Below are 54,073 nucleotides of genomic sequence, written 5' to 3'. Positions count from 1 at the left end.
CGATTTATTCTTGTAAATTGACAGGTTATAATTTCTTCTATCATAACCCTGCACTTGGTTTCTTATTCAGTTCTCAAAGGTCTTTGTCTCTCTTAAGACAACTCCTATATTCTAGCAAATCTAGAATAGCTTGTCAACACTTTTTTTGAAGTTTTTTCACTTCTTGGTGTTGGCTGCTCCTTCCGAAACAGCTTATTTATAATATCATCTCTGACTTATCTTGTCAATAATTTGCAGTGATTTTAATTTTCTTTTTTTTATAATGCTTTTTAATGGTATTTTTTCTCTCGATTTTACTTAAAAAAAAGAAGAGTAGAACTCCTTACTCTTCTTCATCTTTATTTTTATTTTCAATTCTTTCTTTGACTTCGTCGTAAGATAAGGCATGATTATCTTCTTCTGAGTCTCCAAGAGAATCCTCCGGCATCTTACCAGTCTCATAAATTGACTTGATTTGTGCAGCATCGAGTGTTTCATACTTAAGTAAAGCTTCTGCAATGAGAGCATGTGTTTCTCGGTTTGCATTGATAATTTCAGCTGCTTTGTCATGTGCCTCAACTAAAAGTGATCGAATTTCTTCGTCAATAAGTTGAGCTGTATGAGCTGAGTAAGACTTATCTGTAGTAAATTGTCCTGGATTCATCGCATGATTACCTTCATATTGGACTGGTCCAAGTTTTTCGCTCATACCATATTCAGTAACCATTGCACGTGCCAACTGTGTCGCTTGCTCAAAGTCATTTGAAGCACCTGATGTTTGAACGTTGAAAATAATTTCTTCTGCAACACGTCCACCCATAAGACCTGCCAATTGTTCTTTTAGCTCATCTTTAGATGACAACATCTGATCCTCTTTTGGTAGAGAAATCATATAACCACCTGCTCGACCTCGTGGAACAATAGTAACCTTGTGAACATCACGAGCGCTAGAAAGTGTCAAACCAACAATTGTATGACCTGCTTCATGGTAAGCCACAACTTTACGTTCATTTTCTGAAACTTGGCGGTCTTTCTTAGATGGTCCGGCAATAACACGATCCTCTGCTTCATCGATATCACTAGCATCAATTCTAGTCTTACTACGTCGTGCTGCAACTAGAGCTGCCTCATTCAAGACATTCTCTAAGTCGGCTCCGACAAAACCTGGAGTTTGTTGAGCCACAACCTTAAGGTCAACATCTTCAGCCAATGGTTTATTCTTGGCATGGACTTTCAAGATAGCCTCTCGGCCTTTTACATCTGGGCGACCAACAAGAACTTTACGGTCAAAACGTCCTGGACGTAGGAGGGCTGGATCAAGAACATCACTACGGTTGGTTGCAGCAATGACAATGATATTCTCATTTCCATCAAAACCATCCATTTCAATCAACAGTTGGTTAAGGGTTTGTTCGCGTTCGTCGTTACCACCGCCCATTCCAGTACCACGACGACGCCCAACCGCATCGATTTCATCAATAAAGATAATAGCACGTTCAGCCTTTTTAGCGTCTTCAAAAAGACTACGAACACGACTTGCTCCGACACCGACAAACATCTCTACAAAGTCAGAACCTGAGATACTAAAGAAAGGAACATCTGCTTCACCAGCTACAGCTTTAGCAAGAAGAGTTTTACCTGTCCCTGGAGGACCTTCAAGGAGGACACCTTTAGGAATACGTGCACCCAGTGCCTTATATTTACGTGGATTTTTGAGGAAATCTACAACCTCTACAAGTTCTTCTTTTTCTTCTTCAGCACCAGCCACATCTGTGAAACGAACTTTAATATTCTCTTTTGATTGAGTCTTAGCACGGTTGCGGCCAAAATTCATTGCACCGCGGTTACCGCCTTGATTCATCATGAAAAGGAAGAAAATAGCAATCCCAATCAAAGGTAGGTAACTAAAAAGATATGAAATCCAAGCACCACTTGAACTTTCACGTATCATTTTAACATTAACATCAGCTGCTTCTGATGCTGATTGCAATTTCTGCATGGTTGTTTCATTCTGAAGCACAGTTGACGTAAAGCTACGTGTCTCTGATGATGCACTACCTAAAAATGGTAGACTAAGGTCAGTATCAACCTTTTCAGCCTTTTTGTAGCTACCTTTGACTTCAATGATACTACCGTCTGGCTGATAAGTGATAGATTTTACCTTACCATCTTCAATTTTCTTAACCAACTGTGTGTAAGACAATTGTTGACTTGGGCTTTGGCTTCCTCCTGCAAAGTATTGTACTCCGGTTACAACCGCAATAATAACTATGATGTAGAGAAAAGCGTTCCGTAAGAAGCCATTATTATTTTTATTATTCATAAATTAATTAGACCTTTACTTATTTTGTATAAATTTCTTCTTTTAGGACACCGACATAAGGGAGGTTACGGTATTTTTCATCATAGTCTAGTCCGAAACCAACGATAAATTCATTAGGGACATCATAACATATGTAATCTGCCTCAATATCAACAACACGACCCTCTGTTTTATCAAAAAGAGTTGCGATTTTGACTGAATTGGCTTTACGGTACTTGAACATATCTCGAAGATAAAGGAGCGTACGACCTGTATCAATGATATCTTCAATAAAGATGATGTCTCGTCCTTCAACATTAGTGTCAACATCTTTAAGAATCTTTACTTCACCACTGCTGACAGTTCCGCCACCATAACTTGAAACGACCATAAAGTCCATCTCAATATGGGTGTCGATATGTTTGATAAGTTCTGCCATAAATGGAACAGCACCTTTCAAAACACAGACTAGAAGAGGATTTTTCTCCGCATAATCCTCTGTCAGTTGTTGTCCTAGTTCTTTAGTTTTAGCTACGATATCCTCTTGGGAAAAGAGGACTTTTTTAATGTCTTTTTCTAACATTTGGGTTCCCTTTCTCGAAGTCAATATTCTGTTATTATACCACTTTTACTTCAATCATCGTTATTTGAACATGGTATTTGATTAGAAATTCTTATAAATGACTACAGTGCCATAAAGTATAGCATTTTCAGGTCTTTTTTTCAAATAGAGACGCCCAGCAACATAAAGAAAAATAATATGACCATCTTGTTCTCCTACGATGGCTTTTTGACGATCCTTCTCTAAAATCTTATTGTCTATAAACAGTCGTCTTAATTTTTTATGGTGACTACCAAGGTCAATCTTATCGCCTTCTTTTCTATGACGAATCACTATTGGGGCATCTGACCAAATACTAATAGCATCTGTGTTAGAAACGTCATTGAATTCTGAAAAAGTCAAGGTATAATCCTCAAACTCAACAGATTTTCCAAATTCTAAGAGACAAGGAGGCGATAAAGAAATAGACGCTTCTTTCCTTATCAAGAAATCTGTCTGTGTTTTTACTAGTTCATAACCATTTTTTAGGGGCATCTTTCCTGAAGTATTTTTCCTTAGATAACTTATTAATTGATTAAATTGGCCTTTAGAAAGCTGTAAATCAGGAAAGGAGTCTAAATAATTCTGAAGAAGAAAGAGCTGGACAGCATCTGACTGTTGCTGAAAAACAGATAAATCAGTGATACTAATATCCTTTGTTAACTCTCCTAGAGCTTGCTCCATAAGACCAATCTCCTCGGCTAAAAGACAAAGGTGCTCCTTAATTTTAGGATTTTCCTGAGATAAAGTAGGAAGATAGGACAGTCTGATGCGATTCCTAAGGTAGGCTAGTGAAGTATTACTCCTATCTTCAAAATGGAAAGTTACGGGAAGCTGAGCTTTCGTAAGATGCAAAAAGGGACGAATAATCTGACCAGTGCCAAATGGTCTGATAGCTGAAATTCCTGTCAGGTGTCTTAAACGACTTCCTCTCAACAGTCTCATAAAAATTGTCTCTGCCTGATCATCTGCATGATGGGCTGTTACAAGAGCAGAGTAATCATAATCTTTCATGACCTGCTTAAAAAACTCATAGCGAAAGGTACGGGCAGCATTTTCTGAAAACTTTCCTGAGAATGCACTATAGTGAAAAGGGACCTTATGTTCCTCTGCCCAATGACGTAAATACGCTTCTTCATGCTCCGACTCTTGTCGTTGTTTATGATTAACGTGAGCAATCCCCAACTGAATATCCAAATCTTTTTGATGGTTATACAAAAAGTGCAGCAAACTCATAGAGTCTGCTCCACCTGATACTGCTACTAAAATTTTCTTGTGCCGGTTAAAATAACCCTTGGCTTGCATCATTTGCAACAATTTTTGTGTCATTATTTCAAAATTCCATAAACATCATCTGCAATTGAGGTGATTTTGTCATAGCCTTCTTTATCCGTAAAAATCGATAAAATAAAGGGAGAATCTGCATAAACAATAGCGACATCATGTTTAAAGTCGTAGGCATCCCCTATTTTATGTGCAACAGGGACATCAATGTTTTTGGAAATACGTTCGCCATCATAGTCCGTGCTTGAAAGATAATTGATAATATCTCCATTTTGTCTATAAACAGCCTCCATCAAAGTACCTGCGGCTCTAGCAGTCAACTCCTTTTTATCCATATTCCACGAGGTCGCTGCGGCTTTATCTACTGATTTTTGGAAGGCTTTATCATACTGATTAGCTACATAATAACCTAATATATTTGTCGCTACATTATCTGAGTTTTGGGCTACAGCCTTTAACAGATTTTCCAAGCTATAATTCTTATCATCAGGCATCTTACTAATCTTTCCAGAACCATCTGGATCATAGGCACCTGGAAAACCATTTACAGCAGAGGTATATTGATACTCATCTGATAATGCTAATTTCTCTTGAGACAGACGTTCCTGTGCATAGTAGAGTACACCAAGCTTCGCTACGCTAGCTGCATACATGCTTTTTTCGTCATTGATAGCAGCTACTCGGTTCGTATCAAGCTGTTTAACATAAACTGAAATGCGCTCTTGATTGTTATACTTCTCATTAAGAACTTTTTGAACAGACTCGATGCGATTATCAGTCGTTGATAAATCAGAAGCATTAATCCACCCCTCTCCGTCTACCAAATAGTAGGTCCCTGCATGCGTCTGAGCTGCTTGGCTAACCTTAATAGGTTTGAAACTAGCGAGTTTAGAGTCAGCTTTTTCGGTTCCTAACACGTAAGGTTCTTTGTATACCGTTAAACCATCTTTAGTCCAGAAGGTCATATCTACTGGTTTTTGATTATAGATACTATCATCCACAATTGATTTCTGACTAGCGGCTACATAATCACCATCTTGAAGTTGGAAAACAGGTTCACCTTTTGCGTTCCAAAAAATAGCAGAAATCGATAGTTTGGTATCCGCTTGGATACTGGTTTTAAATTCTGTTAATTCCTTGTTCTTATAAGTTAGGATAGTTGTTATCGTTCTTGGATTTTTAGGAATCTGTTTAAATTGACTCAAGCTAGCTGTAGTATTTTGAGTCAATTTTTGAACCTGTTTTGGGGTCAGAGCTAACTCCTTCTCCATAGGAAGTAGGACTAGAGGGCTAGAAGATACAAGCACAACAGTTGCAGCTATTAAGAGCTTTTTCATGCTTGTTTCTTCACCTCCTCTTTCCTCGGTAATTCCGTTTTAAGTTGCTGATTTTTTTCTGATAGTTCCTCTAACTTGGCTTCTGAATAGGTTAAAAAAGTTTCTACAGTTTTAAGTAAATCTTTCATTAGGGTAATAAGCTTGGTACAGGATAGATAGACTCTCCTTCACGTGAATAATAGTACTTAGCACGCGCATATTTCTCGGCGAAAGCATCATCCTTAAGTTTCTTAGCCAAATCCTTTCGTTCCTTTGTCTGATCTGACAATTTATCATAGTCTTTCTGAAGCGACAAGACTTCCTTCTCTTGCTGTTTGATGTTCATATAGGTCTCAACCAGATTGTAGGTTGGCAAGATAAAGAGTAAAACAACCACAAAGAGAATCCACCCCATAAAGCGATTCCTTTGTTCGTGTTCGGCACGCTCTAATCGTTGCTCTTGATTGGCATTATCAATGTAATCATTCGTAAGCTGTACAATATTAGGCTTCTTGCTCATCTGCTTCAATCCTTGTTTCACTTATAATCTCGTACATTTTTGTCGCATCTTCTTTTTTCGTACTATCTTTCATTTCTAGAACACGGACAGTCAAGAGTTTATTTCCAAAACGAACTTCCACTTGGTCACCAATTTTTAAATCTGTAGATGACTTAGCGAGTACACCATTTACTTTTATACGCCCTTTATCAGCCACTTCTTTAGCAACTGGACGGCGTTTGATAATTCGTGATACTTTTAAATATTTGTCTAATCTCAATGTTACTGTTTCCTTTTCGTTAGGATATCTCTTCTATGATAGCATTTTTTTTAGAAAATAGGGGACTAAAGCCTTTTCAATACAAAAATAAGAGGATCGACACTAGTCGACCCTCTCAGGAGATTTATGAAAAAGAAAAGTTTTAGGATATTTTATAGTATAGAGAGACTTACTTAAACTTTCCTTAAGCTTCTTTTTTTTCTTTACGTTCTTTGATTTCCATAAATGTCAGTCCAAAAATCTTTAATTCTTCAAGAATTTCATAGTCTTTCTTGTTACGAACATCAAAAGTAATCTCTACTTTCCCCTGATTATCACTAATTTTTGCTTTTAAATGCGTTTTAGAGATAGCTTCAAAATAATCTTGAGTCAAGAAGAATTTGAGAGAGGCTTTTTCGAAACGAACAGTGATAGTATCGTTCTTACGCTCAACTAATTCTGCAAAGGCAGCATCCAAATAGGCCTTAACCAGACCAATCTCAATGAGATAGGCAACTTGGTCTGGATATTCTCCAAAGCGGTCAATAAGCTCATCTTGAAGGTCTTGATAATCTTTCTGATTCTCAATTTCTCGAATACGCTTATAAATTTCAATTTTTTGGCGCTCATCAGAAATATAGTCAGAAGGGAGGTAAGCATCAATCTGAAGATTGAACTCTGCATTTCCTTTACGTCGAACTTGAGTTTTACCTTGACGTTTATTGATAGCCTCTTCCAAGAGTTGCGAGTACATTTCGAATCCGACTGAGTCGATGAAACCACTTTGAGAAGCGCCAAGAATGTTCCCTGCACCACGAATTGATAAATCACGCATGGCAATTTTGAAACCTGATCCCAGTTCTGTAAAGCCCTTAATAGCATCCAATCGCTTCTCAGAGACTTCCGTCAACACTTTGTCAGGACGATACATGAGATAGGCGTAAGCAATTCGATTACTACGTCCCACACGACCTCTCAACTGATAAAGGGTAGATAAGCCCATATGATCTGCATTCTCAATGAAGAGAGTATTAACGTTGGAGATATCAATCCCTGTCTCGATAATGGTTGTTGCTACCAATACATCGTAATCACCATTCAAGAAATCCAAGAGGGTATTCTCCAACATAACCTCACTCATCTGACCATGAACAAATCCGATACGTACTTCAGGGACTAGCTCATGTAATTCAGAAACTTTTTGATCAATGGTTTCAACACGATTATAAACATAAAAAATCTGACCACCTCGGTCCATCTCTCTTAATATCGCTTCTCGAATAAGACCAGGATTGGTTTCCATAACATAAGTTTGAACTGGATAACGGTTGGTAGGTGCTGTCTCAATAATCGACAAATCACGAATACCTAACATAGACATATGAAGCGTACGAGGAATAGGTGTCGCAGTTAGAGTAAGGACATCAACCTTAGCTTTCAACTCCTTAAGTTTCTCTTTATGCTTCACGCCAAAACGTTGTTCTTCATCAATTACTAGCAAGCCTAAGTCAGAAAACTTAACATCTTTAGACAGTAGGCGGTGGGTACCAATAATAATATCAATACGCCCTTTAGCTAGATTTTCAATAGTCTCATTCTGCTCTTTTTTACTTCTAAAACGACTGAGTTCATCTACTTCAACGGCATGATTTTCAAAACGCTCTTTAAAATTCAAATAGTGCTGATGGGCAAGAACCGTTGTAGGAACTAGGATAGCAACTTGCTTTCCATCATTGACTGCCTTGAAGGCGGCACGCATAGCTACCTCTGTCTTACCAAAACCAACATCACCAACCAAGAGACGATCCATGGGTTTGTCTGACTCCATGTCTGCCTTAATTTCCTTGATAGAACGCAATTGATCCTCTGTCTCAGCATAGGCAAAATCATCTTCGAATTCCCTTTGGTTATCATCATCTGGTGAAAAAGCAAAACCTTTAAGTTGACTACGCTCAGCATAAAGTTTTAAGAGATCATCGGCAATATCCTCTACTTGCTTGCTTACTTTTTGTTTAGTCTTTTGGAAACGCCCATCATTGAGTTTATTAATTTTAGGCTCTTTTCCGTCCGCTGATACGTACTTAGAGAGACTCTCAATCTGCTCAACAGGTAGAGAAATTGTTGCAGCATCCTGATATTGGATGGTCAAGTAGTCACGATGCACCCCTTTAATCTCAATAGTCTCAATACCTTTAAATTGACCGATACCATGAGTCTGGTGTACAACATAATCACCTTTTTCAAGTTCATTGTAATCTTTAAGACGCTCAGCATTGGAAACGTGACTGGCACGCGCACGACGTTTTACTTTTTTATGAAAAATCTCACGTTCAGTGACAAGAACAAGCTTTTCATCCGCAAAGTAAAAACCATTGGATAAGTTTCCTAAGACTAACTGAGGCTTATGAGGTATCAAATCTCCAAAACTACTAAGTGGTAAATCTAAATCATATTCTTCCAAGGTTTCCTTCAAAGATTTGAGCTGCTTCTCAGACCCCACTTGTAAAATAACTGTTGCCTTATTCTTGGTATAGCGATGTATTTCATCAACTAGAAGTGGAAACTGGTTAAAGAACTCCTGCATAGGGTATTGAGTAAATTGATACAACTTATCAAATTTAAGATTTCCCAATCCCTTATGAAAATTCGAAAAGAAACTAGCTGGCTGATAGTTACGTAAAGTCTTAAATGAATCCACTAAGTAATTTAGATGACTCAGAGACTTGCCCTGATGAAGATCCTCAGTTAAAAGATTAGCCACTTCCAACTCAAGACGTCCATGGCGGTCCACTATCTTTTGAAAATCATCAATGAATACAGGAGTTTCCTTTGGAAGGTAGTCAAATAAGGTGTAAGCTTTATCATAAAAGAGAGACAAAAACTTACGTAAATCTTTATGACGGTAACCATCAATCGTAACCGACAGAACCTCCTCAAGGTAAGCCTTATGAGGACCTTCTGCCTTTGAGGCCGCACTTTCTAGGGTCTTCTCAGCACGTTGGTAATCTTCTCTTGTTAAGATAATATCATCTGCCGGAGATACGATAATATGCTCTAAATTATCTAAAGATTTCTGACTATCGCTATCAAACTGACGAATACCATCAATCTCATCTCCAAAAAATTCTAAACGGTAGGGGAGTTCTGCAGTCAGTTCATAAATATCTAAAATATCGCCCCTACGACTGAACTCACCAGGGGAGAGAACCTGCTCTACCCTTTGGTATCCAATATGAGTCAGATGCTTACTGAGAGCCTCTAAATCATGTTCTTCCCCTAGTGCTAAGTTAATACGAGAGTCTTTATAAACCTCAGGATTAGGCAAATGTAACTTAGTACCAACTAAACTCGTAACCAAGATTCCACTTGACTCTTTATCCATTAAAAAATTAAGACTTTCGAGACGAGAATGGGTCTTTTCTGGAGAAGCGAAGATAAACTCTGCAGCTACTACATCATCTGCAAAAAAAGAATAAACCTTATCCTCTCCTAAGATAGCTGACAAATCTCCTGTTAGTTGCTCAGCTTCATTTTGTGTTGAAGTAACGATTAGAATCTTAGGAACCTGCTCAGAAAGGGCAGATGCCATGACAACTGCCTTGCTGGAACCAGAAAATCCCATAACCAACTGTCTACTCAATAAAGTTACTTTATCACGCCACTCAAGCAATTGAGGATTCTTCTCAAAAAGATCTAATAGGGTATTAGCCATTATAACGCCTCATGGTGTCTTCGAAATCATTGGTTTTAAGGTAATGATTGAGGGCCGTCTCTACCTTGTCTAAAGTCAGTAAAATTGTGGCATAATCATCTTCACTAAATTTTCCAAGGACATGATTAACGACCGTCATTCCTTTCTGTGGGCGGCCAATACCAATTTTTATACGGTCAAATTCTTGAGTGCCAGTTTCAGCAATGATAGATTTAATCCCATTATGACCACCTGCTGAACCTTTTTGACGAAAGCGCAATTTCCCAACTTCCATATCTAAATCATCGTAAATAACGATAAAATCCTCCATGGGAATATTGTAATAAGCTAGCAATGCTCTAACAGCTAGACCTGATAGATTCATAAAGGTTGTTGGTTTCACAAAATAAACCTTCTCACCATTTAAAAAGGTCGAAGCCACTTCAGCCTTAAAGGTCTTTTCCTCAGAAAAGGTTAATCCCAGTTCCTTAGCCATTAGGTCAATAGCCATAAAACCAACATTGTGACGTGTCTCATGGTATTTTGAACCAGGATTTCCCAAGCCAACTACTAATTTTGTCATTATTTCTCCTCTTTGATAAACAGCAAAAGGACTGAAAAATACTTTTCAGCCTTGTGCACTATTTTTTATTTTCTAAACGTTGAAACGGAATTCCATGATGTCGCCATCTTGAACAACGTATTCTTTTCCTTCTTCACGAAGGCGACCAGCTTCCTTAACAGCTTTCTCAGAACCATATTTAATGAGATCATCGTAAGACATGGTTACGGCACGGATAAATCCTTTCTCGAAGTCAGAGTGGATAATTCCTGCTGCTTGTGGAGCCTTGATGCCTCGTTTAAAGGTCCAAGCACGCACTTCTTTCTCACCAGCAGTAAAGTAAGTTCCTAGACCAAGCAAATGATAGGCTGCGCGTGTCAGTTTATCAACTCCTGATTCTGTCAAACCAAGGTCTTCCAAGAACATTTCTTTGTCTTCATCATCCAATTCAGAAATTTCTTCCTCAACACGTGCCGAGATAACAACTACTTCTGCATTTTCAGTCGCTGCAAACTCACGAATTTGTTTGACATAATCAATATCATCAGGATTTGCGACTTGGTCTTCATCAACGTTAGCCACATAAAGTACTGGTTTTGTTGTCAAGAGGAAGAGTCCCTTAACAATTTTTTGCTCTTCCTCAGTAAAATCAATCGTACGTGCAGACTTACCATCTTCTAGAACAGGTTTAATCTTTTGAAGAATATTAAACTCTGCCACAGAATCTTTATCTTTTTGTGTACGCGCAATTTTTTCGACACGCGCATAACGTTTGTTAATTGATTCAAGGTCAGCCAAAATCAATTCTAGGTTGATTGTATCAATATCAGCCATCGGATCTACAAAGGCATCCTCACGCCCTTGTTCACGCATAACATTTTCATCATCGAAGGCACGAACCACATGGACAATCGCATCTACTTCACGAATGTTCGCCAAAAACTTATTTCCAAGACCTTCACCCTTTGATGCTCCTTTTACGATACCCGCAATATCTGTGAACTCAAATGTGGTTGGAACTGTCTTTTTAGGGGTAATAAGTTCAGTCAGTTTGGTCAAACGCTCATCTGGTACCTCAACCATACCGACGTTTGGATCAATTGTTGCGAAAGGATAGTTAGCAGCTTCCGCACCCGCTTTTGTAATTGCATTGAAAAGAGTTGATTTACCAACGTTTGGCAAACCAACGATACCTGCTGTTAAAGCCATTAATTTATTTCTCCATAAAAAAGTAATTCAGTTAATTATAACACAAAAATTGTTAAAAATAGGCAACTTCCCTTTGAGAACCAGAAAAAGGAAAGCAAGGCAAAGAATGCTATAAAAAAGATGATTAGGAACTATAGAAAGTTTTTATATTGCTAGTGAAGTAATTTTCTTAACATAAAACTCTCGTTATATAGTCTCTCCAACACCTGTTATAAAACCTTCTTAAGTTTCTTCTCGAAATCATGACGACTCATCATGACCACATGATCACAATTCGTACAACGAATCTTAATGTCAGCTCCAAGACGGATTACTTCCCATTCATTAGCTTTTTTTCCTGTTGCTTTGATAGTACAAGCATGTGGTTTTTTCATTTCAACTAAACTTCCAATTTGGTACATAAATTCCCTTTCTAGTAAAAAAGTTATCCACTGTGGATAACTTTTTCGATTTTAGTTTGTTCTTACAGGTGTAATCAATTGAATAAAATTCTCACTGTCATCTGCTGGCGTCAATGTAAATGGACGTACTGGTGAAATGAAACGTACACGGACAGTCTCACTCTTAAGAGCTTTCAAAGCATCTATTAGGTAGGTTGGATTGAAACTAATGACCAAATCACTACCTGAAACATCTTGCACGTCAATATCCTCATTCACCTTTCCGACTTCTGGCGAATTAACATGGGCACTGACACTACCATTAATGATTTCGAGTTTAACGGTACCACTTTGACTAGCATTAGAAATCAAATATGAACGTTCCATAGCAGAACGAAGGCTAGCAGTCTCAAAAACAACTTCTGTTTCAAATGAATCGGACAAGAGACGATTAGTGTCTGGATAATTTCCTTCAAGTAAACGTGTATAGAAAGAAATTGTTTCACTACGGAATAGAATTTGATTTGCTGAGAAGAAGACCTCTAAGTTTTCAATATCATCGCTAAAAACTGCCGACAATTCTTTAAGTGAGCGACTTGGGATTACGACATCAAAGTTATCTGCAGAATGCTCCAAAACAAGTTGACGTTGGCTCATTCGGTGAGAGTCAGTTGCTACAGCTTTGAGATCTTTATGATTTGAAAGAACAAAGTGAACTCCGGTTAAAATTGGACGACTTTCTTGAGTGCTTGCTGCAAATGAAGTTTCAGCAATGATAGATTTTAACACTTTTGTGTCCATGAGCAATGGTGTCAAGCTATCAACTTCCTGAATACGGGGATATTGTTCAACATCTTTCCCTTTTAAAGTAATCTCTGATTTACCACTCTTCAGTAAAACTTGGTATTGTTCGATTTCTTCAAAAGTAAGGGTAACATCAGGCAAGCTTGAGACAACATTAATGAAAAAGTTTGCTTCCAAAAGGATACTACCTGGCTGTGTAATTAATAGACCTGCATTTTCTTCCGAAACTGAGATACTATTTTCAATTGAGATTTGCCCATTTGATCCTGTCAAATAGATACCATCACTGGTAACTTCGATTTTAATCGTCGATAGAATTGGGATAGCATTTTTAGAAGAAATAGCACGGCGAGTCGTATGAAGTGCTTGTAAGAAATAAGCTTTATTAATCGCAAATTGAATCATGATGCTCCTTTATTTTTATTAGTATTATTTTAGTAGTAGTAGTAGGTCTTGTGGACACTGTGCATAAGTCTACAAAACATAGTTTTATCAAGGCTTTGAACTTGTGCACAGCCTGTGGAAAAGTTTGAATGATTTTTAATAGTTATCCACAAGTGTCATTTTATCTTGTTTTTGATGGTATCAATTTCAATGCGTAAACTGTCATCTTGGGCAATCATATTTTTGATTTTATTGTATGCATGTAAGACAGTTGAGTGGTCTCTTCCGCCAAATTCTTTTCCAATTTTTGGAAGGGAGTTATCAGTCATTTCACGCGCAAGATACATGGCTACCTGACGTGCCAAGACAATATTTTGTGTTCGTTTAGTTGCCTTAATTTCTTTTACAGTGACATTATAAAATTTCCCTACCTCAGTTTGGATATCCTCAATCGGAATAAGAGTTAACTTAGGACCATCCATTTTACGTGCACGAATAGCTTCAGCAGCTACCTCAACTGTGATAGTATCTAACTGGCGAACATTGGCAACTAAGCTAATATCTTTTAAGGCCCCCTCCAAGTCACGGACATTTGAATCAAATTGGCCAGCTAAATACTCAATTGTTTCAGGAGGAAAATGATAATCATAGTCCATAATCTTATTAGTAAGAATGGCCACTCGCGTTTCAAAGTCAGGTGGTGTGATATTGACGGTTAACCCCCATTTAAAGCGCGTGACAAGACGCTCTTCCATCTCGTTCAATTGATCTGGATTACGGTCGCTAGTCAGGACAATTTGTTTATTATTATTGTGAAGTACATTGAAAGTATTGAAGAATTCCTCTTGAGTGGCTTGCGTTGATTTTTTAGCCAATGATTGAATATCGTCAATTAAGAGAACGTCCAGATGACGATATTTAAGTTTTAGTTCGTCCATTTTATCTAAACGGATATGTACAACAAATTCATTAATAAAATTCTCTGCAGTAATGTATTTAATGCGTGCTTGAGGATTATCATGTAAGACCTTGTTTCCAATGGCATTGAGCAAGTGAGTTTTCCCGAGACCAGGTCCTCCGTAAATAAATAGAGGGTTATAAGTAGCTCCTGGTGAATCAGCTACAGCTAAAGATGCAGCAACTGACCAACGATTTTCATCCCCTTGGATAAAATTATCAAAGGTATACTTACTATTTAAGTCTGAGTCCAATGTAGGAAGAGCAGGGGTCTGCTGTTCCTTTTTATTACCAAAGTTATTATTTGCTACAGTTGGATTTGCCTCGTTTATGAGTGCTTCGTCAAAGACGTACTCAACTTTTATTTCACTATTATAGGCTTCAAAACCAGCCATCAAAATGAAAGATTGCATATTCTTTTCCCAGAATAGCTTTTTGACTTCTTCAAGCAGAATTGTAGCAACGTTATTTTGAACTTTGATGAGCTTGGTATCTAGGACATAATAATCAAAAGTGGCTTGTGTTAGTTCCTCTTTGGCCAGCTCTAAGAGTTTATTCCAAAAAAAATGCTCTTTTTCGGTCATTCCATCAATTCTCCTTCTTTATTCTTGTTCTCTGATTCTATCATAAAACAAAAAAGTTTTCCACAGGTCAGGAGATAAAAGTTTCTCAAGTTATCCACAACTGAAAAAGACAATTCACATTGTGCACAAGAGTTATCCACAAGTTGTGAATAAAAAAAGAAACCCTCGTAAATAAAGGGAGGGCAACATTTTTTTGATGTGGATAAGTTTGTTTCTTTTTTCTCATTAATTCACAGGTCAAATTAGCTTGTTGATAATTCTGTTAAAATCTTCTTCCGTCGAAAAGTGGATCTGAATAGTTCCAGAGTGATTTTTGTGATAACGAAGAGTAACGGGGAGACCAAGTGATTTTTCTAGTTCTTTTTCTTTATCTTTTATGTGAATATCTTTTTTTGATTTTTGTTTTTTAGGAAGTTCTTGAAGTCTTTTTTCCAGAGTACGAACGGACCATTTTTCAGTAAGCACCTGATGATAGATAGTTAATTGCTTTTGGGTATCCTCAACAGATAAAAGCGCTCTAGCATGTCCTTGACTCAGTTTGCCATTTTCGATACTTGTCTGTATCTCTTTGGGAAGTTGGAGGAGTCTGAGAGCGTTACTGATATAGGGCCTGGATTTCCCCATAGCTTTTGCCAGTTCCTCGTGACTGTAAGCTAAATCATTAATTAAACTACGATAGGCCTTTGCTTCTTCAATAGGATTGAGATTCGAGCGTTGTAAATTTTCAATAATAGCTTGTTTACGACTCTCTTGATCTGAGACTTCCTTTACGACTGCAGGGATTTCTGTCATTCCCAGACGTTTACAGGCACGTAAACGTCTTTCCCCAGCAATTAGTTCATAACCAATAATGTCCGATTTTCGGACAATGATTGGCTGTATCAGTCCATTTTCAGCGATTGATTGGCTCAGTTCTGCTAATTCTTCATCAGAGAATTCTATACGAGGTTGAAAAGGATTTGGGTAGATTTCACTAATAGGTAAAGCTTTGAGTTGTTCTTGCATGTTATTCCTTTCCAAAAAAGACCTTTACATTATTGTAAAGGTCTTTTGACAGATTTGTCAATGACTTAGTCAGATAAGTCTTCTGTAGATTTTGTTAATTTAAGTTCTTCAGTTTTCTTCTCTTTACCACGATAGAAGGTTACCTTGATTGTATCTCCGATACTATGGCTGTAAAGATTGGTTTGAATATCAGTTTTTGAGCTGATTTCCTTACCGTCAATTTCAGTAATAACATCATTTTCTTGAAGTTTACCGTCAGCTGGCATACCTTTTTGAACGCTACCGACAACAACTCCAGATTTAACCTCATCTGGTAAATCTAATTTAGAAGTTGCACTGCTAGAAAGGCTATTAAGATCGGCCATTGAGATTCCTAGGGCTGGGCGTGTAACTTTACCGTCTTTTTCCAATTGATTAATGATTTCGACAACATCGTTTGATGGAATGGCAAATCCCATACCTTCAACGGCACTACCAGCGACTGCTGACGTTGATGAAATCTTACTTGAGTTAATACCGATAACTTGTCCTTCAATATTGACTAAGGCACCACCAGAGTTACCAGGGTTAATGGCAGCATCTGTTTGGATAGCATTTGTTGAGACAGTTTCACCATTGTCGTTTTGCATAGTTACGGTACGGCTAAGGCTAGATACGATTCCCTCTGTTACTGAGTTGGCGTATTCGGTACCAAGTGGGCTACCGATAGCAATTGCCTTTTCACCAACTGTGAGGGAGTTTGAATCTGCAAATTCTGCGACGGTTTTTATTTTATCTGAAGAAACTTTGACAACTGCTAGGTCAGAGTAAGTATCTTTACCAACGAGTTCACCAGTAATTTTTGATCCATCTGAAAGCATGATTTCAAGTTTTTTAGCACCATCAACAACGTGGTTGTTGGTTACGATGTAGGCCTCTTTCCCATCTTTTTTATAGATAACACCGGAACCTTCACCAGCGACTTGCAACCCATCAGAATCTTTTGATTTGTCTTGGCTAGAATCAGAACTATCATCTCCACCAAAAATACGACCATAAAGTTCATTTAGGGAATCTGAAGATGAGCCTTCTTGGTAATTGATGACAGAAACAACGGCATTTTGTACTTTCTTAACGGCCTTAGTTGTATCTGTTGTATTGTTGTATACGGTCTTAGCTGTTTTAACACCTGTATCTGTTGTATTGGTAAAAGATACCCCTGCTGCTGTTAATAGGATAAAGGCACCTAGTAGACCACCTAGTAAGCCAATAACAAGCATTGCAATTGGCGCTACTATTTTTTTCCAGTTAAATTTTTTCACGTTTAGTCCTCCTTTTTGATAAACATATCAAAGTAAGCTTAATTATATCATAAAGTGATTTAAAAAAACAGTTATCAACAGTCTGTGGATAAGTTTCAAAAAGTGTAGATAAACAGCGATTTTATAAGGATAACTAGAGATGCTTGACACGAAAAAGGTGTGGATAAGGTGTTAAAAGATTGTGGATATGTGCTATAATAACCCTATGAAAGTTAAATTGATTACCGTTGGAAAACTGAAAGAAAAATATTTGAAAGATGGCATTGCGGAGTATGTCAAACGACTAGGACGCTTCACAAAATTTGAATCTATAGAATTAACGGATGAAAAGACGCCAGATAATGCAAGTGAAGCTGAAAATAAAGCTATCCTAGACAAAGAAGGACAGCGTATCTTGGCTAAAGTAGGTGATCGTGATTATGTCATTGCCTTAGCTATTGAAGGAAAACAATTTCCCTCGGAACAATTTGCTAAAGAGTTAGAGCAAGTGACCCTTAGAGGCTATTCAGATATTACTTTTATTATAGGGGGCAGTTTGGGACTCTCTCCAACAGTAAAAAAGAGAGCTAATCGATTGATGAGTTTTGGTCTCTTAACATTCCCTCATCAGCTTATGCGCCTTGTATTAGTAGAACAAATTTATCGTGCATTCATGATTCAGCAGGGAAGTCCTTATCATAAGTAGAAAAAAGGAAACAGACATGTTCAGAATGAAAAAACGCTCCTATCGTGTTTTTGAAGGATTACGAGTAGCAACTCTAGTTAGTTATATAGGAGGCTTCATTGATGCCTATACTTACAATACTCAAGACGGTCGATTTGCAAGTATCCAGACAGGCAATCTCCTCTATTTGGTCATTCACCTTGTTGAGGGGCATATTGCAAGAGCTTTTAGCTATGTAATACCTATTTTTTTCTTTGTTTTAGGTCAGTTTTTTGTTTTTTTTGTTAAGAAGTGGCTCATTAACCATAAGTGGGGATGGCATTTGCAAGCGATTAGACTTGCCCTTCTCTTGATGACTATTCTTGCAATTATTACACCATACGTTGATTCTACTATTACGATTGCAGGCTTGGCATTCTTCGCCTCTCTTCAAGTAGGTATTTTTAAGCGAGTCAGAGGTGTAAATTATGCTTCCTTTATGATGACTGGTAATATTACTAATACTTCTTTAACCATTGCTAGGGCTATTGACGAGGGTGATGCCAAAGCGCTTAAACAAGCTTCTTATACAACTATTATCATCTTTACATTCATGGTAGGAGTCGCAGCCTCAACTTGGTTTGCTCAATATTTACATGAATACAGCCTATATACGACTTTGCTTCCCTTGTTTGTTTTAAATTATTTCTTATTTATCGAGGCAAAAGAAAAACGCAACTAGAGATTCTAGAATGCGTTTTTTTATCTGATCCCAGCAGGATTCGAACCTGCGACCGTTCGCTTAGAAGGCGAATGCTCTATCCAGCTGAGCTATGGGACCAATAACTCTATTAGTTTACAAAATATATAGCAACATGTCAATACTTTGTAAAAGCAAGATAAAAACTAACGTAAAATTCGAATAAATTTAGCAAAATTTAATATTTTTTTTGAAAAAAAGTATAGACAAAATCGAATACTCTGATATAATAATAAGAGTATTAACGAGATAAAAATCTTAGAACTTGGTCCGTTGGTCAAGGGGTTAAGACACCGCCTTTTCACGGCGGTAACACGGGTTCGAATCCCGTACGGACTATTTTTGCTACTTAGCAGTTTTATCCGCCATAGCTCAGTTGGTAGTAGCGCATGACTGTTAATCATGATGTCGTAGGTTCGAGTCCTACTGGCGGAGTGATAAGACACCTCAAGTTGTATAGCTTGAGTTTTTTTGTACCCAAAGTTAAATAGGTCTGGAACACTTGTTCCAGACCTATTTAATTTAAGATAATCAGCTTTTTTGAATAATAGTTGTTTTTCTGATGAAGTAAGCGTAGCAACAAAATATGATACTTGCCAATAGACTAATCAATGAACCTGTCTTAAGTCCATAGGGAATAAAGGTTAGAACAACTTTTCCTTTTCCACTAGGGACATCGACTTTCATGAACCCCTTTTGAGCTCGTTGAATCTTAACTTTTTTATGATTTATGGTCGCTGTCCATCCCTTATCATATGGAATGGTAAAGAATAGTGACGCATTCGTTTTACTGCTATAATCAACGAACACTTTATTTTTTGACGTAGTAACCTTGCTATCACGTTCATTAATAGTATCCATAGCTATCTGATAGTTTTGAGTATCAAGGGCATAAAAACTAGGATTATCAAAGGATATTGCTTTATTGCCAGAGAAACTAAGTTTGATGGTAACCATTGACTCTGTTTCAAAGTAGCCAAGGTCAAAAAAATCAAAGGTATTGTCAGTAACTTGATTCTTTGTCACACCGTTTACAGTAATTGACAGAGAGTGGTTATTGTCATCAGACCAAGAAATATTAGGAATACTAACATAGAGTTGACTATGTGGTGGAGCAATAACTTGATAGGTGATTGTTACAAAATCTTTATTCGAGTTGCTAACGTTTTTAGTCACGCGCTGATTCAAAGATCTAGCATCCTTATCAAACAGTTGAGATGGAGCTCGTTTAAAATAGGTTAAGTTAAGTCCAGAGAGAGTATTCAGCAAGCTAGTTTGATTGTCAAGCGTATTGACAGTGAAGTCAATATTATTGTAAATGCCATCAGTTAAGATAGCAAGCTGGCTTGCATTATTATTTTGATAAAGTCCCATTGTTTTCTCAGAAGTTACGTGATTAAAACCATACTTATTAAGGTCAAAGTTCGATAAATTATATTTTATTCCGAAGAGACTATCAGCGATAATGGTGTTATTTTGGTAACGTAGGTTTAAATTAGTCCCTTCAGATTTGAAGCCTAACCTATCGAGTGTTGAGCTTGAAGCGGTATTTCGAATGGATGAAAACTGAGAAATACCATTATAATTGAATCTCATACTGTCGTTACCAGTTTGAGCCTCTAACCTTTCAGTACGGTAAAAAGTCTTATTCGCTTGCTTAGTTTTTGAAACTAGTTTTGTAATGGCAGACATATTTCGTAGATAGCCTTCACGAGTTGGGAATACCCACTCATTTCCAAGAGCTCCAACAACATAGTAAGTACTTAATGTAAGCTCAAAAATGCAGAATAAGAAGGTGAAACAGCGAAAAACACTCCCAGGAATCTGTTGGCTAAAATAGCTAGTAAATAGAATGGCATAGGCTAGGAGAAATGCTAGACTTAATAGCCAGGAGACTGGTTCAATGAAGCTATAGTGAGATTGAAAGATCCAAGTTAGTAAGTAAGCGGTACTCAATCCTAAGAAAGATAGGAGGAGCCTTTTAAAAGAAAACTTTCTAATTCGGTTGAGTGTTTCTCCTGCTAAAAGAACAGTTAGGAGAGATAGGAGCCAAGAATAGCGATGGAGAAACATGTTAGGCGCGTGCATACCTTGCCAAAACAAATCAAGAGGCTGTAAGTAGAAGCTAGCGATAAAGAAAGCTACTAATAAGAGGTAACCTAGACGTAATGATAGCTTGATTTCCCTACTAATAAAGAAAAGTAGAAAAAGAATCAAAGGTAAGATTCCCACATAAATCATAGGGATTGATCCGAATTTAGTAGTATCATAAACTCCAACGAGATTTTTCGCAAAGAAGTCAAAATAATAGGTAGACTCTGTCAACAAACTTGACGCACCTGTAAATTTTTCACCATGTGTTGTCAAGTCAAGTAGTGTTGGCAGCAGCATGACAGCACTACTTAAACCAGCTAGTATAGAGACAATTCCAAAGTCTATGAAATGAAGAATCTTACTCTTCCACCCCTTGATAGTTATCAATTGTACTATGGTGTAAAGGGTTAGGAAAATAGCCATCATATATCCAAAATAGTAGTTTTGGATAAAAAGGCAGGTTAGACTAAAAAAGTATAAGCCCCGTCTATTGAATCTTAGTAAGAGGTGTAAACCTAATATGATTAGAGGTGCTAGAATAAAGGCATCTAGCCAGGTGTTAATTTCTAACTGACTGGTAGCAAAGCTCATCAAAGCAAATCCTGTAGAAAGACATAGGATGAAACTTCTTGACACTTTTGTAAAGAGACGCTTAAAGCTAAAAGCTCCTGAGAGCCCAATAAGACCAAACTTAAGCAGTGTTATATAATAAAAAGCATCGGCCATTTGGTTGACAGTAAAGAAATAGTAAAGTGGAGACAAGAAGGAACCTAAGTAATAGCTTGTTAGAGCATAGAAATTAAGACCTAGCCCACTTGTAAAGGTGTAAAAGAGGCTTCCATCTCCATGAAGTATATTCCTAAGTCCAGTTGCAAAAATCACATACTGATGAAAACCATCACTTGTTAAAATAGTCCGCTCACTACCAGGATAGATTTTTTGGCTATACAGCACACCTATCATGATTAGTACTGGCAAGAAAAAGGCAGCCAGATAAAATAATAAAGTCGTATGGTATTTTTTATTTGTCATAATGATACTAAGACAGGTTGGGATATCCCAACCTGCATCTTTTTATAGTTTAATCAGCCCATAGTGCTTTGACTTTAGCTTGCACTTCTTCATTTTCAAGGAATTCATCATAAGTTTCATCAATACGGTCAATAACCCCATTTTTAGAAACGACTACGATGTGGTTCGCTATTGTTTGGATGAATTCATGGTCATGACTGGCAAAGATAACAGACTCTTTGAAGTCACGGACGCCATCATTCAGACTTGAGATTGATTCCAAATCCAAGTGATTAGTAGGATCATCTAGAAGAAGGACGTTAGATTTCAAAAGCATGATCTTAGAAAGCATGACACGTACCTTTTCTCCCCCTGAGAGAACACTAACAGATTTATTAACCTCATCTCCTGAGAAGAGCATACGTCCAAGGAATCCACGCAAGAAGGTATCATCATCTTCACCTTTTTCGGCAAATTGACGGAGCCATTCGAGAATTGATTCACCGGATGCAAAGTCTTTAGAATTATCTTTTGGAAGGTAAGAGCGGCTAGTAGTAACACCCCATTTGATTGTACCTTCGTAGTCAATATCATCGGCAAGAGCACGAATCAATGCAGTTGTTTGAATATCGTTTTGACCGATGATGGCAGTCTTATCTCCTGGTCGCAAGATGAAACTAATGTTATCAAGAATAGTCTCACCATCCATCTTAACAGTGAGATTTTCAACTGTTAGAAGGTCATTACCGATTTCACGCTCTGCTTTAAAATTGATGAATGGGTATTTACGACTTGATGGGACGATTTCTTCTAGTTCAATTTTATCAAGCATTTTCTTACGAGAAGTCGCTTGTTTAGATTTTGAAGCGTTGGCAGAGAAACGTGCAACGAATTCTTGAAGTTCTTTGATTTTTTCTTCTGCTTTTGCATTACGGTCAGCCTGCAAGCGTGCAGCCAATTCTGAAGATTGTTTCCAGAAGTCATAGTTACCGACATAGAGTTTGATTTTACCAAAGTCAAGGTCGGCCATATGCGTACACACCTTATTCAAGAAGTGACGGTCATGGGATACGACAATGACCGTATTTTCAAAATCAATCAAGAAATCTTCAAGCCATGAGATTGACTGGATATCAAGACCGTTGGTAGGTTCGTCAAGAAGAAGTACATCAGGTTTACCAAAAAGCGCTTTTGCAAGGAGGACTTTCACCTTGTCACCATTAGCTAATTCGCTCATATTTTGATAGTGAAGGTCTTCTGAAATATTTAGATTCTGGAGTAATTGTGAGGCTTCGCTTTCAGCTTCCCAACCACCTAATTCAGCAAATAGACCTTCTAATTCAGCAGCACGGACACCATCTTCATCTGAAAAATCTTCCTTCATGTAGATGGCATCTTTTTCTTTCATAATATCGTAGAGGCGTTCATTCCCCATGATAACAACATCAATGACGCGTTCATCTTCATAGTCAAAGTGGTTCTGACGAAGAACAGAAAGACGCTCATCAGGACCAAGAGAGATATGTCCTGTTGTTGGTTCGATATCACCAGCTAAAATTTTCAAAAAAGTAGATTTACCAGCACCATTGGCACCGATAAGACCGTAAGTATTACCTGGCGTGAAGGCAATATTAACATCATCAAAAAGTTTACGATCGCTAAAACGAAGCGATACATCCGATACAGTAAGCATATAATATCCTTTATTTTTATTCTTAACTACTATTTTACGAGAAATTAGACTTTATTTCAATCGATTTTATAAGGGATTAATAAAGTCATTTGGAACTTTTTGGTAATCTTTTTGGAGGCTAAATCCACGTCCCATAACTGTAGAAGCAGGAACAATGACGATAAAGGCAGTTTCATCTATTTTTTGGATTTCTTCTTGAACTTTCGGAACCTCATGAGTTGACAAGGTAGTCATAATCATATTTTGTGCATGTCCAGTATGTCCACCAAGAACTGGAATTTTTGTTGCTCCTCGATCAGCCACTCTAGTGATGTAGTTTAGGATTTGTTCACTATTTTGCGAAATGATTAGAAGATTTCGTGATGAATTGAGTCCGACCATCATTTTATCAATTGTAAGAGAAACAACTCCAAGTGAGAGAATGGAGTACATAACAGTATCAGGTGGAAAGGCAATAGCACTGATTGCGACAATGATTCCATCAACAATAAGTAGTACCATTCCTAGTGGGAGTGGCGTATACTTGTGGAGAATTTGTGTGATAATTCCAGTTCCCCCAGTTGAGGAATTTCCGTAAAAGACTATTCCTAGTCCTAACCCTAATACAATCCCACCAAAAATAGCAGCCAACAAAGGTTGTTTGGTGAGTGTAGGTAAGCCCTCGGTTAATTTAATAAAAGTTGGGAAGATAAGAGATCCATAGAAGGTTTTTAGGAGAACTTCGCGACCAAGAAAGCACCAACATAAAATTAACAAAGGGATGGTGGTTGCTAAGACGAAGTTAGCATTGTTCCAACCAAAAAGGGCGTTTAAACTAATGGCTAGCCCTCCGACACCACCCGAGGCAATATTATTCTTAACTAAAAGTGAGTTATAGCCAACCGAAGCTATAAAAGAACCGATTGTAACTAAAAGTATATCTATTATTCGACGTTTCATATATTATCTCCTAGAAATGATATTCTTATTATCAAGTCTTTTTAAGTTTCCGTCAAGTATTGACTATTTTGGTTGTATCTAAGGTTGTGTTTCACGTGAAACTAGAAACATAATCTTGACAAGAATAGATAAAACAATGTAAAATAATAGTCATCAGAAGAGTAATTCTTTCCTTTTTTATAGAGAGCTGGTGGTTGCTGAAAACCAGTATGAAGGTGGAATGAATGGGCTGAAGAGAATTGACGGTTAACGTGAACACATAAACGTTAGGTTTGGCACCCCTTATCGTGCAACTTCTTTGTTGAGAAGGTTTGAGATGATAGCTTCAGAAAGAGTTATCAACTGAGGTGGTACCGCGTATCAAAAGTGATTAACGCCCTCACGCATGTTTTTGCGTGGGGATTTTTTTTTGTATTAGAGAGGTAATTATATGACGAAACCTATTATTTTGACGGGAGACCGTCCAACAGGGAAACTTCATCTAGGACACTATGTTGGTAGTTTAAAAAATCGTGTCCTTTTACAAAACGAAGATAAATATAACATGTTTGTCTTTTTGGCTGATCAGCAAGCCCTTACGGATCACGCCAAAGAGTCAGAGATTATCAAAGAATCAATTGGGAATGTTGCTTTAGATTATCTCTCTGTAGGTTTGGATCCAACGAAGTCGACTATTTTCATTCAAAGTCAGATTCCTGAGTTGGCTGAGTTGACTATGTATTACATGAACCTAGTTTCATTGGCACGTTTAGAGCGTAACCCAACGGTTAAGACGGAAATTGCTCAAAAAGGCTTCGGAGAATCTATTCCAACAGGCTTTCTAGTTTATCCAATTTCTCAGGCAGCTGATATCACAGCCTTTAAAGCAAATTATGTTCCTGTAGGTAATGACCAAAAGCCAATGATTGAGCAGACACGTGAAATTGCACGTAGCTTCAATCATACTTATCATTGTGATATTTTGGTTGAGCCAGAGGGAATCTACCCTAAAAATGAAGCTGCAGGACGCCTTCCAGGTCTAGACGGAAATGCTAAGATGTCAAAATCCTTGGGTAATGGTATCTTCCTTTCAGATGATGAAGACACTGTTCGTAAAAAAGTCATGAGCATGTATACGGATCCAAATCATATTCGTGTGGAAGATCCAGGCCAAATTGAAGGTAATATGGTTTTCCATTATCTTGATATCTTTGGTCGCGAAGAGGATGTTACTACAATTGCTGAAATGAAAGAACATTATCAACGAGGTGGTTTAGGAGATGTGAAGACAAAACGTTATCTTCTAGAAATCTTAGAACGTGAGTTGGCTCCAATTCGTGAACGTCGTTTAGAATATGCCAAGGATATGGGAGAAGTTTTCCGTATGCTTGAAAAAGGTAGTCAAGCAGCGCGTGAAGTTGCTGGACAAACATTGGCGGAAGTAAAAGAAGCGATGGGAATTAAGTATTTCTAAGAAATAAAAAGTAGGGACTCAAGATAATCTGGAGCCCTATTTTTATTTGGAAAAAGGTTTTCTTAGAATCTTATGCGAAATCTGTTGACAAATCATTTTAGCATGATATGATATTAACAATTAAAAAATAGGCTGGGGTTTTTGTACCTCAAAACTTTGAGAAAAGAGGACGATTATAATGTCAAATTGGGACACTAAATTCTTGAAAAAAGGTTACACTTTTGATGACGTATTGCTTATTCCTGCGGAAAGTCATGTTCTACCAAACAACGTCAACTTGAAGACGAAATTGGCTAAAAATTTGACATTAAATATCCCAATTATCACTGCAGCCATGGATACGGTCACAGATAGTAAGATGGCTATCTCAATTGCTCGTGCAGGTGGTTTGGGTGTCATTCACAAAAACATGTCTATTGCGGAACAAGCTGAAGAAGTTCGAAAAGTAAAGCGCTCTGAAAATGGTGTCATCATTGATCCATTCTTCCTAACGCCTGAAAATAAAGTTGCTGAAGCTGAAGAGTTGATGCAACGTTACCGTATCTCAGGGGTTCCGATTGTTGAGACACTTGAAAATCGTAAATTGGTTGGTATTATCACAAACCGTGATATGCGTTTTATCTCTAATTACGATACTCCAATTTCAGAACACATGACTTCTGAGAAATTGGTCACTGCTCCAGTTGAAACAGATCTTGAAACGGCTGAAAGTATTCTTCATGAGCATCGTATTGAAAAGCTACCTCTAGTTGATGAAGAAGGTCGTTTGTCAGGACTTATTACTATTAAGGATATCGAAAAAGTTATCGAGTTTCCTAATGCAGCTAAGGATGAGTTCGGTCGTCTTTTGGTAGCAGGTGCTGTAGGTGTTACTTCTGATACCTTTGAACGTGCAGAAGCTCTTTTTGAAGCAGGCGCAGATGCTATTGTCATTGATACTGCACATGGTCATTCAGCAGGTGTTCTTCGTAAAATTGCTGAAATTCGTGCCCACTTCCCAGACCGTACTTTGATTGCAGGAAATATCGCAACAGCTGAAGGTGCGCGTGCACTTTATGAAGCAGGTGTCGATGTTGTTAAAGTAGGTATCGGACCAGGTTCTATTTGTACAACACGTGTGGTTGCGGGTGTAGGTGTTCCTCAAGTCACTGCTATTTACGATTCAGCTAGTGTTGCGCGTGAATACGGAAAAACAATCATTGCTGATGGCGGTATCAAATACTCAGGTGATATTGTAAAAGCTCTTGCAGCAGGTGGTAATGCTGTAATGCTTGGTTCTATGTTTGCTGGTACTGATGAAGCACCAGGTGAAACTGAGATTTTCCAAGGTCGTAAATACAAATCTTACCGTGGTATGGGATCAATTGCAGCGATGAAGAAGGGATCAAGCGATCGTTACTTCCAAGGTGCAGTTAATGAAGCGAATAAACTTGTTCCAGAAGGAATTGAAGGCCGTGTAGCTTATAAGGGTTCTGCTGCTGATATCGTATTCCAATTGATTGGCGGTATCCGTGCAGGTATGGGTTATACAGGTGCAGAAGATATCCAGGCTTTACATGACAAAGCTCAGTTTGTTGAAATGTCAGGTGCAGGACTTATTGAAAGTCACCCTCACGATGTTCAAATTACAAACGAGGCGCCTAACTACTCAGCTCATTAAAAAAACATAAAAGTACTTATCTCAGATAAGTACTTTTTGTTTACATTAGGGTTTACAATATATTTACACAAACAAAATTGTCAATAAAGGGTTTGGGTGAGTTTCTGTTTACACTTTATTAACATCACTTGTCATATATGTAAAGCACAGAAAACAGAAAAAAGTCGCTTAATCGACTTGTTTTTCACAAATAATACCATTCTTGACTAAGAAGGTCTTTAAATCGGGTGGTAGGTTACTCAGATGATCAAGTGAAGTTGTCGTCATGAAGGTTTGAACCTCTTCGTCAATACTTTCTAACAGTTTGAGTTGACGGTGATTGTCAAGCTCACTCATGACATCATCGAGGAGAAGAATTGGAAATTCACCTGTTACTTTTTTTATCAGAGCAATCTCAGCCATTTTTAAAGAAAGAATGAGACTACGTTGTTGCCCCTGACTGCCGAAAGATGCGTTCATGTCATTAATGTAAAATGTCAAATCATCCCTATGTGGACCAACACCAGTGTTCTTTTTGAAGATATCCCTTTTGTGATTTTGCTTTAACGTGGTTAAAAATGATTCACGAATAACTTTGTTATTCCCGAATGGGATATTAGATTCGTAGGAGATTTTAAGGCGCTCTATCTGATTTGAGAGATTACTATGATGTCTATCTGCCTCTTCCTCTAATTGCTTGATAAATTCTAGTCTATGTTCGATAACGCGTGCTCCAAAATCGGAAAGCTGTTCATCTAACACTGAGAGAAAATTAATGTCTACATTGTCAGTAGATTTGAGATAGGCATTACGTTGCTTGAGTACATGATTATAACTTGATAGGTCTGAAAGGTAAACAGGCTTAATCTGTCCTAAATCAATATCTATAAATTTACGTCTTAGGCTTGGAGATCCCTTTACAAGTTGTAAATCCTCAGGAGCAAAGAGTACCACTGTCATGTGACCGATATAATCGGATAATTTAGCTTGTTTGAGGTGGTTGACCTTTGTTATGCGGCCTTTATTAGATAAACTGATTTCCAGAGGTAGCTTTCCACTATGACGATGCACGATGCCATTCAGTTTGAGAGTATTTTGCTGAAATTGAATCAGTTCCTTATCTGAACGGGTCCGATGACTACGTGTCAATGCTAGAAAATAGATGGCCTCAAGAATATTTGTTTTTCCTTGAGCATTGCGACCAAGAAAAATATTGAGATGAGGTGAGAAGCTCACAGAGGCTTCAGTATAATTTCTAAAGTGTTGAATATCAATATTTTCGAGCCACATAGTTAGGTTCCTGGGAAACGAACGGGTTTTCGTTTAGTTTTATTGCCTTCTTTTGACGGATGTGCCTTTTGTTTCTTTTTATTATCCTGATTCATTTTTTTTACAATGGCAGCAACACGTGCTTTTTCAGCGACTTCTTTTTGATGCTCTTCAATTTCATTTGTTGTAGGAGCTATAATCGTTATTTCAAGTTCCTCAGACGGAATAGTAATAACATCCCCATAACGAAGTTTTTTTCCACGACGTTTTTCATCCTCACCATTGAATAAAACGGTATTGTTAGCTAAAAAACCTTTAATAGCTCCGCCACTATGAATGATACTTAATTCTTTTAAAAGTGCCTGCAGTGTGATGTATTCATCAAATAATTTATATTCCATAGTACCTCAACTTTCTCTTGAGATAAGATAGCATAAAAATGGTATAATTGGAAGCATAAACTTTTTAGAGGTTATCAATGAAAATTGCTGATGGTGTCTATGTACACTTCATTCCAACACAAAAATATAAAACTAATCGTATTGTTTTTCGAATGACAGGTTCTTTGAATAAACAAACAATTGCTAAACGAGCTCTGGTTTCACAAATGTTGGCTACAGCCAATCAGACGTATCCAACAGTACAGTCTTTTAAAGAGAGATTAGCTTCTCTTTATGGAACACAGTTGTCAACTAGAGTGTTGACTAAAGGGTTGACACATAGTGTTGACATAGAGTTGACATACCTGAAAGATGCCTTTATCCCTACGAATAATGGATTATTTTGGGAAGTTCTAGGATTTTTGGAAGAGTGTCTTTACAAGCCATTGTCAAGAGTAGCTCAATACCAAAATAAAGTATTTGATATAGAAAGACAAAATTTAAAGACCTACCTTGATGTTGACACAGAGAATAATTACTATTACAGTGAAGTTAAGGGAAGAGAGCTTTATTTTGTAAATGAGGGCTTGAAAGTTCCCAAATATGGTCAAGCAGAACTTGTTGAAGCCGAGACTTCGTTTACAGCTTATCAAGAATTTCAAAGTATGTTGACAAGAGATCGTATTGATATCTTTATGGTTGGAGAATTTGATGATTATCAAGTACTCCAAGGTTTACATCGTTTTCCTTTGGAGGGACGTCAAGTTGATTTACAGTTTAGCTATAGTCAACCTTATGTCAATGTGGTGAAAGAAAAGATAGAACATAGGCAGAGTAGTCAATCTATTTTACAATTAGGGTACCAATTTTCATGTCAATATGGAGATAAAAATTACTTTGCTTTAATTGTATTCAATGCCATGTTTGGTGAATTTGCCCACTCTGCTTTATTTACAACGCTTCGAGAAAAGGAAGGATTAGCTTATTCAATTAGTAGTCAATTTGATGTCTTTACAGGTTTACTAGAAGTTTACGCTGGAATTGAAAAATCTAATAGAAATCAGGCTATGCGAGGAATTAGTAGAGAATTGAATTACATTAAATTAGGACGTTTTTCAAGTTCTCTCCTGAATCAAACCAAAAAAATCATACGAATGAATGCCCTACTCTCTGAAGATCATGCCTTAACATTGGTGGAACAACGTTTTAATAAGGTGATTTTTGGCGATAAAAGTCTTTCATTAGAGAATTGGTTAGATGAGATTGAGAAGGTTACTAAAAAAGATGTTTGCCGTGTAGCGCGTCAAGTTAAGCTACAGAGTTTGTTCTTTTTAGAAGGAGTGTCTTAGAATGGCTGCTTTGAAGAAACGTTATTATCAAAAAATTGATGAAGAAGTTTATTCAGCAATTTTAGATAATGGTATGTCTTTATCAATTATTAAGAAAAAAGGATTTTTAGAAAAAGCCGCCTTTCTGTCAACGAATTTTGGGGCGCTAGATAATCACTTTTATATTGATGGTGAGTTACAATCTTATCCAGCAGGTATTGCTCATTTTCTGGAACACAAGCTATTTGAGGATGAGCAGGGAAGGGATGTGACATTGGATTTTGTCAAGCTTGGAGCTGATGTCAATGCTTTTACAACCTTGGATAAGACAACATATTATTTCTCTACCCTTGACCACTTTGAGGAGTCTTTAGAACTTTTATTGAAGTTTACATCAAAGTTTACAAGTTCCGAAGATGCTGTCAACCATGAAAAAAGAATTATTGAACAAGAAATAAATATGTATCAGGATGATCCTGATTATAGAGTATATCTGGGTTGCTTACAAAGTTTGTATCCTAATACTATATTAGGACAAGACATTGCTGGAAGTGTTGATAGCATTGAAAAAATTACTGTAAAGGATTTGAAAGATAACTTTGACTGCTTTTACAGACCAGCAAACTGTCATCTCGTCTTGGTAGGTGATTTTGATGTTGAAGATATTTACACTTTTGTCAAGGAAAAACAAAGCGAGTTTACACTGCCTGAGAGAATAGTTGAAAAAGAAAAGAACCCTATTGAGTCAGATATCCAAAAATTAGATAGTCTTCAAATGGAGATTTTCATCTCAAAGCTAGCCATTGGTTTTAAGAGTGTTCCTTTTACTGATAATCGTATGAGAGAAAACATACTGGTACAGTTATTGTTTAATTTACTGTTTGGCTGGACGTCTCCTTATTATCAAAATTGGTATGCTGAAGGAAAAATAGATGAGTCTGTGTCAATTGAATACGAGGTATCTAATCGATATTCATTTGTCATTATGACTATGGACACTGCAGAACCTATCCGTATGTCAAGCTTAATTCGTCAAGTGATGACGTCGGCAGATAAAAAAAGACTGTTGACGGATGAGGCATTGGATTTGCAAAAGAAAGCTTTGTATGGTGAATTTTTACGTAGTCTAGACAATATCCAGAATTTAGGAAGTCAGTATTTAGCTTATTTTGAGAATGATAAAACATACTTTGATTTTGGTCAGGAACTGATGAGCATTACTTCCAAGGATTTGAAGGATTTTTTGAATCATTATCTCTCAAATATAGAGATTACCGATTTTGTTGTCTTCCCTAAATAAGTGATTATTTGCTATAATAGAGACACGAAAACAAAGAAGAATATTAGAAAGGGGAAAAATGAAGTTACACTCTCTAGGTGAGCAATTACGTGCAGCACGTGTAAAGAAAGAATTAAGTTTATATGATGTAGAAAAAATTTCTGGAGTCGAAGCTCAGTTTCTTCTGGCTATGGAAATGGATCAACTTAAAGCTTTGCCAGAGGACATTCAGCAAGAAGCGCTTGAAAAGTATGCCACTTCGGTTGGTTTAGATGGAAAGCGTCTGTTTGAGGAGCAGAGGCAGAACGAGCAAAAACTAAAAAAAGAAAAGAAAACAGTTGAACGTAAGGAAGAAAGCTTAGCTACCAAAGCTCCTATGTCACGCTTTTTAAAGCATAAACGTGAAGAAAAAAGAAAGTCTAACTATCTACCTTTACTAATTCTTAGTGCGGTTTCGTTACTTATCATTTGTTCAGTAGGTTATATTATTATTAGACATCTTTCTAATCAACCTCAGGTGATAAAACCGAATACTATCTCTACAGTTAATCATCTATCAACGGCTAGTAAGGCTAAATCGTCACGAAGCATTTCTGAGGTTACCGTTTCGGGGGCAAATGTAACAACGACAACTCAAGGAAATCAGCTAATGGTTGATTTCTCCAATGTAAATTCTTCAGTAGTTTTAGATGTAGAGTTATCAGAAAATAATGATGACACCTGGTTTTCAGTAGATAATTCAGAGACTTCAGAGAGTTACCTCCTTTCAAAAACGAAAAATTCAAAATACTCTTTAGATTTTTCTGATAAAACGAAACCCACTCAAATTATTATTGCTCAATCTTCAAAAGTAACTCTAAAGGTAAATGGGGAGTCACTTGATTTATCGCAATTAGATAAAAATACACCTAGCTACCTAACATTAAGAATCCAATAGAATCGAGAAGAAATGTTTAAAAAAGAAAATTTACCTAACTTATTGACACTTGCTAGAATTATTTTGATTCCTATCTTTTTATTGATGACATCACTTGCGTCAAGTAATATCATGCATATTGCTGCGGCGGTTGTCTTTGCTGTTGCCAGTATTACAGATTATTTGGATGGCTATTTGGCACGAAAATGGCATGTTGTTACTAATTTCGGGAAATTTGCAGATCCATTAGCGGATAAAATGTTGGTAATGTCAGCTTTTATTATGCTAGTAGGTATTAATCAAGCGCCATCCTGGGTAGTTTCAGTTATTATCTGTCGTGAGCTTGCAGTCACAGGTCTTCGTCTTTTATTAGTGGAAAACGGAGGTACAGTTCTCGCTGCAGCTATGCCTGGTAAGATTAAGACAGTGACTCAGATGTTATCTATCATTCTATTATTGTGTCATTTGCATTTTATTGGAACAATTATGCTTTATATCGCTTTGTTCTTTACAATTTACTCAGGCTATGATTATTTCAAAGGTGCAGGTTTCTTATTTAAGGATACTTTCAAGTAGTACGATAAACAAATGATTGAAATAAAAAATTTAAAGTTTAAATATCATCAAGATCAACCATCCTATATTCTTGATGATGTATCGTTTCACGTGAAACGTGGGGAGTGGCTATCCATTGTAGGGCATAATGGTTCTGGAAAATCCACGACAGCACGTCTTATTGACGGACTATTAGTGGCAGAGTCTGGGCAGATTATCGTTGATGGTCAAGAATTAACAGAAGAGAATGTCTGGGATATTCGTGATAAGATTGGCATGGTCTTTCAAAATCCAGATAATCAATTTGTTGGGGCAACTGTTGAAGACGATGTTGCTTTTGGTCTTGAAAATAAAGGTGTTCCCTATGAAGAAATGGCTTCAAGAGTTCAAGAGGCTCTGGAATTTGTAGGAATGTCAGAATTTAAGGATAGAGAGCCAGCTAGATTATCTGGAGGTCAAAAACAACGTGTGGCTATCGCAGGTATTGTAGCTATGAGACCATCAATTTTGATTTTGGATGAGGCAACTAGCATGCTGGACCCAGAAGGTCGCCAGGAATTGATTCAATCTATTAAAGCTATCCGTAAAGAATACGGAATGACTGTTTTATCAATTACTCATGATCTCGATGAGGTCGCTTTGAGCGACCGTGTTTTGGTTTTGAAAAAAGGTAAAGTGGAGTCTGTTTCAAGTCCTCGTGAACTATTTAGTAGAGGCACAGAGTTGGTTGACTTAGGTTTGGATATCCCTTTTAGTGCATTATTAACTCAAAAGCTAAGAAATAAAGGTCTGATAGAGTGTGAAGACTATCTGACAGAAAAGGAATTGGTAGAACAATTATGGGAATCTCTCTCGAAAATGTAAGTTATATCTATCAAGCGGGTACTCCTTTTGAGGGGCGTGCCCTTTTTGAATTGACAACGACGATAAAAGATGGTTCATATACAGCCTTTATTGGACATACAGGAAGTGGTAAATCTACTATTATGCAGCTCTTGAATGGCCTCTATATACCAACTAGTGGTCAGGTTCAAGTTGATGATACTATCATAACCAGTCAATCAAAGAACAAGGACATAAAACCAATTCGTAAGAAAGTAGGTTTAGTTTTTCAATTTCCAGAAAGTCAGTTATTTGCAGAGACTGTTTTAGAAGATGTTGCCTTTGGACCTCAAAATTTCGGAGTTTCTAAGGAAGAAGCAGAACAACGTGCTATTGAAAGTCTAAAATTAGTTGGACTCCCGGAAGAATTTCATGGACAGAATCCTTTTGATTTATCAGGAGGGCAAATGCGACGTGTTGCCATTGCAGGGATTCTAGCTATGCAACCAGATATTCTGGTGCTGGATGAACCGACTGCAGGTCTAGATCCACAGGGCCGGAAGGAATTGATGTCTCTCTTTAAGGAGTTACATCTTTCTGGAATGACGATTGTTTTAGTTACTCACTTGATGGATGATGTTGCCGATTATGCAACAGCTGTGAATGTTATGGAAAAAGGGCAACTAGTGTTGACGGGAGCTCCTAAAGATGTTTTTCAAAAGGTTACTTTTCTTAAAGAAAAGCAATTAGGTGTTCCTAAAATTACAGAGTTTGCACTACAGCTACAAGAAAAAGGTTATCGATTTGAAACTCTCCCTATTACAATCGAGGAATTCGTAGAGGTGTTGTCGCATGGATAAGTTAATTATTGGACGTTATATTGTTGGGGACTCTTTTATACACCGATTAGATCCTAGAAGTAAATTATTAGCCATGTTGATTTATATTGTTATTATCTTTTGGGCTAATAATCCTTTAACTTATGCTGTAATAACTTTATTTACACTTTTCTTGGTTTTCTTGTCTAAAATAAAACTTGGTTTCTTTTTAGGTGGAATTAAACCAATGATTTGGATTATTTTATTTTCTACCCTATTTCAAGTTTTCTTCAATACAAAAGGGAGTGTGCTTTGGTCTATCGGCTTTTTAAAGATTACGGAAGTCGGTTTAAATCAAGGTTGGATGATATTTCTTAGATTTATCCTCATTATTAGTTTTTCTACCCTACTTACTCTAACGACAACACCTTTAAGTTTATCTGATGCAGTTGAATCACTTTTAAAACCACTTACTGTTTTCAAAGTGCCAGCACATGAAATTGGTTTAATGCTATCTTTGAGTCTACGTTTTGTACCAACTTTGATGGATGATACGACTCGTATTATGAATGCTCAAAAGGCGCGTGGTGTTGACTTTGGTGAAGGAAATATTATTCAGAAAGTACGGTCAATAATACCTATTTTAATTCCTTTGTTTGCATCAAGCTTTAAACGAGCAGATGCTCTGGCGATTGCTATGGAAGCACGAGGCTATCAAGGTGGTGAAGGACGAACAAAATATCGTCGACTTTCATGGAATAGTCGAGATACCTTATCAATTATTGCTATTTTAGCTTTAGGATTAATGCTTTTTTATCTTAAGAGTTAATTCGTTGAGATAAATAAAAACTAGGTCTTAAGACCTAGAAACTTTAGATGGACGCCCACGTAGGCGTTCTTTTTTCGTCTAATCCCAACCTACTTGTAATATTTTTAATATCCCTAACAAGGGGATGTTATATTTCCAAGGTATCATAGATACATGGTTATAGTTCTTCAGCTTAATCTGGATTGAAAAATCCCTATATAGAATAAGCCCGTTGATTTACCCATTAGTCATAAACAATAAAATAACTTAATATCTTTGACTAATATGGATTGGACTATAAATAGATAAAGGAGCATCATCATGCAAAAAAAGAATACATCTAACACTAAAAAATTAGGTCTTTTTGGACTTGTTACAGTAGCAACACTTGGAGCAACAGCCTTAGCTAATGCAGAAACTTACACAGTTCAAAAAGGCGATACCCTTTCAGCTATTGCTAAGAAGAATGGTACGACTGTAGATGAAATCGTTTCAAAAAACGGTATTCAAGATGCCAATAAGATTTCTATTGGTCAAAACTTAACAATTAATGAAACTACTGAAGAAACTACAGAACCTTCAGTTACAACAGAAGCAACTGCTGAATCAACACAATCAACAGAGTCTACACAAAGTGAAGATACTCAAGCAACCAATACAAATCTTTCTTCTTCAGAGGCAGCTGCCAAAGAAGAAATTGCACAACGTGAGTCAAGCGGTAGCTATACAGCTCAAAATGGGCAATATTATGGACGTTACCAATTAGCATCATCATATTTGAATGGAGACTTGTCTCCTGAAAATCAAGAGAAAGTAGCAGATAATTATGTAGCAAGCCGTTATGGTTCATGGACTGCAGCTCTTGCTTTCTGGAATGCTAATGGTTGGTACTAAATCATTATTACTGACTTATGAGGAAAACTAGTAAAACCTCATACAAATAAGGGAAAAATGCCAGATTTTTGGCATTTTTTTATTAAATTGATAAATCATTGTAACATTAGACATAATACAAATAATCGGCAGTAATATTACTAGGTTATGATGAATGTAACTAGAATTAACTAGGAGGGATTTATGTTTAAAAAAAGTTATAAGGGACGCCGTATTAAATTTGCAGCGAAGAAATCATTGGCGGTACCAGTAGCAATTGTAACAAGTTTTATTGTTATTTTGGCAGTATCACTGTCTACACTAATTAATAAAGGGTTGGTTAATGCATTTTCAGATTCTGTTACTCCAGCCCCTTCAACAGCATCAACAACGTCAGAATCGACAGCAGATTTAGTAAAATCAACAGAAATTAGCTCAAGTAAAGATAATAAGGCTAATAAAGAAAAGGTTGAAGAAAGTAAGCATCAGTCAGAAACAACAGGAGAAGCGGTAGAAGCAGCTGAAAAGTCTCAGTCAGATACTGCTACTACAAGCACTGCTACAACGAGTACTGATACTACGTCGACTCAAAATACTGGGACAGCTCCTTCGGTTGCTGCAAGTGGTAGTGGGTCAGTTGTTCTCTCAAATGGTAACACTGCAGGAGAAGTTGGTTCTTATGCAGCGGCACAGATGGCAGCTGCTACTGGTGTTCCTCAGTCAACTTGGGAGTCAATTATTGCGCGTGAGTCAAATGGTGACCATACTGCAGCAAATGGTTCAGGTGCATCAGGTCTTTTTCAGACAATGCCTGGATGGGGCTCTACTGCAACGGTTGAGGATCAAATTCAATCAGCCTTGAATGCCTATAACGCACAAGGTTTGTCAGCTTGGAATTACTAATATTAATAGAAGTTGGGAGCGTACTCTCAGCTTTTTAATTTGGATGTGGGTAATATGTTTTATAGAGCTTTTTGTTATTATTAGGTAGGGTATGGCCTTTTTGTTATAATAGGAATGAAAGGTATAGCAATGAAACAAATTTTTAAATCAAGAGAAAAGTTGTGGGTTTCTCTTATTATTATAGCTTTTGCTGTGTTATTGGTTACACCACAACTATTTACAAGAAAAGTCATTTTAGGTTCAGATTCCATCTTTCACTATAACAGATTCTATGAAGCTGCTATGCAACTAAAAAATGGTAACCTTTCTTACTTTTTATCTTTATATGGATTCCAACAGTCAGGCCGCATTGTCAATGCTCTTTACGGTCCTTTTTTTGCCTATTTACAAGGAGGGCTTGTTTTAATAAGTGGCACTTGGTTTCGTTATCAGATTGTGTCAAGGGTATTACTACATATACTGTCTGAGTCCTCAATGTATGCTTTGCTCAAGCAGTGTAAAGTTAAGACAACAATTGCCTTGTCACTAGGTTTACTCTATGCGACAACATTCTCTATCCAATACTGGACGATGCGTCAGGGTTTCTCTAGTTGGGGAGCAGCTTTACTACCTTTTTGTTTTATTCCAGCGATTCACTATGTCTTTTATCAAAAAGTAGAACCAATTAGACTTGCCTTATCTATGGCATTGATTTTTCAGGTTCACGTACTTAGTGCTTTGATGCTAGTGATGATGTATCTTCCTTTTTATCTTTACACTTTTGTAAAGTCTCCTATCGCAAAGAAAAAGGAAACCTTCGTGCAAGTCGTTATAGCAGTCATTCTGTTCCTCTTACTGACTGTCAATATCTGGTTAGTACTCCTATATTTGAGAGGGACTAATCACCTTTTAGATCCATTTATAAATAGAGAAATAGGTAAGAATGGGATAGATGGAACGGCAAGATACTGGCTATATACCCCAATTTCCTTAATGGTGTTACTCATTTTACAGTTTATTTACGCTGTTTTGAATTGGAAGAAATTTGCTAAATGGAAAAAAATACTGCATTTTATTTATTTTATCTTTTTCTTCTTATCGACAGGTCTTTTTCCATGGCAGTATCTAGTAGAAAATGGAAATACATTTGCTGAATTGATTCAATTTCCATTTAGATTTTTTGTTCCTGCGACTATTTTACTTTTAGCAATTACAGGGTTAACGGTCACGCGATTTGTAAACTGGCGAAAAAGTATTGCTGTTTTACTCTTTGCCTTTGCGGGCGTTGGTCTTATTCAGAATATGATGGATACTACCGATCGTGTAAAAACTGCGGCACAAGATGGTGAACTTATTTCCATTGTTAAACATACTTACGTTGAAGGAGATTACCAGACGATAAGTCTTACCATGAATGACAGTGACTTGTCACAGTTTTTAAATTTAGTTGTCAAACCCACACCAGATTACGTACCGATTTATGGGAAAATAGGTGAGCAGAATACTTACGATCTTTATTATAAAAATATCGTTACGAATCAGAAGGCAGAAAAGCTAGTAGAAGATGGTTATCTTGTATTAACTTGGCCAGCTGCTGAAGGGGAGGAACTGAATCTACCAATAGTTGTTTATAAAGATTCTATCTTGACACTAAATGGTAAAGAACTAGACAAGGATGACTATAGTTTGTCAACGATTGGTACACCGACCGTTTCATCACAAAAAGGACAGAATAAACTTGTGTTAAGTTATCAGGAGCCAGGATGGCTATTTGTAGCGTTAGTGATTCCAATAATAGTTCTGGGAGTAATAGGTTTACAGTGGCTTTACACAAAAATAAGTATAAAAAAGGTTGCCTAGTGGTAACCTTTTTGCATTATTCTTTAATCATGATATAATTAGGCTTGCGTGCTTTTACGCTTCAAAATCGACCTTCAAATCGATATTTGAATAACTAGACCCTTCAAGTCTATGTTAATTTTTATTTGATGGGAGGAGTTATCTATGACTGATAATTCAAAAACACGTGTTGTTGTCGGTATGAGTGGTGGCGTTGATTCATCAGTGACAGCCTTACTTTTAAAAGAGCAAGGTTATGATGTAATCGGTGTTTTCATGAAAAACTGGGATGACACAGATGAATTTGGTGTGTGTACAGCAACCGAAGATTATAAAGATGTAGCAGCAGTAGCTGATCAGATTGGTATCCCCTATTACTCTGTCAACTTTGAAAAAGAGTACTGGGATCGTGTATTTGAGTATTTCTTAGCAGAGTACCGTGCAGGTCGTACCCCTAATCCAGACGTTATGTGTAATAAGGAAATCAAGTTTAAGGCATTCTTAGATTATGCGATGACATTAGGGGCAGATTATGTGGCTACAGGACATTACGCTCAAGTTGTTTGCGATGAAGACGGCATTGTCCATATGTTGCGTGGTGCAGATAATAATAAAGATCAAACCTACTTCCTTAGTCAACTTTCACAAGATCAGTTGCAGAAAACGATGTTTCCCTTAGGACATCTACAAAAGCCAGAAGTTCGTGAGATTGCTGAACGTGCAGGTCTTGCAACAGCCAAGAAAAAAGATTCGACAGGAATTTGTTTTATTGGTGAGAAAAACTTTAAAGAGTTTCTTAGCCAATACTTGCCAGCTCAAAAAGGTCGTATGATGACTGTCGATGGTCGTGATATGGGGGAACATAACGGACTCATGTATTACACCATTGGTCAACGTGGAGGTATGGGTATTGGTGGTCAAAAAGGTGGAGATAATGCTCCTTGGTTTGTAGTAGGGAAAGATCTTTCTAAAAATATTCTTTACGTGGGTCAAGGTTTCCACCATGAGTCGTTGATGTCAACTTCACTTGACGCTTCAATGATTCACTTTACTCGAGATATGCCAGAAGAATTTGAAATGGAATGCACAGCAAAATTCCGTTATCGTCAACCTGATAGTAAAGTTACTGTAAAGGTTAAGGGTGATAAAGCAGAGGTTATTTTTGCTGAACCTCAGCGTGCTATTACACCTGGTCAAGCCGTTGTTTTCTATGATGGTCAGGAATGTTTGGGCGGCGGTATTATTGACCAAGCGTATAAAGACGGAAAAGTTTGTCAGTATATCTAACTGGAGGTAAGTATTAACGATGAGTTCCCAATTGTTTTATGCATTTATGGCATTTTTCGCTATAATGAATCCAATTTCAAATCTTCCTGCTTACATGGCTTTAGTAGCAGATGATAGTCAAAAAATTTCACGAAAAATTGCTTTTAGGAGTCTTTTGATTGCCTTTGTTATTATAACTGTTTTTATCTTTTCAGGAGATTTCATTTTTAAAGTATTTGGAATTACAATTGTTTCTTTCAGAATTGCTGGTGGAATATTAGTGGCCGTTATCGGTTATCATATGATTAATGGTAATCATTCACCTAGCTATAAAGGAATGGAGCAGCAAGCAGTAAATTCAGATCCAATGTCTATTGCTATTTCTCCTCTTGCAATGCCACTTTTTGCAGGACCAGGAACGATTACAACTGCCTTAAGCCTGGCTAATGGGGGTTTGCGGAATCAACTAATAACCGTAGTTGCTTTTGCTCTACTATGTGTAATCACTTATCTCCTACTAAGAAGTGCAAAACAAATTGCAGGCTTCTTGGGAAAAAATTTGATGAAAATTATAACGAAAATGATGGGACTTTTACTATTCTCGATAGGAATACAGATGATTATCGTCAGTGTGCAGACCTTGCTTAAACAGTGATTTGCATTGACAAAACGATTTGATTTGATAAAATAACTTTAACAATAGTCATGATGGTCAAAGCTCATGAGAATTGTGCGTTTTTGCGTACAGTTTTCTGGAGTTTTGGCTATTTTTGTAGGAAAAAAACAAAGAAAGGATGGGGCAGTTGATTGTAAATCACTGCATAAATCTAAAAAATGTCTTACGAGTTTGATGAAAATTTTGATGTAATTGTTGTTGGTGCTGGTCACGCTGGTGTAGAAGCCTCCCTAGCTGCAGCCCGCATGGGATGTAAGGTTTTATTAGCGACTATTAACCTAGAGATGCTGGCATTTATGCCATGTAATCCTTCTATTGGAGGATCGGCCAAGGGTATTGTTGTCCGTGAGATTGATGCCCTCGGCGGAGAGATGGGTAAAAATATTGATAAAACTTATATTCAAATGAAAATGTTGAATACTGGTAAGGGACCTGCTGTCAGAGCTTTACGTGCACAAGCAGATAAAGCCTTGTATGCTATGACGATGAAGCATACAGTTGAGCGTCAGGAAAACTTAACTCTCCGTCAGTCAATGGTTGATGAAATTCTTGTTGAAGATGGTAAGGTAGTTGGTGTCAGAACAGCCACAAATCAAAAATACGGAGCAAAAGCGGTTATTGTAACAACAGGAACGGCTTTGCGTGGTGAAATTATCCTAGGTGAGCTCAAATATTCTTCAGGTCCTAATAATAGCCTTGCATCTGTTACATTGGCAGATAACTTGAGGGATCTTGGCCTTGAAATAGGAAGATTTAAAACGGGTACCCCTCCTCGTGTTAAGGCATCATCAATTAATTACGAAGAAACTGAAATTCAACCAGGTGATGAAAAACCAAATCATTTTTCATTCTTGTCGAAAGATGAAGATTATCTTCAGGATCAAATACCTTGTTGGCTAACTTATACGAATCAAGAGAGCCACGATATTATCAATAATAATTTACATCGTGCACCAATGTTTTCAGGTATTGTCAAGGGTGTAGGACCTCGTTATTGTCCATCAATCGAAGATAAAATTGTCCGATTTGCCGATAAGAATCGCCATCAACTTTTCCTTGAACCTGAAGGAAGAGAGACTGATGAAGTCTATGTGCAAGGCCTGTCAACTAGTCTTCCAGAAGATGTTCAAAAAGAGTTGATTCACTCAATTAAAGGTCTCGAGAAGGCAGAGATGATGCGAACTGGTTATGCGATTGAATATGATATCGTGCTCCCTCATCAATTACGTGCAACACTTGAAACGAAGTTAATTTCAGGTCTCTTTACAGCAGGACAGACCAACGGAACTTCTGGATACGAGGAAGCAGCAGGTCAAGGTCTAGTTGCTGGTATCAATGCAGCTCTGAAAGTCCAAGGTAAACCTGAGCTTATTCTCAAACGTAGTGATGCATATATTGGTGTAATGATTGACGATCTTGTCACGAAAGGAACCTTGGAGCCATATCGTTTATTGACATCACGCGCAGAGTATCGTCTCATATTACGTCATGATAATGCTGACATGCGCTTGACACCTATTGGTCGAGAAGTTGGTTTGGTTGACGATGAACGTTGGAATATCTTTGAAATTAAGAAAAATCAGTTTGACAGCGAGTTGACACGTTTATCAAAAGAAAAATTAAAACCAATTAAAGAAACGAATGAGAAAATTCAAGCTCTAGGCTTTAAGCCATTGACAGATGCCATGACAGCTAAAGAGTTTATGCGTAGACCAGAGATTGATTACGCCACAGCTACTCAGTTTGTGGGTCCAGCTGCAGAAAATTTGGACGCTAAGATTATAGAGTTGCTTGAGACTGAAATCAAGTACGAAGGTTATATCAATAAAGCTTTGGATCAAGTAGCTAAGATGAAGCGTATGGAAGAAAAGAGGATTCCCAAAAATATTGATTGGGATGCTATTGATTCTATTGCTACTGAAGCTCGTCAAAAATTTAAGAAAATCAATCCTGAGACCATTGGTCAAGCGAGTCGTATTTCAGGGGTCAATCCAGCAGATATCTCAATTCTGATGGTTTATCTTGAGGGCAATAATAAGGCCCGCAGAAAAGTAGATTAAGGGTGGTAACACGTTTAAAAGCCTTTTAATTAAGGCTTTTTTATGTTATAATTGTTGGATTAAGAGGTTTTATATGAAAAGATTTCACTTTGCAACGATTCATCTTGTAATGATTGGGTTAATTCTTTTTGGAATTGCTACTATTTTTGTTCGCGTACTAAAATCGGAGTCTGCCCTCATTTTTGCGCTTTTTATTATTATGGTAGTAGTTGTTGCCTTATTGCATTACCAAAAGACAACATATGAGTCCTTAGAAATAGAGCAATTAGATGAACTGAATCAGGATGTTGAAGATTCTTTGAAGACCCTTCTCGGAAAGATGCCTGTTGGGGTTATTACTTTTGATGAGAACGATCATATTGAATGGTTCAACCCCTATGCGAAGCTAGTACTTTCGGATGAAAATGGAAATTTCAATAAACAGTTGATTGCGGATTTTATTTCCCAGAAACGAAAAGGTTCACCTTCGAATGTGATAACCGTTGGTGACAATAAATATGCCGCTTTTGTGGATTTTGACAATAAGTTGACATATTTTATTGATAATGTTTATGATCAAGATGAAAATGCTGATCCAAATATGACTCGTCCTGTTATCGGGATTATTTCAGTTGATAACTACGACGATGTGACAGGAAGTTTACCCGATGCCGATGTTTCAAAAATCAACACATTCGTGGCAGGGTTTATTTCTGAGTTTGCTAAGGCTAAGCATATTCATTATCGACGTATTGAAGGCGATCGTTTTTACTTCTTCACCAATTACAGTGTCTTGACAGAATTCATGGATCAAAAGTTTTCTGTCTTGGATGACTTTCGTCAGCAGGCTCAAGAGCGTGGTTTACCACTGACTTTGAGCATGGGAATTTCGTTCGGTACGCTTAAGCATGATCAAATCGGTCAGGTTGCCTTGCAGAATCTGAACATCGCACTAGTTCGTGGTGGAGATCAAGCTGTTGTCAAGGAAAACGATGATCACAAGGAACTTCTTTATTTTGGAGGAGGTTCTGTCTCAACAGTAAAACGTTCTCGTACAAGAACAAGGGCTATGATGACTGCAATCTCAGATAAGTTGAAAACAGTCGAAAAAGTGTTTGTTGTCGGACATAAGAATCTCGATATGGATGCTCTAGGGGCCACTGTCGGTATGGCTCATTTTGCTAGTCAAATTGTTCGAAAAAGCTATGCTGTTTACGATGATACGGCTATGAATGCAGATATTGAGCGTGCGGTCGAACGCTTAAAAGAAGATGGTCAATCACCTCTTATTACACTTTCAGAGGCTGAAGAGTTAGTCAACCAACATTCATTACTAATTATGGTTGACCATTCTAAAATCAATTTAACTTTGTCTAAGGATTTTTATGATCGATTTAATGAAGTTATTGTGGTAGATCATCACCGTCGAGATGACGATTTTCCTGAAAATGCTGTTTTGACCTTTATTGAAAGTGGGGCAAGCTCAGCCTGTGAATTGGTTACGGAGTTGTTGCAATTCCAAGGTGCCCCAGAACGTTTGAGTAAAATCCAAGCCTCTATCCTTATGGCAGGTATCATGCTGGATACTAAAAATTTCTCAACTCGTGTGACTAGTAGAACCTTTGATGTCGCCTCTTATCTACGTAGTTTAGGAAGTGATAGTGGAGAAATCCAAACAATCTCTGCTACTGATTTTGAAGAATATCGACGAATCAATGAGTTAATTCTAGCAGGTGAACGTATTACAGATGATATCATTGTTGCCTCAGGTGATAATCCTAAATGTTATAATAATGTTGTGATTTCTAAGGCAGCAGATACGATGCTTGCCATGGCAGGTATCGAAGCAACTTTTGTTGTCGCTAGGACAAGCGATTCTACTGTAAATATCTCTGCTCGAAGTCATAAAACGATTAATGTACAACGTATTATGGAGAAAATGGGTGGTGGTGGCCATTTCAACTTAGCTGCCTGCCAATTGCGAGACTGTAGTGTTGCTCAAGCAAAAAATAAATTGATTGAAACTATTATGGGAGAGTTGGCTCCCAAGGAGGACTAAAATGAAAGTTATTTTCTTACAAGACGTTAAAGGTAAAGGTAAAAAAGGCGAAATTAAAGAAGTACCATCAGGTTATGCTCAAAACTTCTTGATTAAAAAGAATCTTGCTAAGGAAGCGACAAACCAAGCTATTGGTGAGTTGAAAGGCAAGCAAAAATCTGAAGAAAAACATGCAGCAGAGTTGTTGGCTGAAGCGAAGCAAGTTAAAGAGCAACTTGAAAAAGAAGAAAATCGTCTTCAATTTACTGAGAAGGTCGGACCAGACGGACGTACTTTTGGTTCAATTACAGCCAAAAAGATTGCAGAAGGACTTCAAAAACAATTTGGTATAAAAGTTGATAAACGTCATATTGAACTTGAACATCCTATTCGTGCGATTGGTCTGATTGAGGTTCCTGTAAAGCTTCATAAAGAAGTGAGCGCACAAATTAAACTTAACATCAAAAATAGTGCTGAGTAATTCGTTGACACTATAAGTAAATCTTGTAAAGGAGGGAATAATTGTGGCAGAGGCTCAAGAATTACGAGTACAACCTCATGATTTAGTAGCGGAACAGTCTGTTCTAGGGGCTATTCTCATTAACCCGGAAAAGTTGATTACAGTTCGAGAATTTATCGAAGCAGACGACTTTTACAAGTATTCCCATCGTGTCATTTTTAAAGCAATGGTAACGCTGTCGGATCGAAATGATGCCATTGATGCCACGACAGTACGTACCATTTTAGATGACCAAGATGACCTCCAAAATATAGGGGGTATTTCTTATCTTGTAGATTTGGTCAATAGTGTCCCAACATCCGCAAATGCTGAGTACTATGCTAAGATTGTGGCTGAAAAAGCCATGCTTCGACGTATTATAAATAGGCTGACAGAGACTGTCAACCAAGCATATGAGGGCGCAACGGAATCTGATGAAATTATTGCGAATGCTGAGAAAGCCTTGGTTGATGTTTCAGAGCATAGTAATCGTAGTGGTTTCCGCAAAATATCTGAAGTTCTTGACGTCAATTTTAATACCTTGGAGATGCGTTCTCAGCAAACATCAGATGTTACTGGATTACCAACAGGTTTCCGTGACCTTGACAAGATTACAACAGGTTTACACCCTGATCAATTAATTATTTTAGCAGCTCGCCCCGCAGTTGGTAAAACAGCCTTTGTGTTGAACATTGCTCAGAATGTTGGCACCAAGCAAAATAAAGCTGTTGCAGTCTTTTCATTAGAGATGGGTGCAGAAAGCTTGGTTGATCGTATGTTGGCAGCTGAAGGGATGATTGATTCTCATGCTTTACGTACAGGTCAATTGACAGAGCAAGATTGGAATAATGTTATGATTGCTCAAGGAGCACTGGCTGAGGCACCGATTTACATAGATGATACCCCTGGTATAAAGATTACTGAGATTCGTGCACGGTCCCGTAAATTGTCACAAGAAGTAGAGGGTGGTCTTGGTCTTATTGTGATTGACTACTTGCAGTTGATTACAGGTACGCGACCAGAAAATCGCCAACAAGAGGTTTCAGATATTTCAAGACAGCTAAAAATCCTGGCCAAGGAGCTCAAAGTTCCTGTAATTGCCTTGAGTCAGTTATCTCGTGGGGTTGAACAACGTCAGGACAAACGTCCAGTCTTATCTGATATCCGTGAGTCAGGATCTATCGAGCAGGATGCCGATATTGTCGCCTTCTTGTATCGTGATGATTACTACCGAAAAGAGGGTGAAGAACCAGAAAATGAGATTGAAGATAATACCATCGAAGTTATCCTAGAAAAAAACCGTGCTGGTGCGCGTGGAACAGTCAAGTTACTATTCCAAAAAGAATACAATAAATTTTCATCGATTGCTCAGTTTGAGGAATCATAATTTTCAGATTTAAGGAGATATATATATGAGTGATGCATTTGCAGATGTTGCTAAGATGAAAAACATCAAGGAAGCTATTAAGTCACATGAAGGTCAGCTAGTAGAATTGACCCTAGAGAATGGGCGTAAACGTGAAAAGAATAAAATTGGTCGATTGACAGAAGTTTATCCATCATTGTTTATTGTTGAATATCAAGACTTCAGTTCCCAAGCAGGAGCTATTAATAATAGTTATGTTGAATCTTACACTTATTCAGATATTTTGACTGAGAAGACTCTCATTCGTTATTTGAGTCCTGAGGAACAAGCAGAAATCGAAAATAAATAAGAAAAAGCCTTTACTTGGGCCTTTTTTCGTGGTAAACTATTAAAGTATGTGAAATAATAGCAGGATAAAATGAAGCTCGTCAACAGGAAGTCGGCTAGAAAAGTAACCTTTGCTGTTTGGGCGAAGTCTTTCTGAACGAATCAGGTTTATCTAAAACGTTATTTCCTAAAAATATTTTTTATAGGAGGACATTATTAATGTCACGTTATACAGGTCCATCATGGAAACAATCACGTCGCCTTGGTTTCTCACTTACAGGCACAGGTAAAGAATTGGCACGTCGTAACTACGTACCAGGTCAACACGGTCCAAACAACCGTTCAAAACTTTCAGAATACGGTTTGCAATTGGCTGAGAAACAAAAACTTCGTTTCTCATACGGTTTGGGTGAAAAACAATTCCGTAACTTGTTCGTACAAGCTACTAAAGTTAAAGGTGGAACACTTGGTTTCAACTTTATGGTTCTTTTGGAACGTCGTCTTGACAATGTTGTTTACCGTCTTGGTCTTGCAACTACTCGTCGTCAAGCACGCCAATTCGTAAACCACGGTCACATCCTTGTTGACGGTAAACGTGTTGATATCCCTTCATACCGCGTTGAAGTTGGTCAAGTAATCTCAGTTCGTGAAAAATCAGCTAAAGTTCCTGCTATCCTTGAAGCAGTAGAAGCTACTATCGGACGTCCAGCATTTGTATCATTCGATGCTGAAAAACTTGAAGGTTCATTGACACGTCTTCCAGAACGTGATGAAATCAACCCAGAAATCAACGAAGCACTTGTCGTTGAATTCTACAACAAAATGCTTTAATTTTAAGATTATTGTATCGAAAAGCCCGTTGTTATGGGCTTTTTTGTTTGCCTTAAATCATTGATTTTTAGGTTTGCTCAGTTATTTGTTCAGTTACAAGTTCCCTAAAGCCATTTCATAGAATGAGACGGCTTTTTGTTTTCGAATATTAAAAAGACCCCTAGTCTGATACAAGTGGCTAAGGGATTCGTAACATGATGATAGATGATTTTGAGGTATAAATTATTTATTATCCAATCCGCCTTCAAAATCTGCTGAAACGTTTGAAACGTAGTTGGTGAAGTAGCTTTCAAAATCTTTTTTTAGTTGGTCGTACTCCTCTTCGGAGTAATCTTTATCCTCTATATAAGCCTGAAATCTAGGAATTCCCAAATCTTTTTGGAGACGTTGGATTACTTCTGTCTTTGTCATAAGAACCTCTCTTTCATTCTTTATTTTACCATATTTCAAATTGTATGAAGCATACATGTTGTTTTAAAAGTTTACTTTTGATATACTGTCAAAGTTATTTAAGAAGGAGGCTACTATGTCTATTATTACACTAATCTTAGCTGGGATTGTTGCTTTGGAGCATCTCTATATCATGTATTTGGAAACTTTTGCGACACATTCAGACACGACTAGTCGTGTTTTCAATATGAGTAAAGAAGAACTTCAACGTGATTCTGTTACAAACTTATTTAAAAATCAAGGGATTTACAATGGTTTGATTGCTGTATTCCTCTTGTATGGGATTTTCACAAGTAGTCAGCTACTTGTAACTGTTTTTGTACTCAATGTTTTCTTTGCTGCTATTTATGGTGCTATAACTGCAAATAAGAAAATTATTTTAACGCAAGGTGGACCCGCAATCTTGACCTTACTTTCACTTATCATTTCCTTATTTTAAGGATTTTATTGTAAAAGAAAAAGCTGCTTTAACTGTTGAAATGGTTTGCAGCTTTTTATGCTTTTGAAGTTGTTTTATTGTGGAATAAATCGTAGAAGAAAATCTGTCATTTCTCGGGGGGATTCTTTTTTTCCTTTATTTATCCAGGCTTGACAAGCACCAAAAATAGCGTGCGCAAAATAAATACTGGTATAGTCTTTCTCAAATCCTTTTAGAGATCTTTCTTCAGCAGTAGGGACAATGAAGTCCTCAGCTATCATACGCTGAAGTTTATGTATCAGAAAATCTTGAATTTCTTTTGATCCATTGGTAGACAATAGAGCTGATAGGAGTTTTTCACGAGTAAGAAATTCAAAGATTTCGAGGAAGGCTCCCTCCTTCTTTCCTTCATATTTATCGAAGATATACTCTAGTTTATGAAAAAGCTCCTTCTGATAACTATCAATCATTTCATACTTATCTTTGTAGTGGGTATAAAAACTCGAACGGCTAATCCCAGCTGTTTGAACCAGACGAATGGTAGTAATATCATTGAAATCTTGGTCTTTTAAGCATATTACTAAAGCATCTAAAAGAGCTTTTTTAGTTTGAGCTCGCCTTTGATCTTTTGACATACAAATCTCCTTTTATACACTTTTAGACTATATGTCCAAAAACTAATTGTTTAACATTGATTTTCATGTAAATGAGTTTATAATTGATTATATCATAAAAATAAACACAATGTCTAAAAAGGAGAAATATGTTAGCAGAATTAAAGGCGCTTCTTAAAAGTCCAAAGCTCTGGATAACTATTATTGGTGTCTCATTGATACCCGCTTTATATAATCTAATCTTTTTATCTTCTATGTGGGATCCTTATGGAAATGTAAAGCATATGCCAGTAGCCGTAGTGAACAAAGATAAGAGTGCTAGTTTCCAGAATAAAACTCTAAATATTGGTCATGATATGGTAGACAATATGTCTAAAAATAAAAATCTAGACTATCATTTTGTGACTGAAAATGAAGCCAAAAAAGGAATTGATGATGGTGACTACTATATGGTAATCACTTTTCCAGAAAATCTCTCAAGTAATGCAGCAAGTCTTTTGACAAATGATCCTAAGAAACTTGAAATTTCTTATCAGACAACAGCAGGGCATAGCTTCGTTTCTTCAAAAATGAGCGATTCTGCCATGTCTAAGTTGAAGGATACTGTTTCTAAAAATATTACATCAACTTATGTTGGAGCTGTCTTTAGGAGTATGTCTCAACTTCAGGGTGGTATGGGAACTGCAGCGAATGGGGCTAGTCAATTATATGCAGGTGCAGGCGCACTTCAGTCAGGGAGTCAGACCTTATCAAATGGCTTAGGAACTCTTGCTGGCTCTACACAAACATTGGCTACAGGTGTTGATACCTTGAGTTCAGGCGCGTCTGCCTATACTTCAGGTGTGTCAACTTTGTCAGGCGCTTTGTCACAGTTAAACGCGAACTCTGAGGCCGTTAATTCTGCTGCAGGTCAATTTGTATCAGGAGCAGAGGCCATGAATACCTTAGTTACAGGTGCAGATTCGTTGTCAACAGCGCTCAGTCAAATGGCTACAGCAACAAGTTTATCTGAAGAACAGCAAGCACAGTTGTCAACCTTGTCAACTAATTTAACTGATTTAAATACAGCAATTCAAAATCTTAATACAGCGGTAAGTAACACATCATTACCAAGTGGAACATCAACAACATCAGTAGATACAAGTTCAATAGCGACTTATCTTTCAAATATTTCTTCTGCAGCTAGCTCTATAGCTACAGCTAGTGCAACTGATAAAGCAAATGATTTGGCTGCGGTACAAGGAACAGCTGCTTATCAAAGCTTGACGGCAGATCAACAAGCAGAGATTACATCGGCAATTAGTAATGCAGGATCTACAGCTAGTAGTTATGCTTCAACTATTGCATCTGATGTGTCAAGTATGTCAACTGCTTTATCTAGCTTGACAGGTACGACAACAACTAGTAGCGGAGATTCAAGTAGTTTAGCTTCTCTACAAACATCTATCTCAGGCATTGCAAGTTCGGCGAATGCACTTCTTCCTGTAGCTTCATCAACGGTATCATCAATGCAAGCTAATATTGCTAATGTCAATTCAGTACTTGTCAATCAATTATCACCAGGAGCAACTCAAGTGGCATCAGGTGTGTCAACAGCTCAAAGTACTCTAGCAACAGGTGCAAGCTCACTTTCAACTGGTTTGTCAACTTATACTGGTGCTGTGTCAACGATTGCCAGTGGTGCTCAAACTCTAGATGCTAACACTAGTAGTTTAATGACTGGTTTTGCTACTCTTCAGAGTGGTACAAGTGCTCTCAATACAGGGGCTCAACAATTAGCAACTGGAGGAAATACCTTAACAAATGGGTTGACAAGTTTGTCAACTAACCTTTCCACATTGTCTGATTCATTAAACAAGGCTAATCAGCAACTCTCTCTTGTATCTGTAAACTCAGACAATGCAAAAATGGTGAGTGCTCCACTCAAAGAGAAGAAAACTGATAAGGATAAGGTTGACACTAATGGTGTGGGAATGGCTCCATATATGATTTCTGTTTCTCTTATGGTTGTTGCTCTTTCAACTAATGTTATCTTTGCTAAGAGCTTGACAGGAAGAAAATTTACGGGCCGTTTTGATTGGGCTAAGAATAAGTTACTTATCAATGGTATTATTACAACTATGGCTGCTACTGCGCTTTATATTGCCATTCGATTTGTGGGAGTTGAACCAAATCATCCATTAGCTACATTTGGTATGATTCTCCTTGCAGCATGTACTTTAATGGCGCTGGTTACAGCCCTTGTAGGTTGGAATGATAGATATGGCGCATTTGCTTCCATGATTATGCTGCTTTTGCAACTAGGGTCTAGTGCAGGGACTTATCCAATTGAACTTAGTCCTAAGTTCTTTAAGGTCATCCAACCATTCTTACCAATGTCCTACTCGGTATCAGGTCTTCGTCAAACTATTTCAATGACAGGACAGATCTCAGATCAAGTTCGTATGCTATTTATTTTCTTACTTATCTTTGTAGTTGTAGGTATTATTATTTATAGACCAAAGTCTGAAAATGAATAAACTAAAGGCCAGCTCTAATGTGAGCTGGCTTTTTATGTTATTCAACAGTTATATCACCGAGGTCTGAGGTAATGGTTAGTGAGTTATCCTTTGAGATTTTAAGGCTATTTGTGATGTCTACCTCTCCTGAATGACTATCGGCTTGAACATTGAGCGTGTAATCTTTAAGAGCTAGTTCAATATCACCAGATGTAACATCAAGTTTATTGTGACCATTGAAAATTAGGTTATCTCCAGAGTAATCTCCCATTGCAATAGATAAATCTGAGTTAGTAAAAAGTGTATGATTACTATCAACACTACCAACATCAAGGTTAGCTTTTAGGTTGCTGACAATCATTTTAGTAAAAGTTAGGTCCCCTACATTTAGATTGATATCTGATTGTTTGATGGTGCTATTACTTAAATCTAGATTTCCAGTTGCTAAATCAACCTTTAAAAAATCAATCGTTTGTTTTTTAGGGAGTGTAATGACAATGGTTTTATTTCTGACTTCCTCGTTGAGAGTAGAAAGCTTTACTAAATCTTTTAATCCGAAAAAGTTAATATGTTTGTTAGAAGTTGAATCTAATTCAGAGTTGTTATCATTGATAGTCAATTGACCATCCTTTACAGATGTGTCAATTGGAGTTTTTGCTTTTTGGTAGTAAGAAAGAGTAGCCTTGTCAACGTTTCCTGTTTTAATAAGTACATTGTAGTTACTACTTTTAATATCAATTTTATTGAAGTCATCAACTTCTTTCTTGACATAATCTTGCTCACTTTTAGTTTGATTTTGTAAATCTGTCAAGCCACCTTGGCTATACCCCCAAGCTACGAATCCTCCTCCTAAAAATAGAGAGATAAGGGACACTCCGAGGATGATCTTTTTCCAAGTTTTCATGATTTTCTTCCTTTCTTGATGAGCCATTTAATCAATAGGGCAATTAGCTTTACAATAAGTTTACAGATTTCAAACGAAATCAAAAGTAGTAAGAGTGCTCCTCCAAACATCAATAGACCTAGACCTCCTCCAAACAGTGTTGAAGCTAGTGAAACACTTAAGAGAGAGAAGCTTGTAAAGAAAGTGTAAACACCACTAATGAGTAAAGCAAAAGTAAGAGCTAAGGCAGTCACTATAACTGCGAAAATAATCATAAGAAGTGTCACTATCATAGCTAAGAAGAATAGTAGAATTGGTAAGGCGACTGGACTGGCTAAAACAGCTAGAATCGCAATCCAAAGGATAGTTGTTTTATTGCGTAAGCTGCTCTTGTCCTCAACAATCTTTTCTTCTAGAAGACGACTAATGACTTCATGTGCGGCTTCCTTAGGTGTACCCAGTTCTGCAATAACCCGAGCTTCATTCTCAGGTCCAGCCTCTTCAAAATATTCCATGAAATATTCTATAGCTTCTTCGTAGTCCTGTTGTGGTAATTTTCGTAGATATTTTGTTAATTTGGCTATATATTCAGTCTTTGTCATGTCTTAATCTCCCTTCTAGAATATCGTCCAGAGTTTCTTTATAGGTTAACCATTCTTCATTAAGAAATTGAAGTTGCTCTTTTCCCTCTTGGGTAATACTGTAATATTTACGTTTACGCCCTTGATACGCTTGGTTATAGGTGGTCATATAGCCTGCTTTTTCAAGCTTTTTTAGAATAGGATAAAGTGTTGACTCCTTAATATTAGCCGCAAGCTTTATTGTTTGACTAATCTCATAGCCATAAGAGTCTTCTCTATCGATAATAGCTAATATTAAGAACTCTATCAGTATTGATGATGTTGGAAAATACATAGTGTGCTCCTTTGCTTCTAGGATATGTATAAAAAATATATATAATTATTTTACATATAGAGTGTATCTCTTTTAGAAATATATGTCAATATTTTATATATAAAAATTTTATATAATAGGGATATCTTCTTTTTT

General features: G+C 37.3%; 49 protein-coding genes, 3 tRNA genes and 1 other annotated feature. Of the genes, 26 read left to right on the top strand and 26 right to left on the bottom strand.

What is annotated here, in order from left to right:
- Positions 1 to 322: 322 nt before the first annotated feature.
- The 15 genes from ftsH to PCY16_RS07740 form a co-directional block, all read right to left on the bottom strand.
- Positions 323 to 2,302: an ATP-dependent zinc metalloprotease FtsH gene (ftsH, locus tag PCY16_RS07810; protein WP_195413447.1), complete on the bottom strand. Its 1,980-nt coding sequence runs from the start codon at positions 2,300 to 2,302 to the stop codon at positions 323 to 325.
- Between the two features lie 19 nt (positions 2,303 to 2,321).
- Entirely contained in the window at positions 2,322 to 2,864 is a 543-nt protein-coding gene (gene hpt, locus PCY16_RS07805) for a hypoxanthine phosphoribosyltransferase (RefSeq protein ID WP_195413446.1), read from the bottom strand.
- Between the two features lie 81 nt (positions 2,865 to 2,945).
- Entirely contained in the window at positions 2,946 to 4,211 is a 1,266-nt protein-coding gene (gene tilS, locus PCY16_RS07800) for a tRNA lysidine(34) synthetase TilS (RefSeq protein ID WP_195413445.1), read from the bottom strand.
- Positions 4,211 to 5,503 carry a serine hydrolase gene (locus tag PCY16_RS07795; protein WP_195413444.1) on the bottom strand — a complete coding sequence of 431 codons (1,293 nt, stop codon included), beginning with the start codon at positions 5,501 to 5,503 and terminating at the stop codon, positions 4,211 to 4,213. Before PCY16_RS07795 ends, tilS begins: the two co-directional genes overlap by 1 nt.
- The gene (locus PCY16_RS07790; protein WP_002883955.1) at positions 5,500 to 5,631 is read right to left on the bottom strand and encodes an SP_0009 family protein; all 132 of its coding nucleotides are present in this window, start codon (positions 5,629 to 5,631) and stop codon (positions 5,500 to 5,502) included. The genes PCY16_RS07795 and PCY16_RS07790 overlap by 4 nt, the downstream gene beginning before the upstream one ends.
- Complete coding sequence (locus tag PCY16_RS07785) at positions 5,631 to 6,002, bottom strand: septum formation initiator family protein (RefSeq protein WP_002886276.1); 372 nt, start codon at positions 6,000 to 6,002, stop codon at positions 5,631 to 5,633. Before PCY16_RS07785 ends, PCY16_RS07790 begins: the two co-directional genes overlap by 1 nt.
- Complete coding sequence (locus PCY16_RS07780) at positions 5,986 to 6,261, bottom strand: RNA-binding S4 domain-containing protein (protein WP_002886275.1); 276 nt, start codon at positions 6,259 to 6,261, stop codon at positions 5,986 to 5,988. Before PCY16_RS07780 ends, PCY16_RS07785 begins: the two co-directional genes overlap by 17 nt.
- A gap of 184 nt (positions 6,262 to 6,445) precedes the next feature.
- Positions 6,446 to 9,952, bottom strand: coding sequence for a transcription-repair coupling factor (mfd, locus tag PCY16_RS07775; RefSeq protein WP_195413443.1), 3,507 nt, complete (start codon positions 9,950 to 9,952; stop codon positions 6,446 to 6,448).
- On the bottom strand, positions 9,945 to 10,514 hold the full coding sequence (gene pth, locus PCY16_RS07770; protein WP_013989873.1) for an aminoacyl-tRNA hydrolase: 570 nt from the start codon (positions 10,512 to 10,514) through the stop codon (positions 9,945 to 9,947). Before pth ends, mfd begins: the two co-directional genes overlap by 8 nt.
- Before the next feature lie 72 nt (positions 10,515 to 10,586).
- Positions 10,587 to 11,702, bottom strand: a complete 1,116-nt coding sequence (gene ychF, locus PCY16_RS07765) for a redox-regulated ATPase YchF (RefSeq protein WP_002883967.1) — start codon at positions 11,700 to 11,702, stop codon at positions 10,587 to 10,589.
- A gap of 209 nt (positions 11,703 to 11,911) precedes the next feature.
- On the bottom strand, positions 11,912 to 12,103 hold the full coding sequence (locus tag PCY16_RS07760; protein WP_037599384.1) for a DUF951 domain-containing protein: 192 nt from the start codon (positions 12,101 to 12,103) through the stop codon (positions 11,912 to 11,914).
- A 51-nt stretch (positions 12,104 to 12,154) separates the two neighbouring features.
- Complete coding sequence (dnaN, locus tag PCY16_RS07755; RefSeq protein ID WP_002883965.1) at positions 12,155 to 13,291, bottom strand: DNA polymerase III subunit beta; 1,137 nt, start codon at positions 13,289 to 13,291, stop codon at positions 12,155 to 12,157.
- Between the two features lie 155 nt (positions 13,292 to 13,446).
- Positions 13,447 to 14,811 carry a chromosomal replication initiator protein DnaA gene (gene dnaA / locus PCY16_RS07750; protein ID WP_060972961.1) on the bottom strand — a complete coding sequence of 455 codons (1,365 nt, stop codon included), beginning with the start codon at positions 14,809 to 14,811 and terminating at the stop codon, positions 13,447 to 13,449.
- A 237-nt stretch (positions 14,812 to 15,048) separates the two neighbouring features.
- Positions 15,049 to 15,816 carry a ParB/RepB/Spo0J family partition protein gene (locus PCY16_RS07745; protein WP_195413442.1) on the bottom strand — a complete coding sequence of 256 codons (768 nt, stop codon included), beginning with the start codon at positions 15,814 to 15,816 and terminating at the stop codon, positions 15,049 to 15,051.
- Positions 15,817 to 15,881: 65 nt separating this feature from the next.
- On the bottom strand, positions 15,882 to 17,117 hold the full coding sequence (locus tag PCY16_RS07740) for a trypsin-like peptidase domain-containing protein (RefSeq protein WP_002892211.1): 1,236 nt from the start codon (positions 17,115 to 17,117) through the stop codon (positions 15,882 to 15,884).
- Between the two features lie 205 nt (positions 17,118 to 17,322).
- Between PCY16_RS07740 and rlmH the strand changes: the two genes are divergently transcribed.
- Complete coding sequence (gene rlmH / locus PCY16_RS07735; protein WP_037598563.1) at positions 17,323 to 17,802, top strand: 23S rRNA (pseudouridine(1915)-N(3))-methyltransferase RlmH; 480 nt, start codon at positions 17,323 to 17,325, stop codon at positions 17,800 to 17,802.
- 16 nt (positions 17,803 to 17,818) lie between these two features.
- Entirely contained in the window at positions 17,819 to 18,502 is a 684-nt protein-coding gene (locus PCY16_RS07730) for a YoaK family protein (RefSeq protein ID WP_002892206.1), read from the top strand.
- 25 nt (positions 18,503 to 18,527) lie between these two features.
- Here PCY16_RS07730 and PCY16_RS07725 read toward each other — a convergent pair.
- A tRNA-Arg gene (locus PCY16_RS07725) sits at positions 18,528 to 18,601 on the bottom strand.
- A 186-nt stretch (positions 18,602 to 18,787) separates the two neighbouring features.
- Between PCY16_RS07725 and PCY16_RS07720 the strand changes: the two genes are divergently transcribed.
- Positions 18,788 to 18,859 (top strand) — tRNA-Glu (locus PCY16_RS07720).
- A 22-nt stretch (positions 18,860 to 18,881) separates the two neighbouring features.
- A tRNA-Asn gene (locus PCY16_RS07715) sits at positions 18,882 to 18,955 on the top strand.
- Between the two features lie 96 nt (positions 18,956 to 19,051).
- On the opposite strand, the gene PCY16_RS07710 is transcribed toward PCY16_RS07715, so the two are convergent.
- From PCY16_RS07710 to PCY16_RS07700, 3 genes are all read right to left on the bottom strand, one after another.
- A complete protein-coding gene (locus PCY16_RS07710) occupies positions 19,052 to 21,646 on the bottom strand; it encodes a YfhO family protein (RefSeq protein WP_195413441.1) in 2,595 nt (864 codons plus the stop codon).
- A 49-nt stretch (positions 21,647 to 21,695) separates the two neighbouring features.
- On the bottom strand, positions 21,696 to 23,318 hold the full coding sequence (locus PCY16_RS07705; protein WP_070577139.1) for an ABC-F family ATP-binding cassette domain-containing protein: 1,623 nt from the start codon (positions 23,316 to 23,318) through the stop codon (positions 21,696 to 21,698).
- A gap of 66 nt (positions 23,319 to 23,384) precedes the next feature.
- Positions 23,385 to 24,257 (bottom strand): YitT family protein, encoded by an 873-nt coding sequence (locus tag PCY16_RS07700; protein WP_037599377.1) that lies wholly within the window; start codon positions 24,255 to 24,257, stop codon positions 23,385 to 23,387.
- Between the two features lie 144 nt (positions 24,258 to 24,401).
- Positions 24,402 to 24,641: a binding site (T-box leader), on the top strand.
- Between the two features lie 46 nt (positions 24,642 to 24,687).
- Here PCY16_RS07700 and trpS point away from each other — a divergent pair.
- Both trpS and guaB read left to right on the top strand, forming a co-directional pair.
- On the top strand, positions 24,688 to 25,710 hold the full coding sequence (gene trpS, locus PCY16_RS07695; RefSeq protein ID WP_070577137.1) for a tryptophan--tRNA ligase: 1,023 nt from the start codon (positions 24,688 to 24,690) through the stop codon (positions 25,708 to 25,710).
- 178 nt (positions 25,711 to 25,888) lie between these two features.
- Complete coding sequence (gene guaB, locus PCY16_RS07690; protein WP_070577135.1) at positions 25,889 to 27,370, top strand: IMP dehydrogenase; 1,482 nt, start codon at positions 25,889 to 25,891, stop codon at positions 27,368 to 27,370.
- A 168-nt stretch (positions 27,371 to 27,538) separates the two neighbouring features.
- On the opposite strand, the gene recF is transcribed toward guaB, so the two are convergent.
- Together recF and yaaA are read right to left on the bottom strand one after the other, a co-directional pair.
- Positions 27,539 to 28,639 carry a DNA replication/repair protein RecF gene (gene recF / locus PCY16_RS07685; RefSeq protein ID WP_060971642.1) on the bottom strand — a complete coding sequence of 367 codons (1,101 nt, stop codon included), beginning with the start codon at positions 28,637 to 28,639 and terminating at the stop codon, positions 27,539 to 27,541.
- A 2-nt stretch (positions 28,640 to 28,641) separates the two neighbouring features.
- The gene (gene yaaA, locus PCY16_RS07680; RefSeq protein ID WP_002892188.1) at positions 28,642 to 29,019 is read right to left on the bottom strand and encodes a S4 domain-containing protein YaaA; all 378 of its coding nucleotides are present in this window, start codon (positions 29,017 to 29,019) and stop codon (positions 28,642 to 28,644) included.
- 77 nt (positions 29,020 to 29,096) lie between these two features.
- Here yaaA and PCY16_RS07675 point away from each other — a divergent pair, with 77 nt between their 5' ends.
- From PCY16_RS07675 to rpsD, 18 genes are all read left to right on the top strand, one after another.
- Positions 29,097 to 30,347 carry a pitrilysin family protein gene (locus PCY16_RS07675; RefSeq protein ID WP_070577134.1) on the top strand — a complete coding sequence of 417 codons (1,251 nt, stop codon included), beginning with the start codon at positions 29,097 to 29,099 and terminating at the stop codon, positions 30,345 to 30,347.
- A 1-nt stretch (position 30,348) separates the two neighbouring features.
- On the top strand, positions 30,349 to 31,626 hold the full coding sequence (locus PCY16_RS07670; protein WP_195413440.1) for a pitrilysin family protein: 1,278 nt from the start codon (positions 30,349 to 30,351) through the stop codon (positions 31,624 to 31,626).
- A gap of 58 nt (positions 31,627 to 31,684) precedes the next feature.
- Positions 31,685 to 32,542 carry a helix-turn-helix transcriptional regulator gene (locus PCY16_RS07665; RefSeq protein WP_070577130.1) on the top strand — a complete coding sequence of 286 codons (858 nt, stop codon included), beginning with the start codon at positions 31,685 to 31,687 and terminating at the stop codon, positions 32,540 to 32,542.
- A 12-nt stretch (positions 32,543 to 32,554) separates the two neighbouring features.
- Entirely contained in the window at positions 32,555 to 33,097 is a 543-nt protein-coding gene (pgsA, locus tag PCY16_RS07660) for a CDP-diacylglycerol--glycerol-3-phosphate 3-phosphatidyltransferase (protein ID WP_070475423.1), read from the top strand.
- 12 nt (positions 33,098 to 33,109) lie between these two features.
- Positions 33,110 to 33,940, top strand: coding sequence for an energy-coupling factor ABC transporter ATP-binding protein (locus PCY16_RS07655; protein WP_002892176.1), 831 nt, complete (start codon positions 33,110 to 33,112; stop codon positions 33,938 to 33,940).
- The gene (locus PCY16_RS07650; RefSeq protein WP_070577129.1) at positions 33,916 to 34,758 is read left to right on the top strand and encodes an energy-coupling factor transporter ATPase; all 843 of its coding nucleotides are present in this window, start codon (positions 33,916 to 33,918) and stop codon (positions 34,756 to 34,758) included. The genes PCY16_RS07655 and PCY16_RS07650 overlap by 25 nt, the downstream gene beginning before the upstream one ends.
- Entirely contained in the window at positions 34,751 to 35,545 is a 795-nt protein-coding gene (locus PCY16_RS07645) for an energy-coupling factor transporter transmembrane protein EcfT (RefSeq protein WP_002892171.1), read from the top strand. The genes PCY16_RS07650 and PCY16_RS07645 overlap by 8 nt, the downstream gene beginning before the upstream one ends.
- 300 nt (positions 35,546 to 35,845) lie before the next feature.
- A complete protein-coding gene (locus PCY16_RS07640; RefSeq protein ID WP_037599365.1) occupies positions 35,846 to 36,418 on the top strand; it encodes a LysM peptidoglycan-binding domain-containing protein in 573 nt (190 codons plus the stop codon).
- Positions 36,419 to 36,601: 183 nt separating this feature from the next.
- Positions 36,602 to 37,300: a transglycosylase SLT domain-containing protein gene (locus tag PCY16_RS07635; RefSeq protein ID WP_195413439.1), complete on the top strand. Its 699-nt coding sequence runs from the start codon at positions 36,602 to 36,604 to the stop codon at positions 37,298 to 37,300.
- Between the two features lie 129 nt (positions 37,301 to 37,429).
- Entirely contained in the window at positions 37,430 to 39,139 is a 1,710-nt protein-coding gene (locus tag PCY16_RS07630) for a hypothetical protein (protein ID WP_073689287.1), read from the top strand.
- A gap of 144 nt (positions 39,140 to 39,283) precedes the next feature.
- Positions 39,284 to 40,405 carry a tRNA 2-thiouridine(34) synthase MnmA gene (gene mnmA / locus PCY16_RS07625; protein ID WP_195413438.1) on the top strand — a complete coding sequence of 374 codons (1,122 nt, stop codon included), beginning with the start codon at positions 39,284 to 39,286 and terminating at the stop codon, positions 40,403 to 40,405.
- 19 nt (positions 40,406 to 40,424) lie between these two features.
- Positions 40,425 to 41,039 (top strand): MarC family protein, encoded by a 615-nt coding sequence (locus PCY16_RS07620; protein WP_155198432.1) that lies wholly within the window; start codon positions 40,425 to 40,427, stop codon positions 41,037 to 41,039.
- A 179-nt stretch (positions 41,040 to 41,218) separates the two neighbouring features.
- On the top strand, positions 41,219 to 43,120 hold the full coding sequence (gene mnmG, locus PCY16_RS07615) for a tRNA uridine-5-carboxymethylaminomethyl(34) synthesis enzyme MnmG (protein ID WP_060971631.1): 1,902 nt from the start codon (positions 41,219 to 41,221) through the stop codon (positions 43,118 to 43,120).
- 73 nt (positions 43,121 to 43,193) lie between these two features.
- Entirely contained in the window at positions 43,194 to 45,158 is a 1,965-nt protein-coding gene (locus PCY16_RS07610; protein WP_013991330.1) for a DHH family phosphoesterase, read from the top strand.
- 1 nt (position 45,159) lies between these two features.
- Positions 45,160 to 45,618, top strand: coding sequence for a 50S ribosomal protein L9 (rplI, locus tag PCY16_RS07605; protein WP_002885729.1), 459 nt, complete (start codon positions 45,160 to 45,162; stop codon positions 45,616 to 45,618).
- Between the two features lie 43 nt (positions 45,619 to 45,661).
- Positions 45,662 to 47,023 (top strand): replicative DNA helicase, encoded by a 1,362-nt coding sequence (dnaB, locus tag PCY16_RS07600; RefSeq protein ID WP_195413436.1) that lies wholly within the window; start codon positions 45,662 to 45,664, stop codon positions 47,021 to 47,023.
- Between the two features lie 25 nt (positions 47,024 to 47,048).
- The gene (locus PCY16_RS07595) at positions 47,049 to 47,351 is read left to right on the top strand and encodes a Veg family protein (RefSeq protein WP_002885699.1); all 303 of its coding nucleotides are present in this window, start codon (positions 47,049 to 47,051) and stop codon (positions 47,349 to 47,351) included.
- A 197-nt stretch (positions 47,352 to 47,548) separates the two neighbouring features.
- Positions 47,549 to 48,160 (top strand): 30S ribosomal protein S4, encoded by a 612-nt coding sequence (gene rpsD / locus PCY16_RS07590; protein ID WP_002885833.1) that lies wholly within the window; start codon positions 47,549 to 47,551, stop codon positions 48,158 to 48,160.
- Positions 48,161 to 48,382: 222 nt separating this feature from the next.
- On the opposite strand, the gene PCY16_RS07585 is transcribed toward rpsD, so the two are convergent.
- Entirely contained in the window at positions 48,383 to 48,571 is a 189-nt protein-coding gene (locus PCY16_RS07585) for a hypothetical protein (protein ID WP_003095232.1), read from the bottom strand.
- A 115-nt stretch (positions 48,572 to 48,686) separates the two neighbouring features.
- On the opposite strand from PCY16_RS07585, the gene PCY16_RS07580 reads away from it, so the two are divergent.
- The gene (locus tag PCY16_RS07580; protein ID WP_002892150.1) at positions 48,687 to 49,049 is read left to right on the top strand and encodes a DUF1304 domain-containing protein; all 363 of its coding nucleotides are present in this window, start codon (positions 48,687 to 48,689) and stop codon (positions 49,047 to 49,049) included.
- Between the two features lie 74 nt (positions 49,050 to 49,123).
- On the opposite strand, the gene PCY16_RS07575 is transcribed toward PCY16_RS07580, so the two are convergent.
- Complete coding sequence (locus PCY16_RS07575) at positions 49,124 to 49,663, bottom strand: TetR/AcrR family transcriptional regulator (protein WP_070577119.1); 540 nt, start codon at positions 49,661 to 49,663, stop codon at positions 49,124 to 49,126.
- A 128-nt stretch (positions 49,664 to 49,791) separates the two neighbouring features.
- On the opposite strand from PCY16_RS07575, the gene PCY16_RS07570 reads away from it, so the two are divergent.
- Positions 49,792 to 52,161, top strand: a complete 2,370-nt coding sequence (locus PCY16_RS07570; RefSeq protein ID WP_195413435.1) for a YhgE/Pip domain-containing protein — start codon at positions 49,792 to 49,794, stop codon at positions 52,159 to 52,161.
- 37 nt (positions 52,162 to 52,198) lie between these two features.
- Here PCY16_RS07570 and PCY16_RS07565 read toward each other — a convergent pair whose 3' ends face one another.
- From PCY16_RS07565 to PCY16_RS07555, 3 genes are read right to left on the bottom strand one after another with little or no spacing between them, the layout of a single operon-like run.
- Positions 52,199 to 53,044: a DUF4097 family beta strand repeat-containing protein gene (locus PCY16_RS07565; RefSeq protein ID WP_195413434.1), complete on the bottom strand. Its 846-nt coding sequence runs from the start codon at positions 53,042 to 53,044 to the stop codon at positions 52,199 to 52,201.
- Positions 53,041 to 53,625, bottom strand: a complete 585-nt coding sequence (locus PCY16_RS07560) for a DUF1700 domain-containing protein (protein ID WP_195413433.1) — start codon at positions 53,623 to 53,625, stop codon at positions 53,041 to 53,043. Before PCY16_RS07560 ends, PCY16_RS07565 begins: the two co-directional genes overlap by 4 nt.
- The gene (locus PCY16_RS07555; protein ID WP_155222557.1) at positions 53,612 to 53,938 is read right to left on the bottom strand and encodes a PadR family transcriptional regulator; all 327 of its coding nucleotides are present in this window, start codon (positions 53,936 to 53,938) and stop codon (positions 53,612 to 53,614) included. Before PCY16_RS07555 ends, PCY16_RS07560 begins: the two co-directional genes overlap by 14 nt.
- Between the last annotated feature and the right edge of the window lie 135 nt (positions 53,939 to 54,073).

It is taken from the genome of Streptococcus sp. SS4 (assembly GCF_030440125.1).
Lineage (GTDB): Bacteria > Bacillota > Bacilli > Lactobacillales > Streptococcaceae > Streptococcus.
This window is presented reverse-complemented; position numbering and strand designations above follow the sequence as displayed.

Excerpts from the sequence above, each read along its gene's own strand:
- PCY16_RS07760 (WP_037599384.1), bottom strand. The coding sequence starts at position 12,103 with ATGTACCAAATTGGAAGTTTAGTTGAAATGAAAAAACCACATGCTTGT.
- tilS (WP_195413445.1), bottom strand. The coding sequence starts at position 4,211 with ATGACACAAAAATTGTTGCAAATGATGCAAGCCAAGGGTTATTTTAAC.
- mnmG (WP_060971631.1), top strand. The coding sequence starts at position 41,219 with ATGTCTTACGAGTTTGATGAAAATTTTGATGTAATTGTTGTTGGTGCT.
- PCY16_RS07640 (WP_037599365.1), top strand. The coding sequence starts at position 35,846 with ATGCAAAAAAAGAATACATCTAACACTAAAAAATTAGGTCTTTTTGGA.
- PCY16_RS07650 (WP_070577129.1), top strand. The coding sequence starts at position 33,916 with ATGGGAATCTCTCTCGAAAATGTAAGTTATATCTATCAAGCGGGTACT.
- PCY16_RS07730 (WP_002892206.1), top strand. The coding sequence starts at position 17,819 with ATGTTCAGAATGAAAAAACGCTCCTATCGTGTTTTTGAAGGATTACGA.
- PCY16_RS07645 (WP_002892171.1), top strand. The coding sequence starts at position 34,751 with ATGGATAAGTTAATTATTGGACGTTATATTGTTGGGGACTCTTTTATA.
- PCY16_RS07560 (WP_195413433.1), bottom strand. The coding sequence starts at position 53,625 with ATGACAAAGACTGAATATATAGCCAAATTAACAAAATATCTACGAAAA.
- trpS (WP_070577137.1), top strand. The coding sequence starts at position 24,688 with ATGACGAAACCTATTATTTTGACGGGAGACCGTCCAACAGGGAAACTT.
- pgsA (WP_070475423.1), top strand. The coding sequence starts at position 32,555 with ATGTTTAAAAAAGAAAATTTACCTAACTTATTGACACTTGCTAGAATT.
- rpsD (WP_002885833.1), top strand. The coding sequence starts at position 47,549 with ATGTCACGTTATACAGGTCCATCATGGAAACAATCACGTCGCCTTGGT.
- ftsH (WP_195413447.1), bottom strand. The coding sequence starts at position 2,302 with ATGAATAATAAAAATAATAATGGCTTCTTACGGAACGCTTTTCTCTAC.
- PCY16_RS07670 (WP_195413440.1), top strand. The coding sequence starts at position 30,349 with ATGGCTGCTTTGAAGAAACGTTATTATCAAAAAATTGATGAAGAAGTT.
- PCY16_RS07700 (WP_037599377.1), bottom strand. The coding sequence starts at position 24,257 with ATGAAACGTCGAATAATAGATATACTTTTAGTTACAATCGGTTCTTTT.
- PCY16_RS07595 (WP_002885699.1), top strand. The coding sequence starts at position 47,049 with ATGAGTGATGCATTTGCAGATGTTGCTAAGATGAAAAACATCAAGGAA.
- pth (WP_013989873.1), bottom strand. The coding sequence starts at position 10,514 with ATGACAAAATTAGTAGTTGGCTTGGGAAATCCTGGTTCAAAATACCAT.
- hpt (WP_195413446.1), bottom strand. The coding sequence starts at position 2,864 with ATGTTAGAAAAAGACATTAAAAAAGTCCTCTTTTCCCAAGAGGATATC.
- dnaA (WP_060972961.1), bottom strand. The coding sequence starts at position 14,811 with ATGACCGAAAAAGAGCATTTTTTTTGGAATAAACTCTTAGAGCTGGCC.
- PCY16_RS07675 (WP_070577134.1), top strand. The coding sequence starts at position 29,097 with ATGAAAATTGCTGATGGTGTCTATGTACACTTCATTCCAACACAAAAA.
- PCY16_RS07745 (WP_195413442.1), bottom strand. The coding sequence starts at position 15,816 with ATGCAAGAACAACTCAAAGCTTTACCTATTAGTGAAATCTACCCAAAT.
- PCY16_RS07585 (WP_003095232.1), bottom strand. The coding sequence starts at position 48,571 with ATGACAAAGACAGAAGTAATCCAACGTCTCCAAAAAGATTTGGGAATT.
- PCY16_RS07710 (WP_195413441.1), bottom strand. The coding sequence starts at position 21,646 with ATGACAAATAAAAAATACCATACGACTTTATTATTTTATCTGGCTGCC.
- PCY16_RS07575 (WP_070577119.1), bottom strand. The coding sequence starts at position 49,663 with ATGTCAAAAGATCAAAGGCGAGCTCAAACTAAAAAAGCTCTTTTAGAT.
- PCY16_RS07580 (WP_002892150.1), top strand. The coding sequence starts at position 48,687 with ATGTCTATTATTACACTAATCTTAGCTGGGATTGTTGCTTTGGAGCAT.
- yaaA (WP_002892188.1), bottom strand. The coding sequence starts at position 29,019 with ATGGAATATAAATTATTTGATGAATACATCACACTGCAGGCACTTTTA.
- guaB (WP_070577135.1), top strand. The coding sequence starts at position 25,889 with ATGTCAAATTGGGACACTAAATTCTTGAAAAAAGGTTACACTTTTGAT.
- dnaN (WP_002883965.1), bottom strand. The coding sequence starts at position 13,291 with ATGATTCAATTTGCGATTAATAAAGCTTATTTCTTACAAGCACTTCAT.
- PCY16_RS07785 (WP_002886276.1), bottom strand. The coding sequence starts at position 6,002 with ATGAGCAAGAAGCCTAATATTGTACAGCTTACGAATGATTACATTGAT.
- PCY16_RS07565 (WP_195413434.1), bottom strand. The coding sequence starts at position 53,044 with ATGAAAACTTGGAAAAAGATCATCCTCGGAGTGTCCCTTATCTCTCTA.
- PCY16_RS07790 (WP_002883955.1), bottom strand. The coding sequence starts at position 5,631 with ATGAAAGATTTACTTAAAACTGTAGAAACTTTTTTAACCTATTCAGAA.
- PCY16_RS07630 (WP_073689287.1), top strand. The coding sequence starts at position 37,430 with ATGAAACAAATTTTTAAATCAAGAGAAAAGTTGTGGGTTTCTCTTATT.
- ychF (WP_002883967.1), bottom strand. The coding sequence starts at position 11,702 with ATGGCTTTAACAGCAGGTATCGTTGGTTTGCCAAACGTTGGTAAATCA.
- PCY16_RS07665 (WP_070577130.1), top strand. The coding sequence starts at position 31,685 with ATGAAGTTACACTCTCTAGGTGAGCAATTACGTGCAGCACGTGTAAAG.
- PCY16_RS07620 (WP_155198432.1), top strand. The coding sequence starts at position 40,425 with ATGAGTTCCCAATTGTTTTATGCATTTATGGCATTTTTCGCTATAATG.
- mfd (WP_195413443.1), bottom strand. The coding sequence starts at position 9,952 with ATGGCTAATACCCTATTAGATCTTTTTGAGAAGAATCCTCAATTGCTT.
- PCY16_RS07655 (WP_002892176.1), top strand. The coding sequence starts at position 33,110 with ATGATTGAAATAAAAAATTTAAAGTTTAAATATCATCAAGATCAACCA.
- PCY16_RS07635 (WP_195413439.1), top strand. The coding sequence starts at position 36,602 with ATGTTTAAAAAAAGTTATAAGGGACGCCGTATTAAATTTGCAGCGAAG.
- mnmA (WP_195413438.1), top strand. The coding sequence starts at position 39,284 with ATGACTGATAATTCAAAAACACGTGTTGTTGTCGGTATGAGTGGTGGC.
- rplI (WP_002885729.1), top strand. The coding sequence starts at position 45,160 with ATGAAAGTTATTTTCTTACAAGACGTTAAAGGTAAAGGTAAAAAAGGC.
- PCY16_RS07705 (WP_070577139.1), bottom strand. The coding sequence starts at position 23,318 with ATGCTTACTGTATCGGATGTATCGCTTCGTTTTAGCGATCGTAAACTT.
- PCY16_RS07570 (WP_195413435.1), top strand. The coding sequence starts at position 49,792 with ATGTTAGCAGAATTAAAGGCGCTTCTTAAAAGTCCAAAGCTCTGGATA.
- PCY16_RS07610 (WP_013991330.1), top strand. The coding sequence starts at position 43,194 with ATGAAAAGATTTCACTTTGCAACGATTCATCTTGTAATGATTGGGTTA.
- PCY16_RS07795 (WP_195413444.1), bottom strand. The coding sequence starts at position 5,503 with ATGAAAAAGCTCTTAATAGCTGCAACTGTTGTGCTTGTATCTTCTAGC.
- rlmH (WP_037598563.1), top strand. The coding sequence starts at position 17,323 with ATGAAAGTTAAATTGATTACCGTTGGAAAACTGAAAGAAAAATATTTG.
- PCY16_RS07555 (WP_155222557.1), bottom strand. The coding sequence starts at position 53,938 with ATGTATTTTCCAACATCATCAATACTGATAGAGTTCTTAATATTAGCT.
- recF (WP_060971642.1), bottom strand. The coding sequence starts at position 28,639 with ATGTGGCTCGAAAATATTGATATTCAACACTTTAGAAATTATACTGAA.